The 57,117-nt window shown below is 46.9% G+C and carries 58 protein-coding genes (2 of these 58 only partly in view); 46 read left to right on the forward strand and 12 right to left on the reverse strand.

What is annotated here, in order from left to right; translation table 11 throughout:
- From dauA to argH, 6 genes are all read left to right on the forward strand, one after another.
- Nucleotides 1-329 carry the 3' portion of a C4-dicarboxylic acid transporter DauA gene (gene dauA / locus IEW88_RS09700; protein ID WP_147904034.1) on the forward strand. Its footprint begins 1,426 nt before the window's first position, so the window shows 329 of its 1,755 coding nt (coding positions 1,427-1,755); its start codon lies off the left edge, out of view; it ends in the stop codon at nt 327-329.
- Nucleotides 330-669: 340 nt separating this feature from the next.
- A complete protein-coding gene (gene argC, locus IEW88_RS09705; protein WP_147904035.1) occupies nt 670-1,710 on the forward strand; it encodes an N-acetyl-gamma-glutamyl-phosphate reductase in 1,041 nt (346 codons plus the stop codon).
- Nucleotides 1,707-2,477 (forward strand): acetylglutamate kinase, encoded by a 771-nt coding sequence (gene argB / locus IEW88_RS09710; protein WP_147904036.1) that lies wholly within the window; start codon nt 1,707-1,709, stop codon nt 2,475-2,477. The genes argC and argB overlap by 4 nt, the downstream gene beginning before the upstream one ends.
- 75 nt (nt 2,478-2,552) lie before the next feature.
- Nucleotides 2,553-3,467 (forward strand): ornithine carbamoyltransferase, encoded by a 915-nt coding sequence (locus tag IEW88_RS09715; protein WP_147904037.1) that lies wholly within the window; start codon nt 2,553-2,555, stop codon nt 3,465-3,467.
- A gap of 2 nt (nt 3,468-3,469) precedes the next feature.
- Nucleotides 3,470-4,678, forward strand: coding sequence for an argininosuccinate synthase (locus IEW88_RS09720; protein WP_221411410.1), 1,209 nt, complete (start codon nt 3,470-3,472; stop codon nt 4,676-4,678).
- A gap of 198 nt (nt 4,679-4,876) precedes the next feature.
- Nucleotides 4,877-6,256, forward strand: coding sequence for an argininosuccinate lyase (argH, locus tag IEW88_RS09725; protein ID WP_147904039.1), 1,380 nt, complete (start codon nt 4,877-4,879; stop codon nt 6,254-6,256).
- A 68-nt stretch (nt 6,257-6,324) separates the two neighbouring features.
- On the opposite strand, the gene IEW88_RS09730 is transcribed toward argH, so the two are convergent.
- Nucleotides 6,325-7,020, reverse strand: coding sequence for a tellurite resistance TerB family protein (locus tag IEW88_RS09730; RefSeq protein WP_147904040.1), 696 nt, complete (start codon nt 7,018-7,020; stop codon nt 6,325-6,327).
- A 173-nt stretch (nt 7,021-7,193) separates the two neighbouring features.
- Complete coding sequence (locus IEW88_RS09735; RefSeq protein ID WP_147904041.1) at nt 7,194-9,818, reverse strand: penicillin-binding protein 1A; 2,625 nt, start codon at nt 9,816-9,818, stop codon at nt 7,194-7,196.
- A gap of 150 nt (nt 9,819-9,968) precedes the next feature.
- On the opposite strand from IEW88_RS09735, the gene IEW88_RS09740 reads away from it, so the two are divergent.
- The 9 genes from IEW88_RS09740 to IEW88_RS09780 all read left to right on the forward strand — a co-directional run bounded on the left by IEW88_RS09740 (nt 9,969) and on the right by IEW88_RS09780 (nt 19,031).
- Entirely contained in the window at nt 9,969-11,048 is a 1,080-nt protein-coding gene (locus IEW88_RS09740) for a pilus assembly protein PilM (RefSeq protein ID WP_147904042.1), read from the forward strand.
- Nucleotides 11,036-11,641: a PilN domain-containing protein gene (locus tag IEW88_RS09745; RefSeq protein WP_147904043.1), complete on the forward strand. Its 606-nt coding sequence runs from the start codon at nt 11,036-11,038 to the stop codon at nt 11,639-11,641. Before IEW88_RS09740 ends, IEW88_RS09745 begins: the two co-directional genes overlap by 13 nt.
- Nucleotides 11,638-12,237 (forward strand): type IV pilus inner membrane component PilO, encoded by a 600-nt coding sequence (locus tag IEW88_RS09750; protein WP_147904044.1) that lies wholly within the window; start codon nt 11,638-11,640, stop codon nt 12,235-12,237. Before IEW88_RS09745 ends, IEW88_RS09750 begins: the two co-directional genes overlap by 4 nt.
- Nucleotides 12,234-12,779 (forward strand): pilus assembly protein PilP, encoded by a 546-nt coding sequence (locus IEW88_RS09755; protein WP_147904045.1) that lies wholly within the window; start codon nt 12,234-12,236, stop codon nt 12,777-12,779. The genes IEW88_RS09750 and IEW88_RS09755 overlap by 4 nt, the downstream gene beginning before the upstream one ends.
- A 60-nt stretch (nt 12,780-12,839) precedes the next feature.
- Nucleotides 12,840-14,501, forward strand: coding sequence for a type IV pilus secretin PilQ (locus IEW88_RS09760; RefSeq protein ID WP_229670430.1), 1,662 nt, complete (start codon nt 12,840-12,842; stop codon nt 14,499-14,501).
- A gap of 158 nt (nt 14,502-14,659) precedes the next feature.
- The gene (gene aroK, locus IEW88_RS09765) at nt 14,660-15,178 is read left to right on the forward strand and encodes a shikimate kinase AroK (protein WP_008900467.1); all 519 of its coding nucleotides are present in this window, start codon (nt 14,660-14,662) and stop codon (nt 15,176-15,178) included.
- 38 nt (nt 15,179-15,216) lie between these two features.
- Entirely contained in the window at nt 15,217-16,284 is a 1,068-nt protein-coding gene (gene aroB / locus IEW88_RS09770) for a 3-dehydroquinate synthase (RefSeq protein WP_147904047.1), read from the forward strand.
- Nucleotides 16,281-18,095 carry an SPOR domain-containing protein gene (locus IEW88_RS09775; protein ID WP_147904048.1) on the forward strand — a complete coding sequence of 605 codons (1,815 nt, stop codon included), beginning with the start codon at nt 16,281-16,283 and terminating at the stop codon, nt 18,093-18,095. The genes aroB and IEW88_RS09775 overlap by 4 nt, the downstream gene beginning before the upstream one ends.
- 36 nt (nt 18,096-18,131) lie before the next feature.
- Nucleotides 18,132-19,031, forward strand: coding sequence for a Dam family site-specific DNA-(adenine-N6)-methyltransferase (locus tag IEW88_RS09780; RefSeq protein WP_147904049.1), 900 nt, complete (start codon nt 18,132-18,134; stop codon nt 19,029-19,031).
- Here the strand turns inward: IEW88_RS09780 and IEW88_RS18875 are convergent.
- From IEW88_RS18875 to IEW88_RS09795, 3 genes are all read right to left on the reverse strand, one after another.
- Nucleotides 18,950-19,144: a DUF2970 domain-containing protein gene (locus tag IEW88_RS18875; RefSeq protein WP_147904050.1), complete on the reverse strand. Its 195-nt coding sequence runs from the start codon at nt 19,142-19,144 to the stop codon at nt 18,950-18,952. The genes IEW88_RS09780 and IEW88_RS18875 overlap by 82 nt on opposite strands.
- A gap of 2 nt (nt 19,145-19,146) precedes the next feature.
- The gene (locus IEW88_RS09790; protein WP_053424371.1) at nt 19,147-19,413 is read right to left on the reverse strand and encodes a hypothetical protein; all 267 of its coding nucleotides are present in this window, start codon (nt 19,411-19,413) and stop codon (nt 19,147-19,149) included.
- A gap of 168 nt (nt 19,414-19,581) precedes the next feature.
- Nucleotides 19,582-20,334, reverse strand: coding sequence for a TorF family putative porin (locus IEW88_RS09795; RefSeq protein ID WP_147904051.1), 753 nt, complete (start codon nt 20,332-20,334; stop codon nt 19,582-19,584).
- Nucleotides 20,335-20,574: 240 nt separating this feature from the next.
- Here IEW88_RS09795 and rpe point away from each other — a divergent pair, with 240 nt between their 5' ends.
- The 11 genes from rpe to speD all read left to right on the forward strand — a co-directional run bounded on the left by rpe (nt 20,575) and on the right by speD (nt 30,960).
- Nucleotides 20,575-21,249, forward strand: a complete 675-nt coding sequence (rpe, locus tag IEW88_RS09800; RefSeq protein WP_147904052.1) for a ribulose-phosphate 3-epimerase — start codon at nt 20,575-20,577, stop codon at nt 21,247-21,249.
- Entirely contained in the window at nt 21,249-21,932 is a 684-nt protein-coding gene (locus tag IEW88_RS09805) for a phosphoglycolate phosphatase (RefSeq protein ID WP_147904053.1), read from the forward strand. The genes rpe and IEW88_RS09805 overlap by 1 nt, the downstream gene beginning before the upstream one ends.
- The gene (gene trpS / locus IEW88_RS09810; protein ID WP_053424375.1) at nt 21,933-22,964 is read left to right on the forward strand and encodes a tryptophan--tRNA ligase; all 1,032 of its coding nucleotides are present in this window, start codon (nt 21,933-21,935) and stop codon (nt 22,962-22,964) included.
- Nucleotides 22,965-23,115: 151 nt separating this feature from the next.
- Nucleotides 23,116-23,712: an anthranilate synthase component II gene (locus IEW88_RS09815; RefSeq protein ID WP_147904054.1), complete on the forward strand. Its 597-nt coding sequence runs from the start codon at nt 23,116-23,118 to the stop codon at nt 23,710-23,712.
- 30 nt (nt 23,713-23,742) lie between these two features.
- The gene (locus IEW88_RS09820; protein ID WP_053424377.1) at nt 23,743-24,852 is read left to right on the forward strand and encodes an HDOD domain-containing protein; all 1,110 of its coding nucleotides are present in this window, start codon (nt 23,743-23,745) and stop codon (nt 24,850-24,852) included.
- 323 nt (nt 24,853-25,175) lie between these two features.
- Nucleotides 25,176-26,393: an aspartate aminotransferase family protein gene (locus IEW88_RS09825; protein WP_147904055.1), complete on the forward strand. Its 1,218-nt coding sequence runs from the start codon at nt 25,176-25,178 to the stop codon at nt 26,391-26,393.
- Nucleotides 26,394-26,496: 103 nt separating this feature from the next.
- Complete coding sequence (gene astA / locus IEW88_RS09830) at nt 26,497-27,513, forward strand: arginine N-succinyltransferase (RefSeq protein ID WP_147904056.1); 1,017 nt, start codon at nt 26,497-26,499, stop codon at nt 27,511-27,513.
- Between the two features lie 19 nt (nt 27,514-27,532).
- Nucleotides 27,533-29,005, forward strand: a complete 1,473-nt coding sequence (gene astD, locus IEW88_RS09835; RefSeq protein WP_147904057.1) for a succinylglutamate-semialdehyde dehydrogenase — start codon at nt 27,533-27,535, stop codon at nt 29,003-29,005.
- Between the two features lie 171 nt (nt 29,006-29,176).
- The gene (locus IEW88_RS09840) at nt 29,177-29,527 is read left to right on the forward strand and encodes a DUF3802 family protein (protein ID WP_053424380.1); all 351 of its coding nucleotides are present in this window, start codon (nt 29,177-29,179) and stop codon (nt 29,525-29,527) included.
- A 130-nt stretch (nt 29,528-29,657) separates the two neighbouring features.
- The gene (locus IEW88_RS09845; RefSeq protein WP_147904058.1) at nt 29,658-30,086 is read left to right on the forward strand and encodes an OsmC family protein; all 429 of its coding nucleotides are present in this window, start codon (nt 29,658-29,660) and stop codon (nt 30,084-30,086) included.
- A 67-nt stretch (nt 30,087-30,153) separates the two neighbouring features.
- The gene (gene speD, locus IEW88_RS09850) at nt 30,154-30,960 is read left to right on the forward strand and encodes an adenosylmethionine decarboxylase (protein WP_147904059.1); all 807 of its coding nucleotides are present in this window, start codon (nt 30,154-30,156) and stop codon (nt 30,958-30,960) included.
- A gap of 154 nt (nt 30,961-31,114) precedes the next feature.
- On the opposite strand, the gene IEW88_RS09855 is transcribed toward speD, so the two are convergent.
- Complete coding sequence (locus IEW88_RS09855) at nt 31,115-32,008, reverse strand: phosphoribulokinase (RefSeq protein ID WP_053424383.1); 894 nt, start codon at nt 32,006-32,008, stop codon at nt 31,115-31,117.
- A gap of 108 nt (nt 32,009-32,116) precedes the next feature.
- Here IEW88_RS09855 and IEW88_RS09860 point away from each other — a divergent pair, with 108 nt between their 5' ends.
- Entirely contained in the window at nt 32,117-32,986 is an 870-nt protein-coding gene (locus IEW88_RS09860; protein WP_147904060.1) for a TolB-like translocation protein, read from the forward strand.
- Here IEW88_RS09860 and IEW88_RS09865 read toward each other — a convergent pair.
- The 3 genes from IEW88_RS09865 to IEW88_RS09875 all read right to left on the reverse strand — a co-directional run bounded on the left by IEW88_RS09865 (nt 32,983) and on the right by IEW88_RS09875 (nt 37,125).
- Nucleotides 32,983-34,761 (reverse strand): ExeM/NucH family extracellular endonuclease, encoded by a 1,779-nt coding sequence (locus tag IEW88_RS09865; RefSeq protein ID WP_147904061.1) that lies wholly within the window; start codon nt 34,759-34,761, stop codon nt 32,983-32,985. The two genes, IEW88_RS09860 and IEW88_RS09865, sit on opposite strands and share 4 nt — an antisense overlap.
- 165 nt (nt 34,762-34,926) lie before the next feature.
- The gene (purD, locus tag IEW88_RS09870) at nt 34,927-36,213 is read right to left on the reverse strand and encodes a phosphoribosylamine--glycine ligase (RefSeq protein ID WP_147904062.1); all 1,287 of its coding nucleotides are present in this window, start codon (nt 36,211-36,213) and stop codon (nt 34,927-34,929) included.
- A gap of 87 nt (nt 36,214-36,300) precedes the next feature.
- Nucleotides 36,301-37,125 carry a class I SAM-dependent methyltransferase gene (locus tag IEW88_RS09875; protein ID WP_147904063.1) on the reverse strand — a complete coding sequence of 275 codons (825 nt, stop codon included), beginning with the start codon at nt 37,123-37,125 and terminating at the stop codon, nt 36,301-36,303.
- Nucleotides 37,126-37,385: 260 nt separating this feature from the next.
- Between IEW88_RS09875 and trmJ the strand changes: the two genes are divergently transcribed.
- From trmJ to IEW88_RS09970, 19 genes are all read left to right on the forward strand, one after another.
- Nucleotides 37,386-38,108, forward strand: coding sequence for a tRNA (cytosine(32)/uridine(32)-2'-O)-methyltransferase TrmJ (gene trmJ, locus IEW88_RS09880; RefSeq protein ID WP_053424388.1), 723 nt, complete (start codon nt 37,386-37,388; stop codon nt 38,106-38,108).
- 14 nt (nt 38,109-38,122) lie between these two features.
- Nucleotides 38,123-38,932 (forward strand): serine O-acetyltransferase, encoded by an 810-nt coding sequence (gene cysE, locus IEW88_RS09885; protein ID WP_053424413.1) that lies wholly within the window; start codon nt 38,123-38,125, stop codon nt 38,930-38,932.
- Between the two features lie 133 nt (nt 38,933-39,065).
- Entirely contained in the window at nt 39,066-39,548 is a 483-nt protein-coding gene (gene iscR, locus IEW88_RS09890; RefSeq protein WP_053424389.1) for a Fe-S cluster assembly transcriptional regulator IscR, read from the forward strand.
- Between the two features lie 19 nt (nt 39,549-39,567).
- Entirely contained in the window at nt 39,568-40,782 is a 1,215-nt protein-coding gene (locus IEW88_RS09895; protein ID WP_053424390.1) for an IscS subfamily cysteine desulfurase, read from the forward strand.
- A 28-nt stretch (nt 40,783-40,810) separates the two neighbouring features.
- A complete protein-coding gene (gene iscU / locus IEW88_RS09900; RefSeq protein ID WP_053424391.1) occupies nt 40,811-41,194 on the forward strand; it encodes a Fe-S cluster assembly scaffold IscU in 384 nt (127 codons plus the stop codon).
- 3 nt (nt 41,195-41,197) lie between these two features.
- Entirely contained in the window at nt 41,198-41,521 is a 324-nt protein-coding gene (gene iscA / locus IEW88_RS09905; protein WP_053424392.1) for an iron-sulfur cluster assembly protein IscA, read from the forward strand.
- Between the two features lie 12 nt (nt 41,522-41,533).
- Entirely contained in the window at nt 41,534-42,058 is a 525-nt protein-coding gene (gene hscB, locus IEW88_RS09910; protein WP_147904065.1) for a co-chaperone HscB, read from the forward strand.
- 8 nt (nt 42,059-42,066) lie between these two features.
- Nucleotides 42,067-43,923 (forward strand): Fe-S protein assembly chaperone HscA, encoded by a 1,857-nt coding sequence (gene hscA / locus IEW88_RS09915; protein WP_147904066.1) that lies wholly within the window; start codon nt 42,067-42,069, stop codon nt 43,921-43,923.
- Nucleotide 43,924: 1 nt separating this feature from the next.
- On the forward strand, nt 43,925-44,263 hold the full coding sequence (gene fdx / locus IEW88_RS09920) for an ISC system 2Fe-2S type ferredoxin (protein ID WP_147904067.1): 339 nt from the start codon (nt 43,925-43,927) through the stop codon (nt 44,261-44,263).
- 185 nt (nt 44,264-44,448) lie between these two features.
- Nucleotides 44,449-44,880 (forward strand): nucleoside-diphosphate kinase, encoded by a 432-nt coding sequence (ndk, locus tag IEW88_RS09925; RefSeq protein ID WP_053424396.1) that lies wholly within the window; start codon nt 44,449-44,451, stop codon nt 44,878-44,880.
- A 232-nt stretch (nt 44,881-45,112) separates the two neighbouring features.
- Nucleotides 45,113-46,237, forward strand: coding sequence for a dual-specificity RNA methyltransferase RlmN (gene rlmN / locus IEW88_RS09930; protein WP_147904068.1), 1,125 nt, complete (start codon nt 45,113-45,115; stop codon nt 46,235-46,237).
- Between the two features lie 23 nt (nt 46,238-46,260).
- Entirely contained in the window at nt 46,261-47,577 is a 1,317-nt protein-coding gene (gene pilW / locus IEW88_RS09935; RefSeq protein ID WP_147904069.1) for a type IV pilus biogenesis/stability protein PilW, read from the forward strand.
- Nucleotides 47,574-48,785, forward strand: a complete 1,212-nt coding sequence (locus IEW88_RS09940; protein ID WP_147904070.1) for a RodZ domain-containing protein — start codon at nt 47,574-47,576, stop codon at nt 48,783-48,785. The genes pilW and IEW88_RS09940 overlap by 4 nt, the downstream gene beginning before the upstream one ends.
- On the forward strand, nt 48,785-49,900 hold the full coding sequence (ispG, locus tag IEW88_RS09945) for a flavodoxin-dependent (E)-4-hydroxy-3-methylbut-2-enyl-diphosphate synthase (RefSeq protein WP_147904071.1): 1,116 nt from the start codon (nt 48,785-48,787) through the stop codon (nt 49,898-49,900). Before IEW88_RS09940 ends, ispG begins: the two co-directional genes overlap by 1 nt.
- A 44-nt stretch (nt 49,901-49,944) precedes the next feature.
- On the forward strand, nt 49,945-51,219 hold the full coding sequence (gene hisS / locus IEW88_RS09950; protein ID WP_147904072.1) for a histidine--tRNA ligase: 1,275 nt from the start codon (nt 49,945-49,947) through the stop codon (nt 51,217-51,219).
- Nucleotides 51,220-51,230: 11 nt separating this feature from the next.
- Nucleotides 51,231-51,869: a YfgM family protein gene (locus tag IEW88_RS09955; protein WP_053424402.1), complete on the forward strand. Its 639-nt coding sequence runs from the start codon at nt 51,231-51,233 to the stop codon at nt 51,867-51,869.
- Nucleotides 51,870-51,878: 9 nt separating this feature from the next.
- A complete protein-coding gene (bamB, locus tag IEW88_RS09960) occupies nt 51,879-53,063 on the forward strand; it encodes an outer membrane protein assembly factor BamB (protein WP_221411402.1) in 1,185 nt (394 codons plus the stop codon).
- 186 nt (nt 53,064-53,249) lie between these two features.
- Nucleotides 53,250-54,725, forward strand: coding sequence for a ribosome biogenesis GTPase Der (der, locus tag IEW88_RS09965; protein WP_053424403.1), 1,476 nt, complete (start codon nt 53,250-53,252; stop codon nt 54,723-54,725).
- 161 nt (nt 54,726-54,886) lie between these two features.
- Nucleotides 54,887-55,306, forward strand: coding sequence for a VOC family protein (locus IEW88_RS09970; protein WP_147904073.1), 420 nt, complete (start codon nt 54,887-54,889; stop codon nt 55,304-55,306).
- Nucleotides 55,307-56,174: 868 nt separating this feature from the next.
- On the opposite strand, the gene IEW88_RS09975 is transcribed toward IEW88_RS09970, so the two are convergent.
- The 3 genes from IEW88_RS09975 to IEW88_RS09985 form a co-directional block, all read right to left on the reverse strand.
- Nucleotides 56,175-56,321: a hypothetical protein gene (locus tag IEW88_RS09975; RefSeq protein ID WP_185148583.1), complete on the reverse strand. Its 147-nt coding sequence runs from the start codon at nt 56,319-56,321 to the stop codon at nt 56,175-56,177.
- A 148-nt stretch (nt 56,322-56,469) separates the two neighbouring features.
- Complete coding sequence (locus IEW88_RS09980; RefSeq protein ID WP_147904074.1) at nt 56,470-57,003, reverse strand: dihydrofolate reductase family protein; 534 nt, start codon at nt 57,001-57,003, stop codon at nt 56,470-56,472.
- 110 nt (nt 57,004-57,113) lie between these two features.
- Nucleotides 57,114-57,117, reverse strand: the final stretch of a protein-coding gene (locus tag IEW88_RS09985; protein WP_147904075.1) for a hypothetical protein. The gene runs 470 nt beyond the window's last position; 4 of the gene's 474 nt are visible here — the last part of the coding sequence; its start codon lies beyond the right edge, outside the window; its stop codon occupies nt 57,114-57,116.

A 57,117-nucleotide genomic window follows, 5' to 3' on the forward strand; every position in this document is an offset into this window, starting at 1 on the left:
GCCCTTTGTTTTTCGCCGCAGCCGACCGGGTGTTTGGTGAGCTATCGGTCAAACTCAAACAACAACAAGGCGCTATTTTAGTGATGGATGCCGTGACTTTGATGGATGCCGGTGGGCTCTCAGCTTTTACCAAACTGGTCAGTCTGGCTGAAAAGCAGGGCACGCATTTATTGGTAACTGATTTAACCTTTCAACCGCTAAAAACTCTGGCCAAAGCTAAGGTGCAACCTTTGCCTGGTATTTTGAGTTTTTATTCAAGCTTAGCTGATGCGCTTAATGGCCTGCCGGGCCAAAGCAGTGATCCGCAAGGCGAAGCTGTGGGGCTTTGATGTATACCCAAGTTACTTGAAGGTGCGGCGAGGCGACAAGCCAGTGAGACCCCGGGAGCATAGTTAACCTATGTGACCGGGGCGAGATGGCGACGTCAACAAAGCGGCAATTTCAAGGACGACGGGTATATTCTTACTTCTGCCTTGGGGCATTTTGGTCTAAGCTGTGGTCTTTCTGCAGTGGATCGGGTGCTTGTTTGAATTTATGAATCAAATAAAATAAAAATTCACTAATTCAGCATAATAATTCTTGAAACTGCATGGCGAAGCCACTACACTGGCCACACTTTTTTGGCGTGGCCTTAATTTATTATTTTTGTTTTCGGAGACTCAGCGACCTATGTCCACTCAATCCACTTCCCCTACCACCAAACTGCGCAGCGCTGTCTTAGGTGCTGCCGGCTATAGCGGCGCCGAACTGGCCGTTATGTTGGCACGGAATCCGTATTTTGAGTTGAGTTACGCTTTTGCATCCGCTGGCCGCGCTGCTGAACCTTTTTCGAATTTATATCCACGTTATCAAAACGTTGTGGATGTAGTGGTTCAGCCGTGGACAGATGATTTAGTGGAAGATTTAGCAGGCAAACTGGATGTGGCTTTTTTAGCTTTACCACATGAAGTCAGTGAAGCTGTTACGCCTTTATTACTGGCCAAAGGCATAGCCGTGTTTGATTTATCCGGCGCTTTCCGTTTAAAAGATCCGGCTTTGTATCCTAAATATTATGGCTATGAGCATCAGCATCCGGAACTGCTGGAGCAAGCTGTGTATTCACTGATGGAGTGGCTGGATAAGCCGTTGCCACAGCTGGTGTCTGTGCCTGGTTGTTACCCCACAGCTTGTTCGCTGGCGTTATTGCCTTTATTAAAAGCAGGTTTAGTGGCTGATGGCTGCATTCCTGTGATCAACGCCACCAGCGGTGTGTCAGGTGCTGGCCGTAAAGCGGCATTAAGCACCTCATTTTGCGAAGTGGGCTTGAATGCCTATGGCTTCTTTAAACACAGACACAGACCTGAAATCGAGCAGAACTTAGGCCGTAAAGTGGTGTTTACGCCGCATTTAGGCAACTTTAAACGTGGCATTCTGGCCACCAGCGTGGTGACTTTAAAATCTGGTGTGACTGCAGAGCAAGTATCTGCCGCTTTCCAGCAAGCTTATGCAACTAAGCCATTGGTGCGTTTAGTCAAACATTCGCCCAATGTAGCTGATGTCGCAGGTACGCCATTTTGTGATATCCACTGGCAGCAGGACGGTGAGCAACTGGTGATTGTGTCCGCTATTGATAACTTGCTCAAAGGTGCTGCTGCACAAGCGATGCAGGCGGCCAATATCAAATTTGGCGCTCCTGAAACCGCGGGTTTATTTGCAGGAGCAGCAGAATGAACCAGACGCCTTTAGTACTTAAAATGGGTGGCCGTTTATTACAGGATCAGGCCGCTTTAGATGCCTTATTAAAAGTTTGTGCCCAGTTAAAAACTCAGTATCCGATCGTGCTGGTGCATGGCGGTGGCGATCAGGTCGATCAGTGGCTGGCCAAATTTGGTTTCGAGACTCAAAAAATTGATGGCCAGCGGGTATCACCAGCCGAACAAATGCCAGTGATCACCGGTGCTTTAGATGGTGCTGTTAATGCGGATATGGTGGCTCGTGCAACCTTACAGGGGTTAAATCCTGTGGGTTTAAGTCTGGCAGCAGGTGGTAGTTTAGCTTTTGATATTAATCACAAATTAGGCGCTGTTGGTATTGCCAGACCTAATAATCCACTGCTGCTGAATACCTTATTGGCTCAGGGTTTTACCCCTGTATTCAGCTCTATTGGTTTAAGTGCCGATGGTCAGTTACTCAATGTGAATGCCGATATTGCCGCCGCTGCTATTTGTCAGTTAGTACAAGGTCAACTGGTGTTACTGACCGATGTGCCAGGAATTCTCGATGCCAATATGCAGCTCATCCCAACTTTAACTGCAGCAGAAGCCCAGCAACTGGTTACAGATGGCGTGATTAAAGGTGGCATGAAAGTAAAACTGGATGCAGCGCTCGAAACAGCCCAAGCACTGAAACGTAATATTACAGTGGCAGGATGGCAGCATCCGGACGATTTATTAAAGTTGATGCAACAAGAAGCAGTAGGTACTTGCATCGTGTATTGATCCCGAAACAAAACACACCATAAGGGTGTGTTGCAACGATAAGGATGCCGCCTAGCGGACATGCAGTGTGTTTTTATGAGTAAATTAACCCAGCTTTTATGTTTAGCTGAATTAGATCAGAACCAATTATCCGACCTTCTGGAGCTTGCGCTTCAGATCAAACAAAACCCAGCGCAGTACAGCTCTGCGCTCAAAGGCAAAAGCATTGCCTTGTTGTTTGAAAAACCTTCTTTGCGAACCCGCGTCAGCTTTGATGTAGGGATCAATAAATTAGGTGGTCATAGTGTCTATCTGGATCAGCAAAACGGAGCTATGGGCGTACGCGAATCAGTGGAAGATTTTGGCAGTAACCTGGCCTGTTGGTGTGATGCCATAGTGGCGCGGGTCTATTCTCAGAAAACATTAGTGCAGCTTTCGCAAAGCAGCAAAAAACCAGTGATTAACGCACTGAGCGATTTGTACCATCCTTGTCAGGCGCTGGCCGATTTGTTGACGTTAAAAGAGCATTATGGCGATTTAAGCAAGGTGCATCTGGCTTTTGTCGGCGACGGTAACAATGTCTGCCACTCGCTGATGTTAGGCGCTGCCATTATGGGCATGACGCTGACTGTGGTCACACCACAAGGCTTTGGTCCTGATGCTCATGTATTGTTAAAAGCTCAGGCGATAGCAGAAAAAAGCGGCGCTAAACTGACTTTAAGTCAGCATGTGTCCGCAGCTGCAGGCGCTGATGCGATTTACACCGACACCTGGTTGTCTATGGGCGCTAAGGCCGACCCTAAACTGGTCGAGAACCTGTTTGCACCTTACCAAATAAATACTGCAGTGATGCAGCGTTTAGCCATCAAACATTTTATGCACTGCCTGCCAGCACACCGTGGGCATGAAGTGACCAGCGAAGTGCTGGACAGTGATAATTCCTTAGTGTTGCAGCAGGCAGAAAACCGTATGCACGCTCAGAATGCCGTATTAGTCAGTTTATTTAGTTGAGGTTGGACATGAGTATCAAAAAAGTAGTGTTAGCGTATTCAGGTGGTTTAGACACATCAGCCATTGTGCCTTGGTTAAAAGACAACTATGACTGTGAAGTGATAGCTTTTGTTGCCAACGTAGGTCAGGGCGATGAAGAACTGGCTGGTGTGGAAGAAAAAGCCATCAAGTCAGGTGCAAGCTCTTGCTATGTGGTCGACCTGCGCGAAGAGCTTGTCAAAGAAGTGATTTATCCAACCTTAAAAACAGGTGCGGTGTATGAAGGCCAGTATTTGCTGGGTACTTCTATGGCACGCCCTGTGATTGCCCGTGCTCAGGTTGAGCTGGCGCTGAAATTAGGTGCGGACGCTTTATGCCACGGTTGTACTGGTAAAGGTAATGATCAGGTGCGTTTTGAAGGTGCTTTTGCCGCCTTAGCGCCACAGTTAAAAGTGATAGCACCATGGCGCGAATGGCAATTTAACTCACGTCAGTCACTGCTCAATTATCTGGCTGAGAAAAATGTGCCTACTACTGCTTCTGCCACCAAAATTTATAGCCGTGATGCCAACTTATGGCATATCTCGCATGAAGGTGGTGAGATTGAAAACCCGTGGAATGAGCCATCAGACCAAATCTGGATGTGGACTAAATCACCAGAGCAGGCGCCGGATAAAGCCGAACATATTCAGTTAAGTTTTGAAAAAGGCGAACTGACGAAATTAAACGGTGAAGCTGTAGCTCCTGTCAAAGCTATTGAAGTGCTGAATGCTATTGGTTCAGAGCATGGTGTAGGCCGTATCGACATCGTAGAAAACCGTTTAGTGGGTATGAAATCCCGCGGTTGTTACGAAACACCTGGCGGCACTATTTTAGTGGCGGCTTTACGTGCACTGGAATCTTTGGTGTATGACCGCACGTCACTGAAATACCGTGAAGAAGTGGGCTTAGAGTTTGCTCAGCTGGTCTATGATGGCCGTTGGTTTACACCGTTAAAAGATGCCTTGTTAGCAGCAGCTACTTCACTTGCTGATCAACTGACAGGCGACATAGTGGTCAAACTGTACAAAGGCAACGTGACTGTAACGCAACGCCGTTCACCCAACAGCCTGTACTCAGAAGCTTTCGCGACTTTTGAAGGCGATGAAGTGTACAACCAAAAAGATGCTGCAGGTTTTATCCGCCTGTATAGCTTAGCCAGCCGTATTCGTGCTTTGCATAGCAAAGGTTAAGCTCCTGGCGTAATTATTAGGGCGGCTACCAGGCCGCCCATTCTATACCCTTCGTACTTGAAGCTGCCGCTTTGTTGACTGCGTTCTCTCGCCCCAATCACATAGGACTACTATGTTCATGGGGTCTCGCTCTCTTGCCGTCGCGCTGCAACATCAATTACTTTGGCTATATCTACTATTAATGCAGAGGTATTTATCATGGCGATGTGGGGTGGTCGGTTTACCGAAGCCAGTCTGGCCGAGTTCAGTGAATTTAATGACTCATTAAGTTTTGATTATCTGCTGGCGCAACAGGATATTCAGGCCTCCCGTGCCTGGACCATAGGCTTGCTTGAAGCCGGTATTATTACCGCAGCCGAAGCAGAGCAGCTGGATCATGCTTTGGCTGATTTAGCTTTAGCGCTCGAATCCAATCCAAAGCTGCCGTTACAAACGCAGGAAGAAGATATTCATAGCTGGGTGGAAGCTCAGTTGCAGCAAAAAATTGGTGTGGTAGCGAAAAAGCTGCACACAGGCCGCAGCCGTAATGACTTGGTCGCTACCGACTTACGTTTGTGGACCAAGCTGAATGCCACTCAGGTACGCGGCACTTTAATCAACGCTATTGGGGCTTTGGTTACTTTTGCTGATGCGCATTTTGGTGCTGTGATGCCGGGCTTTACTCATCTGCAACGGGCTCAGCCTGTGCTGGTTAGTCACTGGGCTTTGGCTTACATCGAAATGTTTAAGCGGGATTTAAGCCGTATTGACGATGCGTTAGTGCGGATGGATGTTTGTCCTTTAGGTTGTGGTGCCTTAGCGGGCACTGGTATTCAAATCGACCGTACCGCTTTAGCGCAGCGTTTAGGTTTTCAATCCGCTGCACTGAATAGCTTAGATGCAGTGTCTGATCGGGATTATGTGGTGGAGTTATCTGCTGCAGCCTCTTTGTGTATGACGCATTTATCGCGTTTATCCGAAGATGTGATCTTCTTCTGCTCGGGCGAAGCGGCTTTCTTTAAGCTCGGTGATGCGATTAGCAGTGGTTCGTCCTTGATGCCACAAAAGAAAAACCCTGATGTGTTTGAATTATTGCGTGGTAAAACCGGTCGGGTGTTGGGTCATTTAGTGGCTATTTTGCATGTACTTAAAGGTTTGCCTCTGGCGTACAACAAAGATATGCAGGAAGACAAGCAGGGCTTTTTTGATTTAATGGCAAGCTGGCAACAATGCTTGCTGGTGCTGGCGACAGTGCTGCCGCATCTATCGGTGAATGTAGAACGCTGTCGCTTAGCCGCAGAGCTTGGGTACAGCAATGCCACCGATCTGGCCGATTATCTGGTCGGTAAAGGCATCGCCTTCCGTGACGCTCATGAGCTATCCGGTGAGCTGGTACTGGTGGCGTCGAAGCAGCAAAAACCGCTGGAAGCTTTAGCTTTAGCTGAAATGCAGCAGGTATCGCCTTTAATCAGCGATGATGTTTTTGCCGCTCTGACCATTGAAGCCGGTCTGGCCAAACGTGCCTCTTTAGCAGGCACCAGTCCTGACAGAGTCAAAGAAGCGCTGGACGCGACCAAAGTTTGGTTTGAAGCCCTCTGAATTGAGCTGGTCCAACGAAAAAAGCCGGATTTTTGATCCGGCTTTTTGCTTTTTAGCGCAGCCAAAAGTTAAGCGGCTAACGCCTGTTTGGCCTGAAAATCCAGCTCAGCTTTGAGCTCAGTGGGCAGTTTCAACTGACGTGCCAGTTCCTGCAGATAAGCCCCTTCCATATAGTTTTGCTCGTTGATCACCAACAGGCTCGCCAGATACATCTCAGCTGCCATTTCCTGTGTCGTGGCAGCACCTGCGACATCAGCAGGGTCTAGTGGTTTTGCCAGTTCCTGATCAAACCAGCGTTGCAGGCTTAAATCCGAGGTCAGTTTGGCGATTTCGCTGTCGATCAATTCACGCTCTTGCTGATCAATATGACCATCAGCTTTGGCTGCGCCTATTAATGCTTTTAATATAGCGTGACTGTGTTGTTCGGCTTGCGGTGCGGGCAAACGGTCTACAGTTTGAGGTTCATGCTGGTCTACTGTGCCTTTGTTCTGCTGCTGCCAGTTGCCATAGGCTTTATAAGCCAGTACTCCCAGTGCAGCTAAACCGCCATAGGTGATGACTTTTCCACCGAGGCTGCGGCCTTTTTTTGAGCCAAGCAGCATAGCTAAAGCACCACCGGATATGGCCCCGCCACCAAAACCTGACATTAATTTACTGACTGAAGAGGAGGCAGATGATTGATGAGAACTCTGTGATACTGATTTCTGTTGCATCAGATCAGAACCGGCCTTAAGCAACTGGTCCAATAAACCTTTAGTATTCATTGATAGAAGTCCTTGAATTATTGTTAGTTATTATCAGACTGGTTTCAGCGCAGAAAATTCAGTTGTAGTTGTAAGCAGATATAAATAACTTGATGTGATAGTTAAATAGTTGCGAAGCCGGAATAAAAAAGGCCGCTTAAAAGCGACCTTTCATTGTGTACAACAGACCGCGATCAGAACAACTCGATTTCTTCCTGTTGTTGCTGATTATTCTGCGTGGGCAACTGTTGGACCGACGAATTGACATAAGTTTTAGGTTCTGTGCCCTGAATAAAAAACTCAAAACCACTGCTGTTATCTGTTGCCTGAGTCAGCAAACCTGTTTTTAAATCAATGCGCACTGAAGTAATACCTACCGGAGGTTGTACAAAAACCTGTGGTTTATCTTTTAACGCAAACCCCATAAATTCCTGCCAGGCTGGTAATGCGGTTTTTGCGCCCGACTCACCGCCTGCGACCTGATCTTTACCCAGATTGTTATTCCAGGCCGTTTTACCTAACCGGCTTTCCGCATCATCAAAACCGACCCAGGATGTCACCACTAAATCAGGTGAAAAGCCGGAGAACCAGGCGTCTTTTACATCATTGGTGGTACCGGTTTTGCCGGATAAATCCTGACGCTTTAGCTCTTTCAATTTATAAGCTGTGCCGTTCCAGCCTGTCCCGGCTTTCCAGTCACCACCACCCCAGATAGAGCTTTTTAGCGCGTCCGCAATTAAAAAAGCATTTTGCGCCGATAACACCCGTGGGGCATAAGCTGGTGCTGGTGCGACAGTCGTTTGTTCTGTGGTTGCGGTTTGTTCGGCAAACGTCGCTTCGAGTTGAGCTTCAGGATCTGCGGTTTCTGGATCTACAGTTTCAGCCAAAGCCGCCGCTTCTTTTGCGGCACGGGCTGCCAAGTCTTGCTGTTCACATTCAGGACAAACAGATACAGGTACATGTTGGTAAATCAGGTTATTCTGGTCATCCAGAATTTTAGTAATGACATAAGGCTTGACCAAATAACCGCCATTAGCGAATACCGCGTAACCTGTTGCCAGTTCCAGCGGGGTTAAGGAGGCAGAGCCTAACGCCAGAGTTTCACTGTGGGGTAAGTCTTTTTCTCTGAAACCAAACTTTGTCAGATGCTGACGGGTTTTTTCTACTCCAACAGTTCTTAATAAGCGCACCGCTACTACGTTCTTCGATTTGGCTAAGGCTTCACGAATACGAATAGCGCCGTCATAGACTTCAGGTGAATTTTTGGGACGCCATGCCTGATTGGCTCCTTCATCCCATTCATGAATAGGGGCGTCATTCATCAAAGTCGCCAGTGTCAGATTAGATTCTAAAGCAGCTGAATAAATAAAAGGTTTAATATTGGAACCGACCTGACGGTTGGCCTGAGTGGCTCGGTTAAACTGGGTCATGGCAAAACTGTAGCCACCAACCAAAGCTTGTACTGCGCCATCTTTTGGGTTGATGGCCACAATAGCGCCACTGACTCCTGGAATTTGGCCTAAACGCCACTCTCCCGCTGAAGGACGCACTAACACATGCATACCTGGTGCTAACACATCAGCAGCGGCTTTAGGTGGATGGCTTTGTCTGTCGTGGCTGATAAAAGCACGGGCCCAGCTCAGACCTTGCCAGGGCAGGCTGATTTTGCGGCCACCCGATAAAATGGCTTCGGCTTGTTGGCCTGAGACTTCAGTGATCACCGCAGGAATTAAATCTTCCAGTCCATCCTGGCTATCCAGATAAGCCAGGATAGCTTCATCGCTCAGACGATCTTTTTCCACAAACTTTACAGAACCATCCGCTTGTGGTTCCGGGTTGGCTTGCCATAAAGTCGCGACAGGGCCACGGTAGCCGTGGCGCTCGTCATAGCCCACCACATTTTTTTGTACTGCAGCGACAGCTTTACCCTGCAATCTGGAGTCTACGGTGGTAAATACCTGAAAGCCCTTGGAATAGGCTTCCTCTTCGCCGTATTTATCTACCACTTCCTGACGCACCATCTCTGCAATATAAGGTGCAGATGCTGTGATCTGTGCACCATGTAGTTTGGATAAAATAGGTTCTTGTAATGCTTCATCATACTGAGCCTGAGTGATGTAGCCCTCATTCAGCATACGACCCAGCACTATATTGCGACGGGCGCGGGCACGACTTGGTGAGCGGACCGGGTTTAATACCGAAGGACCTTGCGGCAAGCCAGCAATAATAGCGATTTCGGATAAAGTTAAATCTTGAATGTTTTTACCGAAATAAACTTGGGCTGCAGCACCGACACCAAAAGAGCGCTGACCTAACTCAATTTTGTTTAAATACAGCTCCAGAATTTCGTCTTTGGTCAGTTCTTGTTCGATACGTAAAGCCAAAAAGATTTCTTTAATTTTACGGATCAGCTTTTTCTCACGGGTCAGAAAAAATACCCGTGCTAATTGCTGAGTAATAGTACTGGCGCCTTGTTTGGCTTCACCACTGAATGCCACTACAGTCGCAGCGCGGAACATACCAATGACATCAATGCCCGGATGCTCATAAAAGCGGTTATCTTCCGTGGCCAGCACAGCTTTAATCAGTAAGTCAGGCATTTCTGCCAGTGTTAACGGAATACGGCGCTTTTCACCAAACTGTGAAATCAGCTCTCCGTCCTGACTAAAAACACGCATAGGTGTTTGCAGTTTGACGTCTTTTAATGTGGCTACACTTGGCAAGTCATCTTTTACATACCAGTAACTCGCAGCAACCAAAGCCACAACGGAAAAAGCACCTGCAATCAACAGAATGATTAGTTTTTTAAACCACGACACTGATGAACCTCAATGTATATTTTCGGGGCTGACGGGAATGTCAGTCTGTTTTTTTTAAAAGCTATTTGTCGACCCTACGCAATTTTTTACGAAACGACTAAGCTCTTGACAGAAGTTCAATAGAAATCATTGACCTGTGTACAGGACGCTATGCGAAGCACTCTGTTTCAAACCAAAAAAGCTTTGATCTTAGGGGTCGATATTGGCTCACATGCTGTGAAAGCTGTGTTATTAAGCCAGCACAACCAGCATTATAAAGTAGAAGCCTTTGCAATAGAACCTATGCTGAAAGGCACAATGGTCGATCGTGAAATTCAGGACATAGAAGCCGTCGCAGATGCCTTATTGAATATTAGAAAAAAGATAGATAAATCAATTAAGTATGCAGCTGCAGCTGTGTCGGGTTCTCTGGTGATCAGTAAAGTGATTTTTATGGATGCCAGTTTAACAGATGCTGAATTAGCCCGTCAGATTGAACTGGAAGCCGATAGTTTAATTCCGTACCCGCTAAATGAAGTCAGTTTAGATTTCGAGCGGCTAGAGATCAATGAAACGGATCCCAGTAAAGTTAATGTGCTGCTCAGCGCTGCCCGCACCGAAAGTGTGCAGGCAAGGGTGACCGCATTAGAATCTGCCGGTTTTACTGCCAAAGTGATAGATGTCGAAAGTTCTGCTTTAAGTCGGGCTGCTGAATTATGTTTGGATCAATTGCCGGAAGATGCAGCAGAAAAAGTAGTGGCGGTGTTGGATATAGGCGCCACTATGACACTGTTGAGCATAGTGGAAGGTGATAAAAATCTTTATACCAGAGACATCGCCTTTGGTGGTGAGCAGTACAGCCGCAGCATTATGCATTACTACAATAAAACTTACGAAGAAGCTGAGCAGGCGAAAATTCTAGCCGATTTGCCCCCGAGTTATAGCTTTGAAGTGCTTGCGCCTTTTCAGACCATGTTATTACAACAAATTCGTCGTGCTATTCAAATGTACCTGACCACTAGTGGTAAAGAGCAGGTCGATTATTTATTGGTGAGTGGCGGTACCAGCTTACTGGATGGCATAGACAAACTGATCAGTGACGAATTAGCTATCCAGGCCGTGGTCGCTAATCCATTCCGGCATATGGAATCCGCTGCGACGGTCAATCGTCAGCAGCTGACTGAAAAAGCGCCTTGTCTGATGATCGCAACAGGTCTGGCATTGCGGAGTTTTACTTCATGGCATCAATAAACCTGCTGCCATGGCGTGAAGCTGCCCGTAAACAACAACAGATGGATTATCTGACGGTGTTAGCGCAAGTGGCTGTGCTGGCATTTGTGCTGATGTTTTTGGTCTATTGGGTATATCAGGCTCGTGTCGAAGGGCAAATCAGTCGTAATACCTTGCTCGAAACGGAAATTAAGCAATTAAACCTGCGTATCGGCCAAATCCGCGAACTGGAAAAACAAAAAGAAGGTTTACAGCAGCGTATGTCATTGATTGAACAATTGCAGCGTAGCAGAAACCTGGGCACCCAAATAATGGATGAGGTGGCTAAAACCGTGCCTGCAGGTGTGTATCTGGTGTCTATGGATAAAAAATTTAACAGATTACTCATCACAGGGAAAAGTGAGTCGAATAACAGATTATCCAGCTTATTAAGGGTGATTGAGCAATCTCCTTTGTTGACTCAGCCTGTGCTGGAGTTTATTCAGGCCAGTAAAGATGACAGTGGTTTATTAAGCGATTTTAAGATGCATTTGCGCCTAGTTGGCGCTGAACCTCCACCACTGCCTTCACAACCTGCAGGCAAAACGGCCAACAAAGCAGGGGGGCAAAAATGAGCCTGAATATCAATTTATCTGATATCGATTTAGCTGAGCTTGATTTTAACAACATGGGGGCATGGCCTAAGGCGGGTAAGGTCGGTCTTGCTTTGGTGGTTGCTACTGCTGTGATGTTATTGAGTTACTTGTTTCTGATTAAAGACCAGGTTAGTCATCTGGATGCGCAGCTGCAGAAGGAACAGGAGCTACGCCTTGAGTATCAAAGTAAATACGGTAAAGCTATTAACCTGGAGCTGTACCAGCAGCAAATGCAGGAGATGGAAAAAACCTTTTCTGTGTTGTTAAAGCAGTTACCTGCGACCCATGAAACGCCAGGCATGCTGGATGATATTACTTTTGCCGGTACCTCAGTAGGACTTACATTTGTCCGTATTAACTGGATGCCGGAAATTGAAAAAGAGTTCTACACCGAGCTGCCAATTCAAATTGAAGTCATAGGGGAATATCACCAGATTGGCAATTTTGTCAGTGAAATCGCTAAGTTACCTCGTATTGTCAGTTTGCATGATTTTGTGATCCAAAGCCGGGAAGAGGGCAATCAGAGTTTTAGCGTCATAGCTAAAACTTACAGGTACAAGGAGCTGAAAAAATGAAACAGGCTCCCATTGTTATGCTGACTGCTTTGCTGGCGCTCAGCGGATGTTTTAGCGATACGACAGATATTCAGCAGTTTATGGCGGATGTGAAGACCACTACCAGAGCTCAAATTCCGCCTTTGCCTCCAGTGAAGGACTTTGAACATTTACCCTACACCAGCTCTGAATTGCGTAGTCCTTTTAGCCTGCCATCGCCACAAGCCTATAACCAGCAAGCTCTGCATCAACCGGGTTGTATTCAGCTGGATCATCAGCGTGAAAAGCAAGCCTTAGAACACTACGCGATAGACAATTTAACCATGCGCGGAACTTTAGGTCATGCCGATCAATTATGGGCTTTAATTGAAGCCTCCGATCAAAGTATGCACAGGATAGGTCTCAACGACAGATTAGGTTTATTTCATGGCAGGGTGGTTGCAGTGAAGCCTGACTATATTGAGATAACAGAATTTATTCCTGATGGCAGTGGCTGTACTGTGCAGAGAAACAGCAAATTACAATTATTGGAGGCGTCCATTGATGCTGCCGAAACTAACTGAGCGAGCTGAATGATGAGAAACATTACAACAGGCGTCAGGCTCCTCCATTGTTGTCAACTCATGCTGTTTTGCGTTTTGCTCACCAGCTTTTTTGCCTCAGCAGGGCAGGCTAGCAAAGATTTTATTAATGAAATTGATTCAATAGACTTTCGTCGGGGCGAACAAGGCGAAGCTAAAGTCTTGGTTTTTTTGCAACAAAATTCGGCTGCTGTAGATGTGGTGGAGAAAAACGACCATATTCAGCTCGATTTTCATGACACAAAAATTAGTGATGAGTTGTTGTACCAACTGGACGTACTGGATTTTGCAACTGTGGTCAAAGGCATTGAAACCTTCCGTGAAGGCAACAAAGCCAGATTAGTGATTGAAACTCTTGATGCTTTTACTTACAGCTACCAGCAAGTCGACGAGGTGTTTCATCTTATCGTGCAGAAAAAATCGGCTGAACAAAGTAAATCAGTGGCAGCTGGCCAGTATGTAGGTCGAGCTATTTCTTTGAATTTTCAGGATATTCCGGTTCGCACTGTGCTGCAGATTATTGCGGATTACAATGGCTTTAATCTGGTCACCAGCGACTCAGTCACTGGCAATATCACCTTACGGCTGGACGGCACGCCCTGGGATCAAGCACTGGATATAGTACTAAAAGTGCGTGGGCTGGATAAACGCATGGATGGCAATATTCTGATGATAGCGCCGTCGGACGAGCTGGCTGCACGCGAAGCCAAAGAGCTACAGGCTCAACAGCAGGTTGAGCAATTAGAGCCTCTGATGTCAGAATTTCTAGCTATTAACTACGCCAAAGCGGCAGATATAGCAGCATTGTTAAATAACAAAGAAGCGACTTTATTGTCGGCCCGAGGCAATGTAGCAGTGGACGACAGAACTAATACTTTATTGGTGAAAGATACGGCGACCACTATCGAAAATCTGCGACGTTTATTGCGCCGGCTCGATGTACCTGTGAAACAGGTGCTGATTGAATCCCGTATGGTGACAGTCAAAGACAATGTAAGGGACGAAATTGGCTTACGCTGGGGCTTTAGCGATCAGCAAAATGATAAGGCCTGGTCCGGCACAGCGCCGGGCGCGAATAATCTGGCGGGGGGCACTGTGCCAGCGTTAAACGACAGATGGAATGTCAACTTACCTGTGGCGAATCCCGCTGGCAGTATCGCCTTTCATGTCACAAAGTTTGCTGATGGCACTTTGCTGGACCTGGAACTCTCCGCTTTGGAGCAGGAGAACAAAGGCGAAATTATTGCCAGCCCACGTATTACCACGGCGAATCAGAAAAAAGCCCGGATCGAGCAGGGTACTGAAATTCCTTATCTGGAAGCATCCAGCAGTGGCGCTACCACAGTCACCTTTAAAAAGGCGGTCTTAAGTCTGGAAGTGACACCTCAAATTACACCGGACAATAAAATTATTCTGGATTTAGAAATCACTCAGGATACCCGCGGTGAAACTGTGTCGACAGGCAATGGCCCGGCTCAGGCCATAGACACTCAGCGTATTCAAACTCAGGTTTTGGTTGATAATGGGGCTACAGTGGTCCTGGGTGGCATTTATCAACAGCAGATGACCAATACCACCTCAAAGGTGCCGGTTTTGGGTGACATTCCCTATGTAGGAAATTTATTTAAACGTCGTAATGACTTTAATGAAAAAACCGAATTACTGATTTTTGTTACCCCAAAAATTCTGACTGAAAGTTTATAAAAGGTACCAACCTAAGGCCGGAGCTGACGCTGGCTCCGGCAGAAAATTAGCTTGCCAAGCCAAGCTGATTGCTGACATAATTCACCGCTTCAAATTTTCGTGGGAGCTTTCGGGTCCTGAAATTAACCTTCTAAGTTAGCGCAGCAGCATTACGAACTATGGCAGAAAAACGCAATATCTTCCTGGTAGGCCCAATGGGTGCAGGCAAAAGTACAATTGGCCGTCATTTAGCAGACATGCTTCATCTCGAATTCTACGACTCAGATCAGGAAATTGAACGCCGCACTGGTGCAGATATAGCCTGGGTATTTGATCTGGAAGGCGAAGAGGGATTCCGTGTTCGCGAAGAGAACGTGATCTCGGACTTAACAGAATTACAAGGCATAGTACTGGCGACTGGTGGTGGCTCAGTGCTGAGCAAAGAAACCCGCAACCGTTTATCCGCGCGTGGCATAGTGGTTTATTTAGAAACCCCTATAGAGAAACAAGTGGCCCGTACTCAACGTGACAAAAGACGTCCGTTGTTACAAACCGAAGAAGCACCAAAAGAGGTGCTGGAACGTCTGGCGGCTGAGCGTAATCCTCTGTATGAAGAGATCGCTGACTTTACCGTACGTACAGATGAGCAAAGTGCCCGTTCAGTGGCGAATCAAATCGTTGAACAACTTGGTTTCTAGTTTGAGATAACTTTTCAGGGATATAAGGAGAGCTGTTGATGCAAAAAGTTGCAGTACAACTTGGAGAGCGCAGCTACCCTATCCTGATTAGCCCCCAGTTATTTAATCAGTCTCTGACGGAGTTTTTACCTAAATCCCGTCAGGTGGTGATTATTTCTAATCCAGTGGTTGCAGGGCTGTATTTGCCTGCTGTCACTGCATTATTTCCTGATTCAACAGTTCACTCCTTTATTTTACCTGACGGCGAAGCCTACAAAACTCTTCACTCTTTTGAGCAGGTGATGTCCTTTTTACTTGAGCACAAAGTCAACCGCGATGTGTTACTCGTGGCTTTGGGTGGCGGCGTCATTGGGGACCTGACAGGTTTTGTCGCGGCTTGTTATCAGCGTGGTGTACGCTTTATTCAAATTCCTACCACTTTGTTGTCTCAGGTGGATTCTTCAGTGGGTGGGAAAACAGCGGTCAATCATCCGCTGGGGAAAAACATGATAGGGGCTTTCAAGCAACCTGATCTGGTGCTGATTAACACCTCTGTTTTAAGCTCTTTACCTGCCTCTGAATTTGCTGCCGGTATGGCGGAAGTGATCAAGTATGCGCTGATCAGCGACCTGGCATTTTTCAATTGGCTGGAGCAAAATCAACAGGCTATCCGTGAGCTGCAACCTGCTGTTTTAGGTGAAATGATCCAGCATTGTTGCCAGATGAAAGCCGACATTGTCAGCCGGGATGAAACTGAGCAGGGCGAACGGGCCTTATTAAATTTAGGCCATACCTTTGGCCATGCGATTGAAGCCTTTTTAGGTTACGGTCAATGGTTACACGGCGAGGCTGTGGCTGTGGGTATGGTGATGGCGTCACAACTTGCAGTAAGTCGTGGTGCTCTGAACCATGAAGAATTACAACGTATAATGGGTTTATTGTCTGCTTTTGATTTGCCTGTGGCGCCTCCGGCACAAATGAGCATTGCAGACTTTATGCCCTATATGAAAACAGATAAAAAAGTACAGGCTGGCAAAATGCGCTTTATTGTTCCTACGGCTCTGGGACAAAGTGCAATAGTCGATGATGTGACCGAACAAGAATTAATGGCTCTCTTCAGTATATGAGTAAACAAGCTCTGCAACAGCGTTTAACCCAGTATTCAGGCCTTTTAGCCTCCCAGCGACAGTTATTGCAACGCCTGTTGTTGCAGCTGGAGTTTAATCAGCCGGACCGTCTGCAATTGGTGGGGTCCAGTGGCAGCGGGAAGTCTACTTTGATCCTGACCTTAGCTGAAATTTGTTCAGAGCAGTTTAATGTGGCCTTATTGCAGGCTGATGCCAGTCTGGCGCCCGTCGATGTATTAAAAGTGATGCAACAGCAATGGATTGGTGCAGTCGCTACGCCGCGGACTTTGTCTGAGTTTGTGGCGCAATTTAACAAAGCTGAACAGTACCTGCTGCTGATTGACGATGCCGACCAACTAAGTGAAGCCAGTTGGAAACTGATCCAACAGCTGCCAGTCAGTGTTTTTGTCAGCTGTTTAAAGGCAAAAACTGATATTCGTCTGGCCATGAATATCCCTGCCTTTACTGAAGCAGAAGCGGCAGAGCTACTCGAGCCCTATAATTTGGTAGGTCGTGAACAACGCGAACGCATTGAAGACTGTGCTGGTGACTTGCATTTGTTGTTGCATGGATTGAATGCGACTCCTCCCCGTAAAGTTGCTCCTGCTCCTAAGCCAAAAGCTGAACCTGCCGTTTCACCTTTGGCCTTTTCTGCGCGTGAAGAGAGCAATGCCCCTGTTTTTGTCGCCAGTGCGGCAGACAACAGCTTTGAATTCGATGTCAAAGACAATCCTTTAGGTTTGCGAGCGACAGACAGTGCTGATGATCAGCCGTCATTCTCTATAGAAACTGAACGGCGTACAGACTACAGCAGTCGAACAGTGCAGCAACAAACATCTGCCAAACAGGCTTCGGGCCAGTTTTTTTCGCCTTTTTTAGTGCTGAGCATTGGTTTTGGTTTAATAGCTGCGGTCGTGATGTTCTGGTTATGGACTGAACAGCAATTCCGTCAACCTATCGCTGATGATATGGTGCCTTATTACCCTTCTTCCACAGAGACAAGCGCTGCAGCTCGTTTACAGCAAGACCGTCAGTTCGAACCTACAGTCGAAATTAAACAAGAATTGCCGGCTGATGTGACATCGACAGCTCGTCCAAATGCAACCGGGAGCACTAAAGCAGACACTGATGCAGACGATCAGGGGATGCCACAAATGGCTATGGGGAAAACCTCCGATGCGGCCAGTATGACAGTGCAGCAGGAAGTGGATAAAGATGAAAATGGTCTGCCGCAGAAACAGATTGTCTCTACTATGACTATTGAATCTGAACCTATGCGCGAGCAGCCAGTGATCCCTGCGTTGCCTGCAGCTGGTGAAGAAACAGTGGTTACTGAACCAGAACCTCAGGCAGCGGCGACTCCTGCACAGCAACAAGCGGCAGATGTGGTGACTGAGCAGAATGATCTGGTCGCAGAAATGGCAGCCGATGCAGCTGAAACTGTTCCGGAGCCTGAACCTACTCCTGCTCCTGCAGTGACAGATACTCAAGCCTCTGATAGCTCTGCTGCTCATGATGCTACTGTGTTGCTAGGAATGTTACCCGATACTGTAGCGATACAGCTAGGTGTGTTCTCACAGGAAGCTGCGGCTAAAAAGTTTTTACAAAAGTATTCCAGTTTAAACTTACAGCTTTATAAGCGACAGCAACAAGGTAAAACGCAGTTTGTGGTGGTGTCTGCCTCTTATGTCAATGGTGGCGCTGCCCGTCAACAAGTGAAGTCTTTGCCAGAGGAATTACGGCAACAAACGCCTTTTGTGAAGCCATTAAGCGACATTCAGCGTGAGATCCGCTCAGCTAATGCGAACTAATCTGATGCAGTTGGAAAGCGCCCAGGTGGCTTGCTTATGCTAAAAAAATCCAGAGCTTTCCTGAAATGGGCTGGTGGTAAATATAATTTAGTCGATGCGATATCTCAGCAGCTGCCCAAAGCCCCTTTACTGGTAGAGCCTTTTGTTGGTGCTGGTTCGGTGTTTTTAAATACCGATTATTCATCCTATCTGCTGAATGATATCAATGCAGATCTGATTAATCTCTATCAGTTGTTGCAAACTAAACCTGCTGATTTTATTACCGATGCTCAAACTTTATTTGTACAAAGCAGCAATGAAAAAAGCAGCTATCTTGCATTGCGGGAAGAGTTTAATCAAAGTTCAGACAGCTATCAGCGTTCCTTATTATTTTTGTATTTAAATCGCCATGGCTATAACGGTTTGTGCCGTTACAATAGCAGCGGTAAATTTAATGTACCTTTTGGCAGCTATAAAAAACCGTACTTTCCTGAAGCCGAGTTATGGTTTTTTGCAGAAAAGGCGCAAAAAGCTAAGTTTGTCTGTATGGATTACCACGCACTGATGCAACAAATTGATTCGCCTGCTGTGGTGTATTGTGATCCACCTTATGTGCCCTTGAGCCGCACTGCGAGTTTTACTTCGTACGCTAAAAATAGCTTTGATTTAGATGATCAGGCTGAACTGGCTAATCTGGCGGAAACATGCCAAAGCCGTGGTGTCAGTGTGGTGATCAGTAATCACGATACCACCTTAACCCGCAAGTTGTATGAAAAGGCGAAGTTAACTTCGATTCAGGTTGGGCGTTCAATTAGCCAAAAAGGTGCAAGTCGTGGCAAGGTCGCTGAGCTTTTTGCACTTTATGCAACTGCGACTCAGCCCGCTACAACCCAACTGACCAGCACTAACAGCAGTGCAACAAAGACAACGACAGCGAAAATCCCTGCCACTAAATAAGGCCAAATGGTCGTTGTTTGAAAGTCTTGTTGACGTTGTTGTTCAGATTGAACTCCAACAAAAGCTCCGAAAACAGCTTTGAGTACTTGCTTAAAGCCAGGGGCTTTTGCCATGTTTAACCTCTGCGGTCAAAACGATTGAGTAACTCGAGTAAATCAACAAAATGGAATTGGGTGGAACGGCTATTGCCTTGTAACCAACTGAACCAGCTTTGCTGAGAAGGTTTACACAAGGAGCTGATCGCCAGAGGTTTCGCAGGATCGGCCTGAACTGCAGCCTGACATAATTCGTTAGAGGACGCTGTGTGCTGATGAGCAATAAAACCAAGACACAAACTAATGACCACTACGGGCACTATTTTGCGATTTGCTAGTTGCTTCATGCGAACCTCAACTGGTTGAATTATGTGCTGGATGATACTCAAGTTCAGAACAAGTTACAAGTTTATAACTTAATCTGCCAGTGACAAAAGTCACTTTATGTTGATTGGCATGTTGGCCTAGCGGAAAGGTCAAAAGGGACAAAGCCAAAGGCTTTATCCCTGCAAGGATCAGAAGGTTTTACTTAAAGTCAGTACAGTACGGCCATCACACAGATTACATTCTGCAGAACCATCTATGTCTGTGTCTGCATATTTCAGTGATACACCAGCACCTAATACTTCGGTGCTAAAACCGATACTCCAGTCGATATAGGTGTCGCTATCAACAGGACCCGCAGCTAAAAAGGTTTCAAACTCAGCTTCGTCTTCAAAAGCGTTGTAGCCAAAGTGTAAATCCAAGGCAATGTTTTCTACCAGACTGTATTTGTAGTCGGCGGACAAGTAGTAATAGTCATCGACACCAGTGCCAAAATAATCGGGGGAATAGGCGACACCTAAAGTCCAGCTGTCATAAAAGAACTTGGCATAACCTTCGTAGAAATTAAATTCGTCAACAGCGTTGTCACCTTTTGGATAACGGTATTGCATCACACCAACGTCAACATTCCAGCTGTCATTTAAGGCGCCAGTCCAGCCCGCTAAAATATCCAGCTCCATACTGCCTTCACCGAACTTGATATTTGAACCCCAGGTTGACAAATAAAAGCCTGATTCACCGCTTAATGTAAAACCACCCTGTACAGCCGGGCCTTCATCTGTCTGAGAGATACCACGGAATAAATAATCGGAGGTTAAGGCGACGTTGCCCGTCAGGCTGGCCGCACTTACACCGAAACTGCTGCCTGCAATACATAATGCGATGAGGCTACGGCGAATTGTTTTACTTGTTGCTTTTGATCCCAGTGTTACTTTTTTTGTCATTTTATTTGCCCTTATCTATGAGTTCCCGTCAATACAGTCCATTTTTTGTGCCATTGCAGTATTCTTAATAAAATCAGATGGATAGATATTTTTTTTTACAAGGTTGTATTATTTATGTGCAAAGTTGGTGCGTTGTTGCCTGTTTGTTGTGCATAAGGTGCTGGCAACAAAGATGATTTTTCCTGAGCGATTCAGTAAAGTCTGGGTTTTGCTTTCTCACACTAGTTTTTTGGAGATCAGATGCGTCAACCGAATTGGATTGCTCCGTCAATTTTATCCGCAGATTTTGCCCGTCTGGGCGAAGATGTTAGTCGCGTTTTAACAGCTGGGGCGGACGTTGTGCATTTTGATGTGATGGATAATCACTATGTGCCGAACTTAACTTTTGGCCCAATGATTTGCAGCGCTTTGCGAAACTATGGCATCACCGCGCCTGTAGATGTGCATCTGATGGTTGAGAATGTCGATAGTCTGGTGCCCGCTTTTGCGGCAGCAGGCGCTTCTATTATTAGTTTTCATCCGGAGGCGTCGAAGCATGTTGACCGCACTTTGCAATTGATCCGCCAGCAGGGCTGTAAAGCAGGTTTGGTGTTTAATCCGGCGACACCGCTCACATACTTAGACTATGTGCTGGATAAAGTGGACTTAGTGCTGTTGATGTCGGTCAACCCTGGGTTTGGCGGTCAGTCTTTTATTCCCGCGACCTTAAAAAAACTGCAACAAGCCCGTCAGATCATCGATCAGAGTGGTTTACCCATCCGGCTGGAAATTGATGGTGGTGTGAAGGTAGAAAATATTCGCGAGATAGCAGAAGCAGGTGCTGATACTTTTGTGGCAGGTTCTGCTATTTTCAGCCAGAGCGATTATCAACACGTAATTGATCAGATGAGAGCTGAACTGGCTGGAGTGAACTAGTGCAGCCTTTTCAGTTATTAGCTTTTGATTTAGATGGCACTTTGGTCGACAGTGCCCCCGATATTTTACCTGCCTTAAATCAGATGATGGCTAGGCTTGGCAAAGCGCAGGTCAGTCTGATGCAGGTTCAGCATTGGCTTGGCAACGGCATGGCGATGCTGATTAAAAGAGCATTAACAGGCGAGCTTTATCCCAGCCGATACGATGCCAGAGAGTTTGAACAGGCTCAGCAGTTATTTATCGGTTTTTATCGACAAAGCAATGGTTCAGCGACCCGCCTGTTTGATCAGGTTCCGCAAGTGTTGGCCCGGTTAAGTCAGCATTATCCTCTGGCTGTCGTGACTAATAAACCGCGGCAATTCACCGAACCTTTATTGCAGCATTTGAACATAGCGCATCTGTTTCAGGCAGTCTGGTGTGCGGACGATGTCGCTCGCGCTAAACCAGAACCCGATATGCTGTTGGCTCTGGCCAGACAACAGGAGCTTTTACCCGCGGATATTTTGCTGGTAGGGGATTCAGAAAACGATATATTTGCGGCCCGTGCTGCTGGTATGCCTGTTATTGCGCTGAGCTACGGGTATAATCACGGCCAATCCATTGCGCATAGTAAGCCGGATCTGGTGTTGGAAAGTTTTTCTCAGCTACCGGATGCCATCTCTAGTTTAGAACAGGAAAGATAGATGTCAGAGTCAAAATCCATGATACCAAAAGCAAAACCTATAGTACTTAGTGGTGCTCAGCCTTCAGGCCAGCTTACCATAGGCAATTATCTTGGTGCTTTGCGTCAGTGGGACAGGATGCAGGATGACTATGACTGTTTGTACTGTATTGTGGATCTGCATGCTATTACAGTGCGTCAGGACCCTGCGGCTCTGCGTAGTGCCTCACTCGACAGTCTGGCATTGTATCTGGCCTGCGGTATAGACCCAAACCGCTCCAGCGTCTTTATGCAGTCTCATGTGCCAGAGCACAGCCAACTAAACTGGATACTTAATTGTTATACGCAGTTTGGTGAACTCAGCCGCATGACGCAATTTAAAGACAAGTCTGAACGCCATGCCAATAACGTCAATGCAGGTTTATTTACTTACCCTGTGCTGATGGCGGCCGATATTCTGGTTTATAACGCGCATCAAATCCCGGTTGGCCATGATCAGAAGCAACATCTGGAGTTGGCTCGTGATATTGCTAACCGTTTTAATGCCTTGCATGGTGAGATTTTTACCGTGCCAGAACCTTATATTCCCGGAGTAGCGGCACGGGTCATGAGTTTGCAGGAGCCGACGAAAAAAATGTCCAAGTCGGATGAGAATCCATGGAATTTTGTCGGTTTGCTGGAAGACCCAAAAATGATCAGCAAGAAATTCAAAAAGGCCATGACAGACTCAGAGGATCCACCTCGTGTGGCTTATGATCTGGAGAACAAAGCGGGTGTCGCCAACCTGTTAAGTATTTTAAGTGGGGTAACAGGTAAGTCGATTGATAGTCTGGTCGCTGAGTACGAAGGCAAGATGTACGGTCATTTAAAAGGCGATGTGGCGGATGCTGTCATTGCACTATTGGAACCTGTACAGGCGAAGTTCCATGAAATTCGTCAGGATCAAAGCTTGATGAATCAAGTGCTAAAACAAGGTGCCGCAGAGGCCAGGGCTCGCGCTGCTGTGACGCTTGAGAAAGTCTATGATGCTGTGGGTTTTGTGTTACCAGGCTAAAACCCTTGTACCTGAAGCCGCAGCTTTGTGATTTGGTCTCCTCGTCCCAGTCAGATTGGATCACCAAATTCCTGCGGTCTTTCTGTAACTTCAATACCTTAGGCTGTGATTGACCGTTGATTGAAAGTAATGCTCTAAATGCCGGATTGTTATGATTTTATTGATAGATAATTACGATTCTTTTACCTACAATTTAGTTCAGTATTTCGCTGAATTAGGTGAACAGGTGCTGGTGCGTCGTAATGATGAAATCAGTCTGACACAAATAGCTGCGATCCGGCCTTCCAGTCTGGTGATATCGCCAGGACCTTGTAGTCCGGACCAGGCGGGTATTTCACTCGCTGCTATTGAACACTTCGCCGGGCAAATGCCGATCCTTGGCGTTTGTCTGGGGCATCAGGCGATAGCTCAGGTGTTTGGAGCCAAAGTGGTGCGGGCCAGAGCTGTGATGCATGGTAAAAATTCACTGATTAAACACCGACAAAGAGATTTGTTTCAGGGATTGAATAACCCGTTGAGTGTGACACGCTACCATTCGTTAATAGTGGAACAAGAATCGCTGCCGGATGAGCTGAGTATTGAGGCATGGACTGCAGCAGACGAAGCGGAAATTATGGCGTTGTCGCATAAAAAGTTGCCTCTGTATGGCGTTCAATTTCATCCTGAGGCTATTTTAACTGAGCAAGGACATCAGTTATTACAGAATTTTCTGACATTGTGCAAAGGCCTGAACAATAATGATAAATAAACTGTGTATACACAGGAGTAAAGGGTAGTTATGTCTTCCTCCTCACTGGAGCAATTGTTTATAGATAATCTGATTGGGGTTGACCCAAATCAGAAGCGCTTACGTTATTTAAAAAACCAACAGCAAGAGGCAAGCAATCGTCAAATGCTTGAAGTAGAGCTTAAGGCTCTGGAGGCCCGTCAATCCGGTGAAAACGCAAAGAAGATATTCCTTGATTTCACCCAAGCCCATTTACATGACGAAGTTGCGCAGGAGCTGATGCAACGTTTGGGCAGTATTGACGTTGTCAGTAGTTCCTTGTTTGATTTAGGACCAAATTTCCCGGCTTTACTTGATGCTTTAAGTGCAAAAGCTGTTACGTTAAACCAATTGGACCCGCTGATCAGTGATGTTGATTGGTTAAAAGAAGATGTACTGCGTTTAGTCAATCAGCCTCGTTATCGTAATAAAACCAGCTCAGGCAACCTGGTCAAAGACATTAAAACCGCGTTGCGTTTCTTGGGGGTAGAAGCCCTGCAGTCGCTGGTGCCTGTTTATGCATTCCGGCATTGTATTCCGCATTCCACTGAGCCTTTTGTTCAGTTTAAGGTCAAGATATGGGATTACTCTTTAGCAACAGCCATCGCGGCTCGCGCTATTGCTGATTCGCAAGGGTTAAACGGTTTTGTCGCTTTTTGCGCCGCTATGTTCCAGACCATGGGTCATATGGTGGTGATCCGTAATTATCTGCGCAGTTATGCTCAGGTGAAACGTACTGAATTATTACGTGCCCGCGATGCCCGTGACAATGAACTGACTGACGCTCTCGAGGCGTTAGATGCTGATGCAGGTTTCTTATCCAGCAGTATTGAAGAGTTTGCCGGTATTATCAGTGCGGATTTGATCGCTCGTTGGCAACTCAAACGTATGCCTCTGGCTGCTATTCTGGATCAAATCGTGGACGAAACACCGCTCAGCAGTTGTATGGATTTAACCCGAGTCGTAAAACAAGCCGATACTTATGTGCAGGTGAAGTTTTTAATTCAGGAGCAGCGTCTGGATGTAGATGATGCCAATAAAGCTCTTAATGATGCTGGTGTACACAATGAAATGCGCAAAATGTTAGCGGCACTGGACCTGAAAAAGCTGTCTTTTGAATAATTTAAAAAAAATTAGTCAATAAACATGCAGTTTTTTTCAGCAGCACTTCTGCTGCACTAAAAAATAGAGCAGATCAACTGCAGCATTCGTTGTTTGCTGTTTTTCAGCTCGGTTTCCTCAGTCGAGCGAATAACTAGTTATTCACATCCTATGCAAAACTATCTGGAAGCCTTGTTTTTCAAGGCTTTCAGCCATTTTGAACGCAAGACTTTTCATTTTTTATCTGTAATAATGCGATGAAGCATCTTTTTTCCGTCCGACGTTTTTCCGCTGAAAAACCAGCCTGAGTAAACTGCGGACTTTTATGGCAGCAGAGGTAAAAAATGGCAGAACATATTCAGGTCACCCGCGCACTTTTTGATGAAGTGATGGTTCCAAACTATGCACCGGCACCTATTATTCCGGTTCGTGGTCAGGGCTCTCGTGTCTGGGATCAGGCCGGTCGTGAATACATTGATTTTGCAGGCGGTATAGCAGTGAATGCCTTAGGTCATTGCCATCCGGCTTTAGTCTCTGCATTAAAAGCACAAGCTGATAAGTTATGGCATTTAAGCAATGTGATGACTAACGAGCCTGCTTTGCGTTTGGCACAAAAGTTAGTCGACAGCACTTTTGCAGAGAAAGTTTATTTTGCCAACTCAGGTGCTGAAGCCAACGAAGCGGCATTAAAGCTGGCCCGGCGTTGGGCTTTGGATAAGTTTGGTGCGCAAAAGCAGCAAATTATCTCTTTTGGTAAAAGCTTTCATGGTCGTACCTTTTTCACTGTGACAGTAGGCGGACAGGCTGCCTACTCAGATGGTTTTGGTCCTAAACCAGGTGCTATTGATCACGCTGAATACAATAACCTCGAAAGCCTCAAAGCACTGATATCGGACAATACGTGCGCTGTGATCCTGGAGCCTTTGCAAGGTGAAGGTGGCATCATTCCGGGCGAACTGGAATTTCTGCAAGGTGTACGTGATTTATGTAATCAATTTAATGCACTGATGATTTATGACGAAGTGCAATCTGGGGTGGGCCGTACCGGTAAATTGTATGCTTATATGCACACCAATGTAGTGCCTGATATTCTGACCACAGCTAAATCTTTAGGCGGTGGCTTCCCTATTGGTGCTATGTTGACTACCACTGAGATTGCCAGTCATTTAAAAGTCGGCACTCATGGCAGTACTTATGGTGGTAATCCACTGGCTTGTGCCGTAGCAGAAGCTGCTTTAGATACCATTAATCAGCCTGAAGTCTTAAATGGCGTGCTGGAGCGGGAAAAACTGTTCCGCCGCGAATTAGCTGCGATCAACGAAAAACACAATGTATTCAGTACAGTGCGTGGTCAGGGCATGTTGTTAGGCGCTGTGTTAAACGATGAGTTTAAAGGCCGTTCGCGCGACTTTTTTCTGGCTTCTGCCGATCAGGGCTTGTTTGCTCTGGTGGCTGGTCCGGACGTGATTCGTTTTGCTCCTTCATTAGTGATCCCTGAAGCAGACATTATTGAAGGCATGAAGCGTTTTGAAAAAGCAGTAGCGCAAGTGAAACAAGGCTGAATTTCACCCTTATACACTGTCTGACTACAACTACAATAAAGCAAAAAATGAAGCGCCCGCTACGATCGGGCGCTCTGAAGCAAATTAACTGGAGTAAGCGACTATGATGGTCATTCGCCCAATCCGAGCCGAAGATTATCCGGAACTATACGACATCGCTGTCGAATCAGGTCACGGTTTTACTTCGTTGCCCGTCAATGATGAGTTGTTACAGCGTAAAATTAGCCGCTCCGAGGCCTCTTTTGCTAAAAAGGTCGACAAGCCTGGTGATGAAGGCTATTTGTTTGTGCTGGAAGATCCCGAAACCGGCGCAGTGGTCGGTACCAGTGCTATTGAAGCTGCAGTGGGTCTGGAAGATGCGTTTTATCATTACCATCTAGGTAAAGTGGTGCACACCTCCCGCGCTTTAGGGGTCTACAACCCGGTCGATATTCTGACACTTTGTAATGATTACACCGGAGTTTCCGAGCTTTGCACTTTGTTTTTACGCGAATCGAGTCGCAAGAAAAACAATGGCCGTTTGTTGTCAAAATTCCGTTTTTTGTTTATCGCTGAATTCCGCTCACGTTTTGCCGACAGAGTCATTGCTGAAATGCGTGGTGTGTCGGATGAAGACGGCCATTCGCCATTCTGGAAATGGTTGCAGGATAGTTTCTTTTCGGTGGATTTCCCCACAGCAGATTATCTGACCGGCATAGGCCAAAAGGTGTTTATCGCCGAGCTGATGCCGAAGTATCCGATATACGTCAGTTTACTCAGTAAAGAAGCTCAGGCTGTGATTGGTAAAGTGCATGAAAAAACTCGTCCTGCCTTAGCCTTGCTGCAGTCGGAAGGGTTCTCCAACACAGGTTATGTCGATATTTTTGATGCTGGCCCGACAGTTGAAGCCAAAGTGGAGCATATCCGCAGTGTGCGCAGCAGTCGCAAGCTGCAAGTTCAGATTGGTCCTGTCACCTCAGGTCAGCCCTACATGGTGTCCAATACCAAACTACAGGACTTCAGAGCTACCTGGCTTTACCTGCAACTGGAAGAAGACAGTGAAATGGTGACCTTACCTGTGGAATGTGCAGAGCTGCTACAGGTCAATAACGGGGATTGGGTGCGTTTAGCACGGATTTAATTTTTAGCGGACAACGACAATGACAATATCAGCAGTGCAATTGATTAACGGTCAATGGCAACAGGGTGCAGGACGCTTATTTAGTTCATTAAATCCTGCAAAACAACAAGTGATTTGGCAAGGCCAGAGTGCGGACGCTGCTCAGGTAAATAGCGCTATTGACGCAGCAAGAGCAGCCTTTGAGCACTGGAGTGAATTAAGTTTCGACGAGCGTTTACAGATAGCCCGGGCTTTTGCGGCGCAACTGACCGAACACAAAGAGCAACTCGCTTTGTGTATTGCTGAAGAAACTGGCAAGCCGCTGTGGGAAACCCGCACTGAGGTCGCTGCCATGATAGGTAAAATCGATATTTCTGCCAGAGCTTATCAGGAAAGAACCGGGGTGAAAGAAAATCCTATGCCACAAGGCAAAGCCTGGGTACGGCATAAACCTCACGGCGTAGTAGCTGTTTTTGGTCCTTACAACTTTCCGGGTCATTTACCTAACGGTCATATAGTCCCCGCTTTATTGGCCGGCAATACGGTGGTATTTAAACCCAGTGAGCTGACGCCAAAAGTGGCTGAACTGACAGTACAGTTATGGCAAAAAGCTGGTTTACCTGCAGGTGTACTGAATTTGCTGCAGGGAGAAGTAGAGACTGGTAAAGCCATCGCCAGCCATCCGGGCATTGATGGTTTGTTTTTTACCGGCAGCTCTGGCACTGGCCATTATTTGCATCAGCAGTTTTCTGGTCAGCCACATAAAATTCTGGCACTGGAAATGGGGGGGAATAACCCTCTGATCGTACAGAATGTCAAAGATATAGATGCTGCAGTGCATGACATTATTCAATCCGCTTTTATCTCTGCCGGTCAACGTTGCACCTGTGCTCGTCGTTTGTATTTACCGCTAGGGGCTGAAGGCGATGCGATACTAGCCCGTTTACTTGAAGTGACGAAAGCTTTGAAAGTGGGCTTGTATGATGAAGCTGATCAGCCATTTATGGGCACATTAATCTCGGAAAAAGCCGCCTTGGGCATGCTCAAAGCGCAGCAGGATTTGGTTGAACGTGGTGCTCAAGTCTTGTTGTCTATGCAGCAACAACCGCAGAGCCCGGCTATGTTAAGCCCGGGTATTTTGGACTGCAGCCTGGTCACTGATATGCCGGATGAAGAGCATTTTGGACCTCTGTTAAAAGTGTTCCGTTTTACTGATTTTAATGATGCAATCAAAGCCGCTAATAACACCAGTTTTGGTTTATCCGCAGGCTTATTGTCGGATGATGAAGCGCTCTATCAGCTGTTTTTCCGGAAAATCAGGGCGGGTATTGTCAACTGGAACAGACCTATCACGGGTGCGAGCTCTGCTGCTCCATTTGGTGGCATTGGCGGTAGCGGTAATCATAGAGCCAGCGCTTATTATGCGGCTGATTATTGTGCTTATCCGGTCGCATCGGTGGAGCTGGAACAGTTACAGTTACCGGAACAGTTATCTCCGGGGTTAAGCTTCTGATCCCGGTAAAAGTTGTTTTTTAGTCTTATTTTAATCGGGGCTCTGCCCCGATTTGTTTTATGAAACAAAATTTGCTTAAATGACACTCACTTAACTACAACTTGTCTGAGCTTTTGTGCCATGCTCAGAAGGTTGAATTTCTGCGTTGTGCACTATAGGTGTCCTTTTTGTATGGTAACTGATAAACCCGGCTATGAGCATCTGATCCAATTCCTGACGGAGCATTTGTCGTTGTTCGAACAACGGGGCCCTGTCGTTGCAGGAGCTAAAACTCTGGGTGAAGTGCTGGAAGAATCCATTGCTGAGCAAATTATCCAGCTTTGTACTCAGCATACCGAACTGGAAATGAATCATCGCAGCATGATAGTGCGTGAAGTCGATGGTATTTTGTATGACTTCCAGGAAGTCCTCGCTTCTGTATTGGAGCAACCAGCGACAGCCCAGCAGACGGAGCTTATTCAGGAAATATCGTTGCTGATTAAAAATCTGTTTGATAACGCTATTGCAGATCTGATGGATTAATCTTAACTATACCCGTCGTCCTTGAAGCTGCAGCTTTGTTGACCGCAACTCCAGGTTACTTGGCTATAGCCTCCTTGGATTGTTTTCCGTAAAATAGCGACTCTTTGATACGGACAACAGGATCTCTCCTATGCAAGCCAGCGTAAAATGGGCAGGTGACCAGACCTTTATCGGCCTTTCTGACAGTGGCCACAATGTGGTGTTTGATGCTCATAAAGAGGGCAGTGCAGCACCTAGCCCTATGGAAATGGTGCTGATGGCAGCGGGTGCCTGTTCGTCAGTGGATGTCGTTAGTATTTTGCAAAAAGCCAGACAGCAAGTCACGGATTGTGAAGTGATTTTAACAGGCGAACGCGTAGAAACCATTCCTCGTGTATTCAGTAAAATTCATCTGCATTTTGTAGTCACTGGTTTTAATGTCAGCGAAAAACATGTGGAAAAAGCGGTGAATCTGTCGGCTGAGAAGTATTGCTCGGTCTCTATTATGTTGTCACAAAGTGTTGAAGTGACTCATTCTTTTAGCGTGAAACAATCCGAAGTCCAGCCTTTAGCTGAGTGAGTCAGGATTGCATTGGTACTTTAGTTCTATACTGGACTGTTGTGCCGACTAGTGAGGTAAAGAAAACGTGGTAAAACCTTTTGAAAAACTAAGACTGCATGGTTTTAATAACCTGACTAAAAGCCTGAGTTTCAGCATTTACGATATTTGTTATGCCCAAACCGAGCAACATCGTCAGGAATATATTTCCTATATTGACGAGCAATACAATGCCGATCGCCTGACGGATATCCTGAGTGAAGTCGTGGATATTATTGGCGCTAACATTCTCAATGTTGCCCGGCAGGATTACGATCCACAAGGTGCCAGTGTGACCATTCTGGTCTGCGAAGAGCCTATAGAGGGCTCGCCAGACAACTCAGAAAACCCAGGCCCATTACCGGACTCTGTGGTGGCTCACTTGGATAAAAGCCATATTTGTGTGCACACTTACCCTGAAGTGCATCCGCATGATGGTATTTGTACTTTCCGTGCTGATATTGAAGTCTCAACCTGTGGTTTGATTTCACCGCTCAAAGCCCTGAACTTCCTTATCCATAGCTTTGAATCAGACATAGTCACCATAGATTACCGGGTGCGAGGTTTTACCCGCGACGTCAATGGTGTGAAACACTACATCGACCATCCTATTCATTCGATTCAGAATTTTATGGATGAGCAGACCAAAAACGCTTTCCAGATGGTGGATGTAAACGTGTATCAGGAAAACCTGTTCCATACCAAAATGATGCTCAAAGAGTATGATTTAAACAACTACCTGTTTGGTACAGGGGTGGATGAGCTGGATGACGCCGCTCGTAAAGTCATCAATAAAAAAGTAAAACGTGAAATGCGGGAAATTTTTTACGGCCGCAATTTACCGGAAATGGAATAAGCCTTTAAAAATGTGATTTGCCCCTTTAATACCCAAAGTAATTGGAGTTGCAGGGAGGCGACAAGAGCGTGAGACCCCAGGAGCATAGTTGACCTATGTGACTGGGGCCAGAGCTTGCAGGCAACAAAGCTGCAGCTTCAAGTACGAAGGGGATTTATTCCAGCCAGTTAATCTGCCCCCTGGCCTGGCGACGCTTAATAATCAACTGCTCCACTAGCGGCGTTAAAATCAGCTCCATGGCTAAGTTCATTTTGCCACCAGGCACTACCAGCGTATTGACCCGCGACATAAAAGAGCCGTTGATCATTTGCAGGTAGTAGGGAAAATCGACATGTTTAATGCCACGAAAGCGTATGACGACAAAACTTTCATCAAATGACGGAATGTCTTTTGCGCTGAATGGGTTTGAGGTGTCGACAGTAGGCACTCGCTGGAAGTTGATATGAGTACGGGAAAACTGCGGAGTGATCTGATTTACATAATCATCCATGCTGCGCACTATGCTCGACATCACAGCTTCGCGGCTATGGCCCCGTTCTGATGTGTCACGGATGATTTTCTGGATCCACTCTAAGTTGACTATGGGCACCATGCCAATCAACAAATCCACGTGCTGGGCGACATTATTGTGTTCCGTCACGACTCCACCATGTAAACCTTCGTAAAACAGTAAGTCGGTGTTAGGACGCAAATCCTGCCATGGCGTAAAAGTACCAGGCAGCTGGTTGTAAGGCACAGCTTCATCAAAGGTATGCAAATACTGCCGTACTTTGCCGGTACCGGTTTCAGCATAGCTGGAGAACAAAGACTCTAAAGCCGCAAAATCATTGGCTTCAGCTCCAAAGTAGCTGATGTGTTTGCCTTGCTCTTTGGCTTTACGTATTTCCAGATCCATCTCTGGTCTGCTGTATTTGTGAAAACAATCTCCCGCGACAAAACCTGCGTCTATGCCAAGGCTACGAAATATATGCGAAAAGGCACTCATACTAGTGGTCGTGCCGGCACCTGAGGAACCTGTGACCGCAATAATAGGGTTTTTGTGAGACATAAAAAGCCAGGCTGTGTTGATTGTCAGCAGACTACCATAAAGGATAAAGTAAGGTCACTGCAAGCACAGTCATAAAGCTGTTGCTATGAAACAAAGAAGGATCTACCTGTGCGACTACTCTCTTTTGCCTTGGCTGTTATGGCGTTGCCAGTGGCAGCAGCCTTACCACAATACAATTTATATCTGACTGATTTATCAAAAGATTCGTCTGTCTCTAATACGATAAAAATCAACAAGACTGCAACTTACATCAATCAGCCAACTTTTAGTGCTGATGGGGAAAGCTTGTTTTTTACGCTGGAGCAAGGCATGGATGCCGCAGTGCAAACAGATATTGGGCGTTATCGTATCGCTGATAAAAAACAAGATATGCTGACTAAAACCGCCTTAAGTGAATATTCACCGACTTTATTGCCCGATGGATCTGGTGTCTCTGTAGTGGTGGTAGAAGCGGATCAAACGCAACGATTGTGGAAAGTGGACTGGCAGGGCAACACTAGTCTGCTCAACGCTGAACCCAAAGGGGTGGGCTACCATGCCTGGGGTGGCGATCAGGATTTGTTGCTATTTATTCTGGGTGATAAAGAAGATAACCACACAGTGCGTTATCTGGATAAAGACGGCAAGGTGACGACGCTGGCGACAGGTGTTGGCAGAGCCTTAAGCTGGCAACCCGGTACTCAGAAGGGGGTTTACACAGAGGTCAAACAGCAGCAGCTGTATTTAAGCTTTTATGATGTAAAAACGAAAATCTCTACTCAAACTGAACTGGCACTGCCAGAAAAAGGGCAGGATTTAGTCTGGTGGTCCGAAGATATTCTGCTGGTGTCTGCTGGTAGTAAGATTTATCAGTGGCAAGCATCAGGAAAACAAGGCTGGACTTTGTGGCTGGATTTATCCAAAGACTGTGCTACTGAAGTCAGCCGTTTTGCGCTCAATAAAGAGCGCAACCAGCTGGCTTTTGTTTGTAAGGCTTAAAACTTAAAGTCGATCAGCACAGGGTCGTGATCTGATGAGCGGAACGGATCCGGTGCATACAAGTTTTGTTGCTGAGCTTCTGATTTAAATTCAGTGTTGTAATCCAAAACGGCTGGCTCGTCAGCATTAATATTCCAGTGCTGGAATTGAGTCAGCTTTTTCGCCATGCTTTTGCTGGCAAGGGCATGATCCAAAGAGCCAGTGCGGCCTTTGTAGACATAAGAATAATGACCGGCGTCACCAACTGGGGCCAGGTGGACCCACCCAGCTTGCTCCAGTGTATAAACCGGGTCTTCCTGACGGTATGCATTTAAATCGCCAATCACCAGCTGATGTGCGGTCGTGACGCCTGTAGGCTGAGTCTGCAGCCAGGCCGATAATGCTTTAGCCGCCTCGACACGGGATTGATTCCAGCAGCCCTGACCATCTTTGTTATCACTATTGGCCTTGTCCTGTGCGCTGGTTTGCTGTTCAGGGCAACTGCCTTTGGATTTAAAATGGTTGATGCTGACAGTAAAAGTGGTGGAAGTATTTTTGGCTTGAAAGCTCTGCGCCAAAGGTGCACGTGAGCCATAAGCAAAGGGGCCTTGTGCTGTCACTGCTGCTTTGCCTGCTTCTGTTACTTTTTGCTGGTTGTAGATCAGCGCCACTTTAATAGCGTCATTGCCCTGCGAGTTGTCTGGTTTCACAAAAGCATAACGATTATCGCCTAAGGCTTTGTTCAGCTCACGTACTATGGTGGCCAAAGCACTGCGTGCCTCGAAACCATTATTTTCTACTTCCAGCAAGCCTATAACATCAGCGTCCATGCGGGATAAAGCTGCGATCATTTTCGCTTGCTGGCGCTGTAATTCGTTCGCATCTGTGGCGCCGCGGCGCGTAGGGAAAGGATTGGCTGCAGTCTCGCCGGTGAAAAAGTTCAGTACATTAAAACTGGCCACCCGGATTTGGTCGGCTGCTTTTGCTTTCGGGGCCTCGGTTCTTGCATTGCTGGCGATAAAATCTGGCACTTGTGCCGCCACTAAGCGATAACCCTGTTTGGTTTCAATCAGATAACCCTGCAGATTTTTTACTGTATCACCCACCCGTACTGTATTGCTGGCCGACAAATTACTGTCAGGGAAAATCACAGGGTCTGGGTTTTGTTTAAAAATACCATCGTCCAGCGTCAGTTCGCTTAAACGCTGTTGCTGTTCAAAAGCTGTGGCTGCTTTACCAGGTCTGTGTAACTCAGTGGCGACCCACAATCTTTTGTCGGCCAGCAACAGCTCGCCATAACGCGATAAGCCGTAACTGTCATTGACTACTAGCTGTTGAGGGAACGACAGATACTGACCTTCCAGTGCTTCCCAGTCGTGCTTAGATTGAACAGGCAGTGTCGCTACCACAGGTGTTGGTTTGGCTTGTTGACCACAGACTGAACTGGTGACATCCACTAAGGCTGTCATGCCATTGAGTTCAGCGACTTTACCTGTCACTTCAATCTGCTGACCTGGCTTCGCTGTCTGCACCAGCTCTTTGCTTGCAATAAATAAAGCTTCGCTGGTTGTGGGGTTGTTGTCTGGAGTCAGGCTTTGCAGCAAAACGCCTGCAGCTTTGCTATCCGGATAAAGCAGGCCAGTCACTACTCCAGATGTAGACACAGTTTTGCTGAGCAGCGGGCTTTGTTTAACCTCGCCCTGAATGGCTGCAATAGTTGTTTCTGTCTGACATGCAGCAGAAACGCCAAATGAACCAGTGGTTAGCACCAGTAACGTAAAAATGGATAATTTCATCAAAAGAGTCCTTTGATTCAGGAGCATAAGCACAGATGCGTACAGCCTAAGGCACCCAGAAAAATCTACAAGGGCAAATCGTTGAAATTTGCATGAAATTGCTGTGAATAGCGGACCAAAAAAGTAAAGGCGCCATAACGGCGCCTTAGAAATAAAGGAATACCTTTAATTTTTCTCACGTTTGATTGCGCGGTAGCCTATGTCCCGGCGACTAAATACACCGTCCCATTGCACTTTATCAGTCAGCTCGTAGGCCGCTTTTTGTGCTGCAGTGACATTGGCGCCTAAAGCTGTAGCACAAAGCACACGACCACCAGCTGTCAGTACCTGACCATCTTTTAACACAGTGCCAGCGTGGAATACTTTGGCTTCACGGCTGTCTTCTGTGGGCAAACCAGAAATCACGTCGCCTTTGCGGTAATCATCCGGATAACCACCAGCAGCCAGCACTACGCCAACAGCAGCGCGGCTATCGAATTTAATCTGTTGCTGGGCTAATTTACCTTCTACAGCAGCCTGACACAGCTCGACTAAGTCGGACTGTAAACGCATCATAATAGGCTGTGTTTCAGGGTCACCAAAACGGCAGTTAAACTCCAGCACTTTACAGGTACCGTCAGGAGCTACCATCAAACCTGCATAGAGGAAACCTGTGTAGATATGGCCTTCAGAGGCCATCCCCTTCACTGTGGGGTAAATGACATTTTGCATGACCCAGTCATGTACGGCAGGAGTCACCACCGGTGCCGGGGAATAAGCACCCATACCACCGGTATTCGGACCTTTGTCACCATCATCACGGGCTTTGTGATCCTGAGACGAAGCAAAAGCTAAGGCATGAGTGCCGTCGACCATCACGATAAAGGACGCTTCTTCGCCTGTTAAAAACTCTTCAATCACCACACGGCTGCCGGCTGAGCCAAACTTATTGCCAGACAGCATATCGTCTATAGCGGCAAAAGCTTCAGCTTCAGTCTGGGCGATAATCACACCTTTGCCTGCGGCCAGGCCATCGGCCTTGATGACGATAGGAGTGCCATTGGTTTTGACATAAGCTTTAGCTGGCTCAATCTCTGTAAAGTTGGCATAAGCTGCAGTAGGGATTTTATGGCGGGCTAAAAAGTCTTTGGCAAAAGCTTTGGAGCTCTCGAGTTGAGCGGAGGCCTGAGTAGGGCCAAAAATAGCTAAGCCTTGCTGACGGAAGGTATCAACCACACCTTTGGCCAGTGGTGCTTCAGGGCCCACTATAGTCAAAGCTATGCCTTCGCTTTTGGCAAAAGCGGTCAGGGCAGGCACATCGTCAGCTGCTATATCCACATTGGTCAGATTAGCTTCCAGTGCAGTACCTGCGTTGCCGGGAGCTACAAAGACTTGTGTCACATGAGCCGATTGTGCTGCTTTCCAAGCCAGAGCATGTTCACGACCACCACCACCTATTACTAATACTTTCATTGTCAGTTTCGCCCTAATCAGTCCAGAATTTTTATTCAAAAGGTCTATCAAACACTAAACATCAGTGTCACTAAAACAAACAGCAGCCTAGTTGGCTGCTGGTTTGCGGAATTTAAGCGTCATTCGGTCACTTTCACCAATGGCCAGATACTTGTCTTTGTCCTGCTCTTTTTGTGACAGAGTTGGAGGCAAAGTCCAGACACCGCCCGGATGATCGGCTGTATCTTTTGGATTGGCGTTGATTTCACTGCTCTGTTCTAAAACAAAACCAGCTTTTTGTGCCAATTCAACCGCCAGACTTTGCGGGAAATAGCCTGACTTTAACCAGTCGGCTGTCTTTTTATCTTCAGGTAAACGGTGTTCCACTACACCTAATACACCACCCGGTTTCAAAGCAGCATAAAAGGAAGCAAAAGCATCGATCATGCCTTGTTCACCTTTTTGCATATACCAGTTGTGCAGGTTACGGAAAGTCAGCACCACATCAGCGCTGTTGGCCGGTGCTACTTGTTGATTAGGTAACGGAGAGAATTCTGTGACTACAACCTGTGAATACACTTCATTAGACGCGAGTTTGTCTTTAAAGGCTTTCAGGTTACGTGTGGCGTATTCGGAGGTACTGTTGGCCGGAAAATGCGCTGCGTAGTACTTGCCTTCTTTGGCCAATAACGGAGCCAGAATTTCGGTGTACCAGCCAGCACCCGGAGAGATCTCCACTACAGTACTTTGTGGTGTTACCCCAAAAAAAGCTAAGGTTTCAACCGGATGTCTGTATAGGTCACGCGCTTTATTAGCTTCGGTACGGGCAGGGTTTTGCACCGCCTGTTGCAATGCTGTGGTATCGGCATTGGCAAAAGAGAACTGAGTGAGTACTAAACTGGATACTAAAACGAATTGCGATAACGCCTTCATAACACGATCCTTCTGAGTTAAAAACCTGCGTTAGTGTAACAAAGCACAATAGGTTTTGCAGTCAGAAAAAACCAGTGGTGGCTTTTATGGGATAACTGTCTTGATTAATAGCTTCAGATGGCTGGACTGCTAAATTTCAATCAACAAAAATTTTGCGCTGTGATAAAATGCCGCCCCTTGAATTTTTAAGCCTGTGGCTGTGCTGAAGATGACTTCACTGCTGCGTCGGGCCGCTATCGAAAGTATCTGCTGGAGTGGGCATGTTAGAGCAAATCCGTATTGTGTTAGTAGGTACCTCTCATACCGGAAATATAGGTTCTGTTGCCCGCGCTATGAAAACTATGGGCTTAAGCAAACTAGTGCTGGTGTCTCCTAAAGAATTACCTGATGGTCAGGCCTATGCGTTATCAGCAGGCGCCAGTGATATTCTGGCTGGTGCTCAGGTTGTGGATACTCTGGAGCAAGCCATATCCGATTGTGGTTTAGTGGTCGGCACCAGTGCCCGTTCCCGTACTTTGTCCTGGCCTATGCTGGAGCCGCGTGAATGTGGTGAAAAAGCTGTGCTTGAAGCCACACAAAAACCGGTAGCATTGGTATTTGGTCGCGAAAACAATGGCTTGACCAACGAAGAGTTGCAAATGTGCAACTACCACGTCTGTATACCTGCCAATCCTGAATACAGCTCCTTGAATTTGGCTATGGCCGTCCAAATTATTGCCTATGAAGTTCGGGTAGCCTTTTTAGCGCAGCAGGATAAAACCCCTGAAACAGATTTAACTATTTATCCGGAAATTGATCAGATGGAGAAGTTTTATGTCCATTTGGAACAAACCCTAAGCGACACAGGTTTTATCATCAAGCAGCATCCGGGTATTGTGATGGCGCGTTTACGTCGCCTATTCGCCCGCTCCAGACCTGATGAGCAGGAGCTGAATATTTTGCGGGGTATTCTGGCCTCGATTCAACGCACCACCAAGCAATAAATAGGATGTGGACCATGTTTGCAGGTATCAAAGAAGACATTAAAAGTGTGTTCGAGCGGGATCCGGCGGCGCGCAGTGCGTTTGAAGTACTGACTAACTACCCTGGTTTGCACGCTATCTGGTGGCATCGGATGAACCATCGTTTATGGAAAGCGAACTGGAAATGGCTGGCGCGTTTTTTAAGTACCATAGCCCGTTGGTTAACAGGAGTTGAAATTCACCCTGGCGCAAAAATTGGCCGTCGCTTTTTTATCGACCATGGTATGGGTGTAGTGATAGGTGAAACTGCTGAAATTGGTGATGACGTGACGCTGTACCATGGCGTGACTTTAGGTGGTACCAGCTGGAACCCCGGTAAACGTCACCCGACTTTAGGTAACGGAGTGGTGATAGGGGCTGGTGCCAAAGTATTAGGGCCTTTGTATGTTGGCGAATCAGCCCGTATAGGTTCCAACGCTGTGGTAGTGAAGGATGTCCCTCCTGGCGCGACTGTGGTCGGTATTCCGGGTCGTATTGTCGCCAAGCAAGATATGGCACTGACGGAACAACGTCAGCAAATGGCAAAAAAGTTTGGCTTCGATGCTTACGCTGTCTCCAGCGATAACCCGGATCCAGTCGCCAATGCCATGGGGCGCATGCTGGATCATATGCATTTTTTAGATAACAAAGTGACGGAGCTGTGCCAAAGCATCAATAAACTCGGCGGCAACGTCTGCGAGATGGTGCCGGAAATCGCTATTGAAGATGAGACTTTTATTCAGGCTGAGCGTGAAGCCGCTGAACAACGCAAAAAAGCGGTAGACGCTTTTGATCCGACTATTTAAGCCGCTACAGAGCTTTTCATCGGAAAAAGAGTTGAACCTAAACGGATAATACCTGACTAAAACGGTAGGATTAATACTTGACTAAAACAGTCAAGAATGTACAATTTGCGCCATTCGTTTCAGGGAGTCCGTTATGCGTTTAACTTCAAAAGGCCGATACGCTGTGACCGCTATGCTGGATGTTGCATTACATGCAGAGTCTGGCCCGGTATCATTGGCGGATATCTCTGAACGTCAGGGTATTTCCCTGTCTTACCTTGAACAGCTGTTTGCCCGTTTACGCAAACAAGGTCTGGTTAGCAGTGTGCGGGGCCCGGGTGGTGGTTACCAACTTGGGCTGGATCCGATGCAAATATCGGTATCAGCTGTGATCAGTGCAGTCGATGAGTCCGTAGATGCCACACGTTGTCAGGGTAAATCTGATTGTCAAAGCGGCGCTAAATGTTTAACCCACAGTTTGTGGACAGATTTAAGCGATCGTATCGAAGACTTCCTCACCGGTATCACTTTAGGTGAACTGGTTCGCCAGAATGAAGTGAAAAAAGTGGCGAAACGGCAAGATGGCCGTGTGTTAAAAAATCCAGCAACTGAAATCGAAGTCAGTTGCCAGTTGTAGGCAAAAGCCGGAGCAAAAAATGAAGCTACCTATTTATTTAGATTATGCAGCCACAACCCCGGTTGATCCGCGAGTGGCCGAAAAACTGATGCAATTTTTGACTATGGATGGTTCTTTTGGTAATCCGGCGTCTCGTTCGCACAAGTTCGGCTGGCAGGCAGAAGAAGCGGTAGAAATTGCCCGTGCGCAAATTGCCGAACTGGTCAACGCCGACCCACGTGAAATTGTATTCACTTCAGGTGCGACTGAATCAAACAACTTAGCTATCAAAGGCGCAGCGCAGTTTTACCATAAAAAAGGTAAACACCTGATCACCGCCAAAACCGAACACAAAGCTGTGCTGGATGCTATGCGCGCTTTGGAACGTGAAGGCTTTGAAGTGACTTATCTGGATGTGGAAGCCAACGGCTTAGTAGACCTGAATAAGTTAGAGGCTGCTATCCGTCCTGATACCACAGTCATCAGCATCATGTTCGTCAACAACGAAATTGGTGTGATCCAGGATATCGCCGCTATTGGCGAGTTGTGTCGCAGCAAAGGTATTATTTTCCATGTCGATGCGGCTCAGGCCACAGGCAAAGTGGATATCGATTTAGAGACTTTAAAAGTGGATCTGATGTCGTTCTCAGGCCACAAAACTTATGGTCCAAAAGGCATTGGCGCTTTGTATGTGCGCCGTAAGCCACGTATTCGTTTAGAAGCCCAGACGCACGGCGGTGGTCATGAGCGTGGTATGCGTTCAGGCACTTTAGCCACACACCAAATTGTGGCTATGGGTGAAGCCTTCCGTATTGCCAAAGAAGAAATGCACGCTGAACGTGAGCGTGTTGCAGTGTTACGTGACCGTTTATTAGACGGCATTAAAGACATCGAACAGGTGTTTTTAAATGGTGATGCGGTGCAACGTGTGCCTGGTATTACCAACGTCAGCTTTAACTACGTTGAAGGTGAGTCTTTGATTATGGCGTTAAAAGACATCGCCGTATCTTCAGGTTCAGCTTGTACTTCAGCCAGTCTGGAACCTTCGTACGTATTACGTGCTTTAGGTTTAACCGACGAGCTGGCTCACAGTTCTATTCGTTTCAGCATCGGCCGTTACACCACGGAAGAGCAAATTGATCACACCATTAAGATAGTGCATGACGCCATTGGTAAATTACGCGACATGTCACCTCTGTGGGAAATGTACAAAGACGGCGTGGATTTAGGCAGCGTAGCCTGGGTTGCACACTAGTAATTATCTGGATTAGAGGGCATAAGCCATGGCGTACAGCAACAAAGTCATAGACCATTACGAAAATCCGCGTAACGTCGGTTCATTCGCTAAAGACGACCCAACTATAGCTACAGGTATGGTTGGCGCACCGGCTTGTGGTGACGTGATGAAGTTACAGTTAAAAATTAACGAGCAGGGCATTATTGAAGATGCCAAGTTCAAGACCTACGGCTGTGGCAGTGCTATTGCATCCAGCTCATTAGTGACTGAATGGGTCAAAGGCAAAAGCATCGACGAAGCGGCTTTAATCAAAAACACCGATATAGCGCAGGAACTGGCTTTACCTCCGGTAAAAATCCACTGCTCTATTCTGGCGGAAGATGCAATCAAAGCAGCCATTGCTGATTACAAACAACGTCACGGGAACTAAGTTATGGCTATTTCAATGACACCAGCGGCAGCGGATCGCGTCAGAAGCTTCCTCGCCAATAGAGGCAAAGGCTTGGGCTTGCGTGTCGGTGTAAAAACCACAGGCTGTTCAGGACTGGCTTATGTGCTGGAGTTTGTTGACGAGTTAAATGATGACGATCAGGTATTCGAACAGGATAATCTGAAACTCATTGTTGACGGTAAAAGTTTAGTTTATATCGACGGCACTCAGCTGGATTTTGTCAAAGAAGGTTTAAACGAAGGGTTTCAGTTTAACAACCCCAACGTCAATGGCGAATGTGGTTGTGGCGAAAGCTTCACCGTTTAACGAAGGGCGCAGATGAATTACTTTCAGCTTTTTCATCTGCCAGCTCAGTTTGAGCTGGATTTGACTGAATTAGGCACTCGTTATCTGGAATTGCAACGGCAATTTCATCCGGATAAACATGCCGCAGGCTCTGAGCGCGATAAGCTGATGGCGGTGCAACAAGCCGCCAATATCAACGATGCCTATCACAGCTTAAAGCAGCCGCTATTGCGTGCTGAACATTTACTGGCGTTACGGGGTTTAAAAATCAGTAACGAGCAGCGTAGTTTTATGGAACCTGCATTTTTAATGCAGCAAATGGAGTTACGTGAGTTACTGGCCGAGATTAGCGATGCTGCTGATCCAGAAGAGTTAATAGACGAAGCTGATCAGCAAATTCAGCAACAGAAAAAAGCGCTATTACGACAGTTGCAATCGGCACTGGACGCCAACACACCTGAGCACGATCATCAGGCGGCTGATATAATCCGCAAACTCAAATTTTTCTTTAAGCTGCAGCAAGAGCTGGAGCTTTTAGAACAACAAACACAAGACTAAAGAGCAGCATGGCGTTATTACAAATTGCAGAGCCCGGTCAAAGCGCGGCTCCACATCAGCACAAGTTAGCCGCAGGTATTGATCTCGGTACCACCAATTCGCTGGTTGCTACTGTTCGCAGTGGCGAAGCCAAAACTCTGTTTAATCAAGCAGGCCAGGATATGGTGCCTTCTGTGGTGCGTTACACTGCGGACAAGGTCATAGTTGGCCATGCCGCTGCAGCTGATGCTGTGCTCGACCCGCACAATACTATTGTATCGGTCAAACGTCTGATGGGCCGTGGTTTTGCTGAAATCAATGCCGATGCAGAACATATTCCTTATCAGCTGGTCGATCAATCAGGTTTAGTGGCGATAAACACTATTCAGGGCATTAAAAACCCGGTGGAAGTATCAGCTGAAATTCTGGCGACTTTAGCCGATACAGCAAGCCAGACTCTAGGTGGCGAGCTGACTGGTGTGGTTATTACTGTGCCTGCCTATTTTGACGACTCGCAGCGTCAGGCGACCAAAGATGCCGCTAAACTGGCAGGGCTGAATGTATTGCGTTTATTAAACGAGCCTACAGCAGCAGCTTTAGCTTATGGCCTGGACTCAGGTCAGGAAGGTGTGGTTGCTGTTTACGATTTAGGCGGTGGTACTTTTGATATCTCTATCCTGCGCTTAAAGCGTGGTGTATTTGAGGTGTTGGCCACAGGTGGTGATTCGGCTTTAGGTGGTGATGATTTTGATCATGCTCTGGTCAACTGGCTACAACAGCAAACTGGCCAAAGCGCACTTTCGCATTCAGAACTGCGCCAGTATCTGGTGACAGCCCGCCAAATCAAAGAAAACTTAAGCGCTACAGAGCAGCTGGATTTTGTGCTGCCACTAGCCTCTGGTGAATTTAAAGGCCAAATCAGCCGCTCTGACTTTGATGCATTAATTCAGCCTTTAGTGCGCAAGACCATTCGCGCCTGCAAACAAGTGCTGCGCGATGCTGGTTTAGACACCGAAGAAATTCAACAAGTAGTGATGGTCGGCGGTTCTACCCGCGTGCCATTAGTACGAAGCGCTGTAGCAGAGTTTTTTGCTACTGAGCCTTTAACTTCGATTGATCCGGATAAAGTAGTGGCCATAGGTGCTGCGATTCAGGCCAACGTATTAGTGGGTAATAAATCTGACCACGATACCTTGCTGCTGGATGTGATCCCGCTGTCTTTAGGTTTGGAAACCATGGGCGGTTTAGTTGAAAAAATCATTCCACGTAATACTGTAATTCCGGTGGCCCGTGCTCAGGAATTTACCACCTTTAAAGATGGCCAGACCGCTATGGCGATTCATGTGCTGCAGGGTGAACGTGAACTGGTGGATGCCTGTCGTTCTTTAGCGCGTTTTAACCTGACCAATATCCCGGCTATGGCCGCGGGTGGCGCTCATATTCGGGTGACTTTTCAGGTCGATGCCGATGGTTTGTTGAGTGTCACAGCTCAGGAAAAATCCACTGGGGTCAGCGCCAGCATTCAGGTCAAACCTTCCTATGGTTTAAGCGACGATCAGGTTGCGACCATGATCCAAAGCTCTATGCTCTATGCTAAACAAGATATGCAGCTGCGTTTGTTAAAAGAACAACAAGTGGAAGCCGAGCGGGTACTGGAAGCTGTGACTGCTGCGTTAAATGCTGATGCGGCTCTGTTAACAGAAGAAGAAAAATTAAATGTAGAACAAGCCCTTGCTGAACTGGCTAGAGTGAAACAAGGCGATAACACTGCGGCTATTAAAGCTGCTATTGAACACACTAATCATATAACAGATGAGTTTGCAGCGCGCCGTATGGATATGTCCATCCGCAGTGCCCTGCAGGGTCATAAGGTCGACGAGGTCTGATATGCCACAAATCATCTTTTTACCCCATGCAGAGTTATGCCCTGAAGGTGTCGCAGTCGAAGCCAAAACAGGTGAAACTGTGCTGGATGTGGCACTTCGTTCTGGCATTTCAATTGAACATGCCTGCGAAAAATCCTGTGCCTGCACCACCTGTCACGTCATAGTGCGTGAAGGCTTCCGTTCTCTGAACCCAAGTGACGAGTTGGAAGACGACATGCTGGATAAAGCCTGGGGCTTAGAACCAGACTCACGTTTAGGTTGTCAGGCCCGTATCGCTGACGAAGACTTAGTGGTCGAAATTCCTAAGTACACCGTCAATATGGTCAGCGAAGGGCATTAATCCCCATTGTTTGAAGACCAATAAAAAGCAGCTTTCGGGCTGTTTTTTGCTTTTTACAGCAACGAATGGCTCGCGTAGCAAAAGCTTCATTTCGCCTGCTTAGAAAAAATAGGTTTTTTATTTTGCTTAGCGTATAATTCGCGGCCTTAAAAATTTATTCACCCTTTTGATTACAGGAGTCTGTCATGGCTTTAGAACGTACTTTTTCAATCGTAAAACCAGATGCAGTAGCGAAGAACCACATCGGCGCTATCTATCACCGTTTTGAAACTGCTGGTTTACGCATTGTTGCTGCTAAAATGTTGCACTTAAGCCGTGAACAGGCTGAAGGCTTCTACGGTGAGCACAAAGAGCGTCCATTTTTCAACGCTTTAGTTTCTTTCATGACATCAGGCCCTGTGATGGTTCAAGTGTTAGAAGGCGAAGACGCTGTACGTAAAAACCGTGAAATCATGGGTGCTACTAACCCGAAAGATGCTGCTGCTGGTACTTTACGTGCTGACTACGCTGCCAGCATCGACGAAAACGCTGTTCACGGTTCAGACGCTGCTGCTTCTGCTGCACGTGAAATCGCGTTCTTCTTCACTGAAGCAGAACTGTGTTCACGTACTCGTTAATTTAAACCGTCGTTCTTGACGCCGCAGCTTCGTTTACAGCGCGCTTTCGCCCCAGTCACATAGTGAACTATGCTCCTGGGGGCTCACGCCCTTGTCGCCTCGCTGCAACGCCAATTACTTAGGTTTAAAAAAGTGTAAAGGGACGATTTATACGAAAAGGGAGCTTAGCTCCCTTTCTATCTATTTAAACTGTCCTATTTTTATTAAGTTATTGTTGTGAGGAAATGCCTAAATGAGCCAAACGGAAAACAAAGTCAATCTGCTTGATCTGACCCGTACCCAGATGAAGGAGTTTTTTGTCTCTATTGGTGAAGCAGGCTTCAGAGCCGATCAGGTGATGAAATGGATTTACCATTTCTGTATCGACGACTTTGATAAAATGACCAACATCAACAAGAAGTTGCGTGACAAATTAAAAGAAAAAGCTGTGATTGCAGCACCAGTTGTGGTGACGCGTCAAGACAGCGCTGATGGCACTATCAAGTTTGTGATGGGCTTGTCTGGTGGCCAGGAAGTGGAAACTGTCTGGATCCCGGAAAAAGACCGCCGTACTTTATGTGTGTCGTCTCAGGTTGGCTGTGCTTTAGAATGTACTTTTTGCTCCACAGCCCAGCAGGGCTTTAACCGCAATTTAAAAGTGTCTGAAATTATTGGTCAGGTCTGGCGTGTGGCTCAAATCATAGGCAGCTACGGCGATACTGGCGAAAAACCAGTCACCAACGTGGTGATGATGGGCATGGGCGAACCTTTGCTGAATCTGAACAATGTAGTGCCAGCCATGGAGCTGATGCTGGAAGACTTTGGTTTTGGCTTATCCAAACGCCGCGTCACTTTAAGTACCTCGGGTGTAGTACCTGCTCTGGATATGCTCAAAGAGCGTATCGATGTGGCCTTGGCGATTTCCTTACACGCGCCGAATAACACGCTGCGTGATGAGTTAGTGCCGGTGAATAAAAAATACCCTATGGAAGAATTCCTTGCTGCGGCAAAGCGTTATGTCACAGACTCACGTGCCAATGATAAAGTCACAGTCGAATATGTGATGCTGGATGGTGTCAACGACAGCATGGAACAAGCCCATGAGTTAGCGCATGCTCTTAAAGGCACTCCGTCAAAAGTGAACCTGATCCCGTTCAACCCATACCCTGGGTCACCCTACAAACGTTCCAGCAATTCCCGCATCGACCGCTTCAATAAAGTGCTGCAGGAACATGGTTATACAGTGATGGTGCGTAAGACCCGCGGCGACGATATTGACGCTGCTTGTGGTCAGCTCGTGGGTGATGTGATTGACCGTACCAAGCGTTTAGAAAAAAAACAGATGAAAGGTCAGGAGATTTCAGTAAAAATGGTGTAACACTCCATTGAACTGGTATCGTTATGCAAAAACTCAGGCTTCTTGCTTGTGTTGTTTTCAGTTTACAGTTGGCAGCTTGTGTCACCGAAACCACTGTGGTGGGCAGTGACCGACAAATTCGTCCCAAGATGGATCAAAAAGAAGCTGCCCGTACCCGCATAGCGCTTGGCATTAACTACCTGCAACGTGGGGATAATGCGCAAGCCAAGTTTAATCTGGAAAAAGCCAAAAGCTTAGCGCCTGAACTGGCCGAAGTGCATAACGCTATGGCCTATTATTATCAGCAGGTGGCGGAGTTTGAAGCCGCCGAACACTCCTACAAAACTGCCTTAGATCTTGAACCCGATAACGCTGACTCTTATAACAACTACGGTGCGTTTTTGTGTCAGCGTGGCAAATACGAGCAAGCCGAACAGTTACTGCTGCAGGCAATAAGCCGCCCTGGTTATATCCGTGCCGCAGACAGTTATGAAAATATCGCCTTGTGCCGACTAGAGCAAAAAGATTTTGTTCAGGCGAAAGCCTATTTGGATTTATCCGTTAAGCACAATGCCAGCAGGCCCAGTGCTTTGTTTAATTTAGCGTCTGTCAATTATGCAATGGCTGATTTACTCGCTGCTCAGGTGCTTTTGGATCGAATGCAAAGCGCCTCTCAAATTTCCCCCCGTTCAGTATTGTTGTCTTATCTGATAGCACAGGAGCAACAAGATTACAGCAGGATGCAAAATGCTGAGCAGTTGCTGCTCACCACCTATCCGCAAAGTCAGGAAAGCTTGTTGCTTAGTCAGGGCAAATTGAATGAGTCTGAATTTAGCCAACTCAGGCAAGACTACAAACAACAGTTACTGCAGCAGCCGGCGGAACAGGTAAAAACTGATACAGGACAGCCGAAAATTAAAATCACCCGCAAGAAACCACCAGTAACTGGAGCAACAGAGTCTAAGGTTTTGCCTGCGACTCTGGCCGCTCAGATGCAAAGTCAGGCTGAAACCGTGGCTGTACAACACCAAGTACAACAAGATGAAAGCTTGTATGGCATAGCAGAGCGTTACAGTGTTACTATTAGCGATATAATCAGCTGGAACTCTTTGCGTGATAATCAGCCTATAGTCAAGGGCCAGATCCTCTGGATTGGACAACAAGCACACCGGCAGATAGAACCACAAATTGAAGTACCAGAACGTTATCAAATCCAATATGGCGATACGTTGTTTCGGATTTCGATGCGTTACAGGGTGAAATTAACCAGCCTGCTGCAATGGAACAACTTAACTGAGCAAAGCCCGATACGGGCTGGGCAATTTATCTACTTAAAAGATCCGGCACAATTAGAATTATGACGACTGAATTAACGCAGCCCAGCAGCGCAGTACAGACTTTGAGCGCGGGACAACTATTACGTCAGGCTCGTGAGCAACAAAATCTGACTTTAGCCCAGGTGGCACAGCAACTGAATTTAAGCAGGAGCTTGATCGACGATCTTGAACAGGATCAGGTCGATGCCAAGCTGTCTTCCACTTTCGTGCGTGGTTATTTGCGCTCCTATGCCAAATTACTGAAAATACCCGCTCAACAAGTATTAGATGCCTACAGCAGCAACTCAAAAGGCTTGCATCAGGTGCCAAGCCTGACCCGCAGTTTCTCTAAACGCACAGCCAAGGAAGCGACAGAAAACCGCTTTATGTGGGTGACCTATTTTGTTATTGCGGTCTTTGTGGTGTTGTTGGTTCTTGGTTTCTGGCAAAGCCGGTTTGGCGGTTCAGGCTCAGGCTCTGCATTGCCTATGGCACAAACTGACGAGACTATGCTGGCGAGTGAAGCAGCTAAGCCTGTCGACACTCAGTCGTATCAGCAAACCGAACAGCCAGAGGCTGAACAGAACCGTATTCCTGTGACTCAGCTGGATCATTCGCCAACAGCGACAGATCCACAAGCTCAAAGCACAGCACCACAAACTAGTTTAAATGCAGATGTTCCGACTGTAATACAGCCGCAATCACAAGCTGTAGTGACACAACCTGCTGCAACAGTGGTGCAAGCTACGACAGAGGAAAATTCTGCTACCAGGGGGGCAGCGACTACGACTGCGCCTGCTGTCAACACTCCTATTCAGAGTGAACCACAGTTGCAGCAATCAGTTCCTGCAGTCACTGCTCCTGTTCAGAATGAATCCCAGACATCAGTAGCGGTAACAAATGACGTTCCAGCTGTTGCAACTGCTGATACTGCAACTGACCAGTCTACGACTCAAACTACAACCTCAGCTACAGAAACTCCAACTGCTGCAGCTGTTGATGCGTCAGCCAATGCCACTATCAATTTGTCTCTGAGTGCAGAGTGTTGGGTTGATGTGGTTGATGCGACAGGCAAACGCTTAGTATTTGGCAGTCGTCAGGCTGGTGAACAACTGAATTTACGTGGTGTTGCGCCAATCAAAGTGTTATTAGGCAACGCAGCAGCGGCCACTCTTAACTTTAATGGCGAAGCCATTGATCTGTCAGGTTATCCAACAGGTCGGGTCGCCCGGTTAACCCTCGGACAAAACTGATGAGTTACGCAGAAAATCCTATTAAAAGACGCCAGTCTACTCAAATTAAAGTGGGCAATGTACTGATAGGCGGTGATGCGCCTATTGCAGTACAGTCTATGACCAATACTAAAACTACAGATGTCGAAGCGACAGTGGCGCAAATTCAGGCCATTGCCAAAGCAGGCGCTGATTTGGTGCGTGTGTCTGTGCCGACTATGGAAGCGGCAGAGGCCTTTAAGCTGATTAAACAGCAATCGCCTATTCCATTGGTCGCCGATATCCATTTTGATTACCGTATCGCGCTAAAAGTAGCTGAATACGGTGTCGATTGTTTACGTATTAACCCTGGCAATATAGGCCGGGAAGACCGTATCCGTTCTGTAGTAGAAGCGGCACGCGATAAAAACATTCCGATCCGTATTGGTGTGAATGGCGGCTCGCTGGAAGCAGATTTACAGGAAAAGTATGGTGAACCGACCCCAGAAGCACTGGTAGAGTCGGCCATGCGCCATGTCGACATTCTGGATCGTCTGAACTTCGACCAGTTTAAAGTCAGCGTCAAAGCCTCGGATGTATTTTTAGCTGTCGGTGCTTACCGTTTACTGGCGAAACAAATTAAGCAACCTCTGCATTTGGGGATCACCGAAGCTGGTGGTGCCCGTGCTGGTGCCGTCAAATCTGCTATTGGTCTTGGTATGCTGTTATCTGAAGGCATTGGCGATACCTTGCGTATTTCTTTGGCCGCTGATCCGGTTGAAGAAGTGAAAGTAGGTTTTGATATTTTAAAATCCCTGCGTATCCGTTCCCGCGGCATTAATTTTATTGCCTGCCCAAGTTGCTCCCGTCAGGAATTTGATGTGATCAAAACCATGAATGAGCTGGAGCAAAGGTTGGAAGACGTGGTAGACCCTATGACGGTCTCTGTTATTGGTTGTGTAGTGAATGGTCCCGGCGAAGCACTGATCTCTGATTTAGGCGTGGCAGGGGCAAACCGTATGAGTGGTTTCTACCTCAAAGGCCAGCGTCAAAAACTACGCATTGATAACAATAACGTCGCAGAACAATTAGAAGCTCAGGTACGTTTGTATCTGGAAGAGCAAAAACGACTGATTGAAATTAAACAGCTGGATTAAGCCGTAAGGCTGCATGATCCGCTTTGGACAAAGAGATAAAACCCGTGTCAAAAGATATCCAGGCCATTCGTGGCATGAACGACTGTTTACCCGCCGATACTCCGGCATGGCAATTTGTAGAACAGGTTTTACGTAAAACAGTGCGCAACTATGGGTACGAAGAAATTCGTTTTCCTATAGTCGAAATGACCGAATTGTTTAAGCGTTCTATAGGCGAAGTGACTGACATCGTTGAAAAAGAGATGTATACCTTTGCCGATCGTAATGGCGACAGTCTGACCTTGCGCCCCGAGGGGACTGCAGTTTGCGTACGTGCCGCCAATCAGAATGGTTTGCTATACAACCAGGAACAGCGCCTGTGGTACATGGGCCCCATGTTCCGCCACGAGCGTCCACAAAAAGGCCGTTACCGTCAGTTCCACCAGTTTGGTTTAGAAGCTTTTGGTATGGCAGGCCCGGACATTGATGCTGAAGTGATTTTACTCAGTGCCCGTTTATGGAAAAGTTTAGGTTTGTCGTCTCATGTGACTCTGGAGCTGAACTCTTTAGGCTCGAACCAGGCGCGTGCGGATTACCGCGCTGCGTTAGTCGCCTATTTAGAGCAACATAAAGAACTGCTGGATGAAGACAGCTTGCGTCGCATGTACAGTAACCCGCTGCGGGTACTGGATAGCAAAAATCCAGTGATGCAGGAGATGTTGGGTAAGGCGCCACAGCTGTTAGAGTATTTAGATGATGAATCCAAAGCCGACTTTGATGGCCTGCAAAAGCGTTTAAAAGCCGCTGGTGTTGAGTTTGTGATCAATCCACGTTTAGTGCGTGGCCTGGACTATTACAACAAAACTGTCTTCGAATGGGTCACCAGCAGCTTAGGTTCACAAGGCACAGTCTGCGCCGGTGGCCGTTACGATGGTTTAGTGGAACAGCTGGGAGGGAAAGCTACTCCTGCAGTTGGTTTTGCCTTAGGTATGGAGCGACTGGTATTATTGCTGCAAACCTTAGAGCTATTGCCAGAAGCCCAGCCTCAAACCGATATTTATCTGATGGCCTTAGGCGAGAGCGCGGAACTTGCGGCAGTTTCTATTGCCGAAAGCCTGCGTAATGAGTTACCTGAGCTGCGCTTAATGACGCATTGTGGTGGCGGCAATCTAAAGAAACAAATGAAAAAAGCGGATAAGTCTGGTGCCAGTCTTGGTCTGCTATTAGGTGAAACCGAACTGGCCGCTGGCGAAATTACACTGAAATGGCTCAGAGAAGAAAAACCACAACAAAATATTAAATTGACTGAATTAAGCAGCGCTCTGAAGCAGCTGGTTTAAAGGGATCGAAGATGGAAATTTACAACAGCGAAGAACAACAAGTCGAAGCTATTAAGCGCTTTTGGAAAGAAAACGGCACCGCTATTATCGCCGGTGTAGTCTTGGGTCTGGGTGGCTTGTACGGCTGGCGTTATTTTCAGGATCAGCAGCTGGAAAGCACTATGGCAGCATCAAGTGCCTACACTAAATTACTGGAGCAACAGCAAAAAGCTGCTGATAACCCAGAGTTGTTAGCGCAGTTCCAGACCTTTGTTGATAAAAACAGTGACTCTTCCTATGCACTGCTGGCGGCTTTTGTTGCAGCCAAAGAAGCGGTAGCAAAAGAAGACTACGCTGTTGCTGCTAAACAGCTGAACTGGGTAGTGACCACAGCTAAACAGCCAGAAATAAAAGCACTGGCGCAGCTGCGTTTGGCTCGTGTGCAAAATGAACAAAAAGATTACGCAGCAGCTTTAGCAACTCTGGCTTTAGCTGTGCCTGAAGCGTTCAAAGCACAACAACAGGAATTGACAGGCGATGTGCTGTTGAACTCAGGTGAATTGGCGAAAGCGAAAACAGCCTATCAGGCTGCTGTCGCCGCCACTAAAGATGCTCAGAATCCACTTCTGAAAGTGAAATTAGACGAACTGGCGCACGTAACTGCTGCTTAAGGTGTAAGAGTGAAGTTATTCAAGTCTCGTATCGGCTTAATGCTGGCGTTGTTGACGACTTTGGCTGCTTGTTCTTCTAAAGAAGAATTAGTGTACCCGGAAATTGACAACAAAATTGAACCCGAAGAAATTTGGAGTGCCTCTGTGGGGGATGGGGTTGAACATTATGATTCAGCGCTACGTCCATTGATTTACAAAGATAAAGTTTTTGCAGCCAGCCGTGCTGGTTTAGTCATGGCTTTTGATAAAGAGTCTGGTGATCGTCTTTGGACCTTTGATGTTCGTGACGATGGCACAGGCAGTTTCCTGGATGGCCTGAAATTCTGGAATTCTGAAACTGCCCGGGTTTCCGGTGGTGTCAGTGCTGGTTATGACAAAATTTTTGTCGGCACCGAAAACGGCGATGTCGTAGCACTTAACCCTGAAACTGGTGAGTTGGTATGGCGTGTTAAAGTCAAAGGTGAAGTCATTGCAAGTCCTGCGGCCGGTGATGGTTATGTAGTGGTGAATACCTCAGCGGGTTACATGTTTGCCTTGCACCCGGACACAGGTGAACAGCGCTGGATGCATGAACAGGAAAGCGCATTACTGAGTTTACGGGGTACCAGTGAACCTGTGATGGCCAGTGGTGGTGTTATTTTTGGTAGTGGCGCTGGTAAAGTATCAGTGTTAATTGCTGACAAAGGTGTATTGGCATGGGATGCCGCTATTGCTGTGCCAAAAGGTGCCACCGATTTATCCCGTATGGTGGATGTTGACGCAACTCCTATCGTCATAGACGGTACTATTTACGCTATAGCCTTTAACGGTGAGCTGGTCGCTCTTGAACTGCGCACAGGTCGTGTTATTTGGAAACGTGAATATGCCAGCTTCCGCGATATGGTGGTTGAAGGCAATAGCATTTATCTGGTCGACAGTGTCGGCAAAATTTTTGCTATCGACCGCCGTAACGGTTTAGAGCAATGGTCTCAGTTAGGTTTACATAAACATTTCCTGACCGGACCTGCAGTGTACAAAGATTATCTGGCCGTAGGTGATGTCGAAGGTAACTTGTTCTGGTTGGATAAAAACACCGGTGAGTTTGTCGCTCAGGAAACATATGGTTCAGGCTTTTATGTGCAGGGTGTCAGCACTGCTGACGAATTAGTGATCCAAACCCGGGATGGTGAGCTAAGTTTAATACGCTTGCCTTAAGCTGTCCTGGTTGACAATAAAGCAGGGTCGGAGCCGATAAACCATCGCCTCCGGCCTTGTTGTTTCATAGAGTGTAGCTGTTGTGGTCAGTGCCAGGCTGTAAAAAGCCTGGCGTGACAGAGTAAGAAGGTCAGTTGGCCTGCGGTATCCACAAGGATACATAGTAATTTTATTTGAGGTAAAACCATGTTACCTGTAGTGGCTTTGGTTGGCAGAGCCAACGTTGGAAAATCAACATTATTTAACCGTTTAACCCGCACCCGTGACGCCTTAGTGGCGGACTTTCCGGGCCTGACGCGTGACCGTAAATACGGTTCAGTCAAATACGAAGGTTACGAATTTATTGTGGTCGACACCGGTGGTATCGACGGCAATGAGCAAGGCATTGAAGTAGAAATGGCCGAGCAGTCACTCAAAGCCATAGACGAAGCTGACATTGTGCTGTTTATGGTCGATGCCCGTGCTGGTGCCATGGTGGCTGATGATGCGATAGCGCAGCATTTACGCCGTATCAATAAAAAAGTCTTCTTAGTAGCGAATAAAACCGATGGTTTGGATGCTGATACAGCCACAGCAGATTTCTATAGTCTGGCGCTGGGTGAAGTCTATCCAATAGCTGCTGTGCATGGCCGTGGTGTGGTGTCTTTGTTGCAACATGCCTTATTGCCTATGCTGTCTGAGCAGCAACAACAGCGTATTGCCGCTATTGAAAAAGGCGAAGAACTACCGGACGAGTTTGAGGAAGAAGAAAGCGAAGAGGACATTACCCAGGCGAAGGATCAGCATATCAAGCTGGCCATAGTGGGCCGTCCAAACGTTGGTAAATCGACGTTAACTAACCGTATTTTAGGTGAAGAGCGTGTGGTGGTGTTTGACATGCCAGGCACGACACGGGATTCGATTTATATCCCTATGACCCGCGGTGAGCGCGAATATACGCTGATTGATACAGCTGGTGTGCGTCGTCGTGGCAAAATCGACGATATGGTCGAGAAGTTCTCTGTCATTAAAACCCTGCAGGCGATTGAAGATGCCAACGTAGTGATTTTAGTGCTGGATGCCCGTTTAGGTATTTCCGACCAGGACTTAAGCATTTTAGGTTTTGTGCTCAATTCAGGTCGTTCACTGGTGATTGCGGTCAATAAATGGGATGGTCTGGACGACCGGATCAAAGACGATGTCAAACGTGAGCTTGACAGACGCTTAGGTTTTATCGACTTTGCCCGCCTGCATTTTATCTCGGCTTTGCACGGCTCAGGTGTCGGTAACTTATTTGAATCGGTAGAAGAAGCCTTCGACTCGGCCACCCGTCGTGTTAGCACAGCGCTTTTAACCCGTATTATGAAAATGGCGGTGGAAGATCACCAGCCACCTATGGTGAAAGGCCGTCGGGTCAAGCTGAAATACGCTCACGCCGGTGGTTACAATCCGCCTTTGATCGTGATCCACGGTAATCAGGTTGACGATCTGCCTGATTCGTACAAACGTTATCTGATGAACTATTTCCGTAAATCTTTACAGATGATGGGCACGCCAGTGCGGATTGAATTCCGCGAAGGTGAAAACCCATTTGCCGGTAAACGTAATACGCTGACTCCTAATCAGCAGTACAAACGGGACCGTATCTTAAAAGCCAGAGCGAATCTGGTGAATAAGAAGTAAGTTTTGATTCAGGGCCAGCGCAAGCTGGCCTTGTTGTTTGTGGACTTCTCGTCGGTTCGAAATGGTAGGGCAGGGTTTATCCCTGCCCGCCAAATAGTGCCAAACATGCTAGTTGTGATATACAGCCACTCCTGAATCAACCATCCTTACTCTGAGGTTTTATGCTGCATCATGTTTCTTTTGGTGTTTCTGATATTTACCGTTCAGCAGCGTTTTACGACGCTGTGTTATCGGCTTTAGGTTATGTCCGGGTTTGGGATGATATCAGCGACGATGACCCGGATTGTGCTGTAGGTTATGGCTATAGCAACGGTGGTGACAAGTTTGCCATCAAACTCAGAGCACAAGCTTTATCAGGCTCAGTACCCGGCTTTCATCTGGCCTTCGCTGCACCAAGCCGGGCTGCTGTAGATGAGTTCCATAAAGCCGCATTGCAACATGGTGGCAAAGACAATGGTGCAGCTGGATTGAGGCCAGATTATGGTGATGAATATTACGCGGCTTTTGTGATTGATCCGGATGGTTATCCTATTGAAGCTGTGATTAATGTGAATCCTCAGGGTCATGAGTCTTGCATCTGAATCCTCAGGGGCAAGTCTCATTCAGACTATTTAGATGATATTCAAGGCGCTACGATACCTTGAGTCGCTCCAGCAGCAGGGCGTCGCAGCCGGTTAACCTACCCGGACGGTCGGGTCAGTAGTATTCCCCGTGCCAATGGCTGGGGGTCGGTGCTGGAGTACCATGGTTCAGGGTTACTGAAGAACTTTGACCATCCTGGTGTGAGTCGGGCGAATTTTCAGTACAACCCGGCATGACAACTGATAAGCCGGACAACCAGCAGTTCCAGCTACCAGATAAGTATTCCGCAACCGGGAAGACAGGATTACGTTACCAATGAGCTGAACCAATACAGTTCGGTAGCAGGCCGGGCACTGACGTATGACACGAACGGCAACTTAAAAAGCCATGAGGGCTGGACCTACAACTGCAACGGCCATAACAGACTAACCTCCGCCAGCAAATCCGGCACTGCGTTATCACTGGACTACGACGCCATAGGGCGCCTTAGTTAACATCCGCAATTGTTGCAGCTCACCTCAATCTAAGTTGGTTTTGAAATAACGTTTGCCAAAAATGATGATACAGAAAATGATCAATAAAATGATAAGTGCTACGATTGAAAGATAAGATTTTAATATGCCCAGTTGCGAAAGCAATTCAATTGGAATTATTATCATGACACAGAAAGTTAAAATAGCTTCTGCGGAAGTGGTTATCGCTTTCTTTATCGTCCAATATTTTTTATTGCTTAGATAATAGGCTGAGTTCCAAAGGAATAAAGCAAAAGCACTCGCGATTATTATTTCCATAAAATAATTCACTTAATAAATTAATGTAATTGTAAACCCCCTTCTCATTAATGCTAATTTGAAGGGGGATGAAATATCAGGCGAAATATTTTTTGTAGAGCTTGCCTGCTACACCACCGATAGCGGCGCCCACACCAAGTGCGACAGCACCTTCATATACGCCCATTGCAACCCACGCCGGAGGGAATCCGCCGCCAACCTGAACAATTTCATTATTGGTCAAGCGACCATAACTTTGGGGTCATAACTTTGGGGTCAAGTCTTGCGGTGTGCGTCATTTTCGTTTTCGCTCTTTTCTGCTACTCAGAAAAGTAGTTGACGCACAGCACTGAAAAAAAGACCAGTAACTAAGGATTCATTTTAACCTGCGTTTATTTACAACTATACCTGCTCTGCACAAACCCACTCTGATATACCCTGGTTTCCAGATGCTGTAATTTGAGATCGGCAGGTAAAGCGCCAAATAGCGGTATACCTTCCCCTATCAGCACCGGAATTCGAGTGAGTGTCAGTTCGTCGACCAACTGATGGCGCAGGCCTTGTTGAATAATATTGCCGCCATCCAGATAAACCGCTTTGTAACCTTGCTGCTTCAACTGATGAAGAATATCCGCTATAGCGCCCTGACGGATTTCTACTTTGTCTTGGAGTTCAGGCGGTAAATCAGCAGAGCTTAGCTGATGGCTCAACACCACAGTTTTCACTGGATAGGGCCATTCAATACCAAAACTCAGTAATTTTTCCAAGGTCGCACGGCCCATCAAAATCAGATCGATGCCGGACATAAATGCGCTATAGCCATGATCGTCTGTTGAGTCTGTGGCAGAAGTTAACCAGCTGATGTCACCGTCTTTTTTGGCGATAAAACCCTCCAGGCTAGTGGCTATAAATACTTTTACTTTCATTGGTGTAGGCCTTGAGTTTGCGCGTTACATTACAAAAATACGTTGGCCATCAAACCACAAAATAAGCCGCAAAACAGTTACAACTTGTATTTTTACCCGAACTGACGACTTTAT

It is taken from the genome of Rheinheimera tangshanensis, from assembly GCF_014645135.1.
GTDB classification, from domain to species: Bacteria; Pseudomonadota; Gammaproteobacteria; order Enterobacterales; family Alteromonadaceae; genus Pararheinheimera; species Pararheinheimera tangshanensis.

What these genes read in the sequence shown, in the direction of transcription:
- argC (WP_147904035.1), top strand. Translation starts at nt 670, where the DNA reads ATGTCCACTCAATCCACTTCCCCTACCACCAAACTGCGCAGCGCTGTC.
- argB (WP_147904036.1), top strand. Translation starts at nt 1,707, where the DNA reads ATGAACCAGACGCCTTTAGTACTTAAAATGGGTGGCCGTTTATTACAG.
- IEW88_RS09715 (WP_147904037.1), top strand. Translation starts at nt 2,553, where the DNA reads ATGAGTAAATTAACCCAGCTTTTATGTTTAGCTGAATTAGATCAGAAC.
- argH (WP_147904039.1), top strand. Translation starts at nt 4,877, where the DNA reads ATGGCGATGTGGGGTGGTCGGTTTACCGAAGCCAGTCTGGCCGAGTTC.
- IEW88_RS09730 (WP_147904040.1), bottom strand. Translation starts at nt 7,020, where the DNA reads ATGAATACTAAAGGTTTATTGGACCAGTTGCTTAAGGCCGGTTCTGAT.
- IEW88_RS09740 (WP_147904042.1), top strand. Translation starts at nt 9,969, where the DNA reads ATGCGAAGCACTCTGTTTCAAACCAAAAAAGCTTTGATCTTAGGGGTC.
- IEW88_RS09745 (WP_147904043.1), top strand. Translation starts at nt 11,036, where the DNA reads ATGGCATCAATAAACCTGCTGCCATGGCGTGAAGCTGCCCGTAAACAA.
- IEW88_RS09750 (WP_147904044.1), top strand. Translation starts at nt 11,638, where the DNA reads ATGAGCCTGAATATCAATTTATCTGATATCGATTTAGCTGAGCTTGAT.
- IEW88_RS09755 (WP_147904045.1), top strand. Translation starts at nt 12,234, where the DNA reads ATGAAACAGGCTCCCATTGTTATGCTGACTGCTTTGCTGGCGCTCAGC.
- IEW88_RS09760 (WP_229670430.1), top strand. Translation starts at nt 12,840, where the DNA reads ATGCTGTTTTGCGTTTTGCTCACCAGCTTTTTTGCCTCAGCAGGGCAG.
- aroK (WP_008900467.1), top strand. Translation starts at nt 14,660, where the DNA reads ATGGCAGAAAAACGCAATATCTTCCTGGTAGGCCCAATGGGTGCAGGC.
- aroB (WP_147904047.1), top strand. Translation starts at nt 15,217, where the DNA reads ATGCAAAAAGTTGCAGTACAACTTGGAGAGCGCAGCTACCCTATCCTG.
- IEW88_RS09775 (WP_147904048.1), top strand. Translation starts at nt 16,281, where the DNA reads ATGAGTAAACAAGCTCTGCAACAGCGTTTAACCCAGTATTCAGGCCTT.
- IEW88_RS09780 (WP_147904049.1), top strand. Translation starts at nt 18,132, where the DNA reads ATGCTAAAAAAATCCAGAGCTTTCCTGAAATGGGCTGGTGGTAAATAT.
- IEW88_RS18875 (WP_147904050.1), bottom strand. Translation starts at nt 19,144, where the DNA reads ATGGCAAAAGCCCCTGGCTTTAAGCAAGTACTCAAAGCTGTTTTCGGA.
- IEW88_RS09790 (WP_053424371.1), bottom strand. Translation starts at nt 19,413, where the DNA reads ATGAAGCAACTAGCAAATCGCAAAATAGTGCCCGTAGTGGTCATTAGT.
- IEW88_RS09795 (WP_147904051.1), bottom strand. Translation starts at nt 20,334, where the DNA reads ATGACAAAAAAAGTAACACTGGGATCAAAAGCAACAAGTAAAACAATT.
- rpe (WP_147904052.1), top strand. Translation starts at nt 20,575, where the DNA reads ATGCGTCAACCGAATTGGATTGCTCCGTCAATTTTATCCGCAGATTTT.
- trpS (WP_053424375.1), top strand. Translation starts at nt 21,933, where the DNA reads ATGTCAGAGTCAAAATCCATGATACCAAAAGCAAAACCTATAGTACTT.
- IEW88_RS09815 (WP_147904054.1), top strand. Translation starts at nt 23,116, where the DNA reads ATGATTTTATTGATAGATAATTACGATTCTTTTACCTACAATTTAGTT.
- IEW88_RS09820 (WP_053424377.1), top strand. Translation starts at nt 23,743, where the DNA reads ATGTCTTCCTCCTCACTGGAGCAATTGTTTATAGATAATCTGATTGGG.
- IEW88_RS09825 (WP_147904055.1), top strand. Translation starts at nt 25,176, where the DNA reads ATGGCAGAACATATTCAGGTCACCCGCGCACTTTTTGATGAAGTGATG.
- astA (WP_147904056.1), top strand. Translation starts at nt 26,497, where the DNA reads ATGATGGTCATTCGCCCAATCCGAGCCGAAGATTATCCGGAACTATAC.
- astD (WP_147904057.1), top strand. Translation starts at nt 27,533, where the DNA reads ATGACAATATCAGCAGTGCAATTGATTAACGGTCAATGGCAACAGGGT.
- IEW88_RS09840 (WP_053424380.1), top strand. Translation starts at nt 29,177, where the DNA reads ATGGTAACTGATAAACCCGGCTATGAGCATCTGATCCAATTCCTGACG.
- IEW88_RS09845 (WP_147904058.1), top strand. Translation starts at nt 29,658, where the DNA reads ATGCAAGCCAGCGTAAAATGGGCAGGTGACCAGACCTTTATCGGCCTT.
- IEW88_RS09855 (WP_053424383.1), bottom strand. Translation starts at nt 32,008, where the DNA reads ATGTCTCACAAAAACCCTATTATTGCGGTCACAGGTTCCTCAGGTGCC.
- IEW88_RS09865 (WP_147904061.1), bottom strand. Translation starts at nt 34,761, where the DNA reads ATGAAATTATCCATTTTTACGTTACTGGTGCTAACCACTGGTTCATTT.
- purD (WP_147904062.1), bottom strand. Translation starts at nt 36,213, where the DNA reads ATGAAAGTATTAGTAATAGGTGGTGGTGGTCGTGAACATGCTCTGGCT.
- IEW88_RS09875 (WP_147904063.1), bottom strand. Translation starts at nt 37,125, where the DNA reads ATGAAGGCGTTATCGCAATTCGTTTTAGTATCCAGTTTAGTACTCACT.
- trmJ (WP_053424388.1), top strand. Translation starts at nt 37,386, where the DNA reads ATGTTAGAGCAAATCCGTATTGTGTTAGTAGGTACCTCTCATACCGGA.
- cysE (WP_053424413.1), top strand. Translation starts at nt 38,123, where the DNA reads ATGTTTGCAGGTATCAAAGAAGACATTAAAAGTGTGTTCGAGCGGGAT.
- iscR (WP_053424389.1), top strand. Translation starts at nt 39,066, where the DNA reads ATGCGTTTAACTTCAAAAGGCCGATACGCTGTGACCGCTATGCTGGAT.
- IEW88_RS09895 (WP_053424390.1), top strand. Translation starts at nt 39,568, where the DNA reads ATGAAGCTACCTATTTATTTAGATTATGCAGCCACAACCCCGGTTGAT.
- iscU (WP_053424391.1), top strand. Translation starts at nt 40,811, where the DNA reads ATGGCGTACAGCAACAAAGTCATAGACCATTACGAAAATCCGCGTAAC.
- iscA (WP_053424392.1), top strand. Translation starts at nt 41,198, where the DNA reads ATGGCTATTTCAATGACACCAGCGGCAGCGGATCGCGTCAGAAGCTTC.
- hscB (WP_147904065.1), top strand. Translation starts at nt 41,534, where the DNA reads ATGAATTACTTTCAGCTTTTTCATCTGCCAGCTCAGTTTGAGCTGGAT.
- hscA (WP_147904066.1), top strand. Translation starts at nt 42,067, where the DNA reads ATGGCGTTATTACAAATTGCAGAGCCCGGTCAAAGCGCGGCTCCACAT.
- fdx (WP_147904067.1), top strand. Translation starts at nt 43,925, where the DNA reads ATGCCACAAATCATCTTTTTACCCCATGCAGAGTTATGCCCTGAAGGT.
- ndk (WP_053424396.1), top strand. Translation starts at nt 44,449, where the DNA reads ATGGCTTTAGAACGTACTTTTTCAATCGTAAAACCAGATGCAGTAGCG.
- rlmN (WP_147904068.1), top strand. Translation starts at nt 45,113, where the DNA reads ATGAGCCAAACGGAAAACAAAGTCAATCTGCTTGATCTGACCCGTACC.
- pilW (WP_147904069.1), top strand. Translation starts at nt 46,261, where the DNA reads ATGCAAAAACTCAGGCTTCTTGCTTGTGTTGTTTTCAGTTTACAGTTG.
- IEW88_RS09940 (WP_147904070.1), top strand. Translation starts at nt 47,574, where the DNA reads ATGACGACTGAATTAACGCAGCCCAGCAGCGCAGTACAGACTTTGAGC.
- ispG (WP_147904071.1), top strand. Translation starts at nt 48,785, where the DNA reads ATGAGTTACGCAGAAAATCCTATTAAAAGACGCCAGTCTACTCAAATT.
- IEW88_RS09955 (WP_053424402.1), top strand. Translation starts at nt 51,231, where the DNA reads ATGGAAATTTACAACAGCGAAGAACAACAAGTCGAAGCTATTAAGCGC.
- der (WP_053424403.1), top strand. Translation starts at nt 53,250, where the DNA reads ATGTTACCTGTAGTGGCTTTGGTTGGCAGAGCCAACGTTGGAAAATCA.
- IEW88_RS09970 (WP_147904073.1), top strand. Translation starts at nt 54,887, where the DNA reads ATGCTGCATCATGTTTCTTTTGGTGTTTCTGATATTTACCGTTCAGCA.
- IEW88_RS09980 (WP_147904074.1), bottom strand. Translation starts at nt 57,003, where the DNA reads ATGAAAGTAAAAGTATTTATAGCCACTAGCCTGGAGGGTTTTATCGCC.